General features: G+C 69.7%; 55 protein-coding genes and 1 riboswitch (1 of these 56 only partly in view). Of the genes, 31 read left to right on the forward strand and 24 right to left on the reverse strand.

All coding sequences use genetic code 11. The features are described 5' to 3' along the window. From ACW9TB_RS09600 to mgrA, 3 genes are all read left to right on the forward strand, one after another. Window positions 1-187, forward strand: a 187-nt coding sequence (locus ACW9TB_RS09600) for a hypothetical protein (protein ID WP_472747599.1), incomplete at its 5' end; no start/stop codon positions are given. Window positions 188-601: 414 nt separating this feature from the next. Then, window positions 602-2,662 carry a S9 family peptidase gene (locus ACW9TB_RS09605; RefSeq protein WP_472747600.1) on the forward strand — a complete coding sequence of 687 codons (2,061 nt, stop codon included), beginning with the start codon at window positions 602-604 and terminating at the stop codon, window positions 2,660-2,662. Further along, window positions 2,659-3,687, forward strand: coding sequence for an L-glyceraldehyde 3-phosphate reductase (gene mgrA, locus ACW9TB_RS09610; RefSeq protein WP_472747601.1), 1,029 nt, complete (start codon window positions 2,659-2,661; stop codon window positions 3,685-3,687). The genes ACW9TB_RS09605 and mgrA overlap by 4 nt, the downstream gene beginning before the upstream one ends. Window positions 3,688-3,788: 101 nt before the next feature. Here the strand turns inward: mgrA and ACW9TB_RS09615 are convergent, their stop codons facing one another. Next, the gene (locus ACW9TB_RS09615) at window positions 3,789-6,215 is read right to left on the reverse strand and encodes a lysylphosphatidylglycerol synthase transmembrane domain-containing protein (RefSeq protein WP_472747602.1); all 2,427 of its coding nucleotides are present in this window, start codon (window positions 6,213-6,215) and stop codon (window positions 3,789-3,791) included. A 70-nt stretch (window positions 6,216-6,285) separates the two neighbouring features. Between ACW9TB_RS09615 and ACW9TB_RS09620 the strand changes: the two genes are divergently transcribed. From ACW9TB_RS09620 to ACW9TB_RS09630, 3 genes are all read left to right on the forward strand, one after another. After that, window positions 6,286-6,723, forward strand: a complete 438-nt coding sequence (locus tag ACW9TB_RS09620; protein ID WP_472747603.1) for an RpiB/LacA/LacB family sugar-phosphate isomerase — start codon at window positions 6,286-6,288, stop codon at window positions 6,721-6,723. Window positions 6,724-6,859: 136 nt separating this feature from the next. Then, window positions 6,860-8,506, forward strand: a complete 1,647-nt coding sequence (locus ACW9TB_RS09625; protein ID WP_472747604.1) for a M28 family metallopeptidase — start codon at window positions 6,860-6,862, stop codon at window positions 8,504-8,506. 214 nt (window positions 8,507-8,720) lie between these two features. Continuing rightward, on the forward strand, window positions 8,721-10,736 hold the full coding sequence (locus ACW9TB_RS09630; RefSeq protein WP_472747605.1) for a molybdopterin-containing oxidoreductase family protein: 2,016 nt from the start codon (window positions 8,721-8,723) through the stop codon (window positions 10,734-10,736). A 28-nt stretch (window positions 10,737-10,764) separates the two neighbouring features. Here the strand turns inward: ACW9TB_RS09630 and ACW9TB_RS09635 are convergent, their stop codons facing one another. Next, window positions 10,765-11,772 (reverse strand): helix-turn-helix transcriptional regulator, encoded by a 1,008-nt coding sequence (locus ACW9TB_RS09635; protein WP_472747606.1) that lies wholly within the window; start codon window positions 11,770-11,772, stop codon window positions 10,765-10,767. Window positions 11,773-11,923: 151 nt separating this feature from the next. On the opposite strand from ACW9TB_RS09635, the gene ACW9TB_RS09640 reads away from it, so the two are divergent. Beyond that, window positions 11,924-12,385, forward strand: coding sequence for a VOC family protein (locus ACW9TB_RS09640; RefSeq protein WP_472747607.1), 462 nt, complete (start codon window positions 11,924-11,926; stop codon window positions 12,383-12,385). Window positions 12,386-12,607: 222 nt separating this feature from the next. Here the strand turns inward: ACW9TB_RS09640 and ACW9TB_RS09645 are convergent, their stop codons facing one another. Genes ACW9TB_RS09645 through ACW9TB_RS09655 form a run of 3 tightly spaced genes read right to left on the reverse strand, consistent with a single transcriptional unit; the run spans window position 12,608 to window position 14,080 of the window. Beyond that, the gene (locus tag ACW9TB_RS09645; protein ID WP_472747608.1) at window positions 12,608-13,429 is read right to left on the reverse strand and encodes a helix-turn-helix domain-containing protein; all 822 of its coding nucleotides are present in this window, start codon (window positions 13,427-13,429) and stop codon (window positions 12,608-12,610) included. Further along, window positions 13,422-13,919, reverse strand: coding sequence for a DUF6879 family protein (locus ACW9TB_RS09650; RefSeq protein ID WP_472747609.1), 498 nt, complete (start codon window positions 13,917-13,919; stop codon window positions 13,422-13,424). The genes ACW9TB_RS09645 and ACW9TB_RS09650 overlap by 8 nt, the downstream gene beginning before the upstream one ends. Continuing rightward, on the reverse strand, window positions 13,916-14,080 hold the full coding sequence (locus ACW9TB_RS09655) for a hypothetical protein (RefSeq protein WP_472747610.1): 165 nt from the start codon (window positions 14,078-14,080) through the stop codon (window positions 13,916-13,918). The genes ACW9TB_RS09650 and ACW9TB_RS09655 overlap by 4 nt, the downstream gene beginning before the upstream one ends. Window positions 14,081-14,264: 184 nt before the next feature. Here ACW9TB_RS09655 and ACW9TB_RS09660 point away from each other — a divergent pair, with 184 nt between their 5' ends. Next, window positions 14,265-14,492, forward strand: a complete 228-nt coding sequence (locus tag ACW9TB_RS09660; RefSeq protein ID WP_472747611.1) for a hypothetical protein — start codon at window positions 14,265-14,267, stop codon at window positions 14,490-14,492. Between the two features lie 426 nt (window positions 14,493-14,918). Continuing rightward, on the forward strand, window positions 14,919-15,383 hold the full coding sequence (locus ACW9TB_RS09665) for a hypothetical protein (protein ID WP_472747612.1): 465 nt from the start codon (window positions 14,919-14,921) through the stop codon (window positions 15,381-15,383). A gap of 111 nt (window positions 15,384-15,494) precedes the next feature. On the opposite strand, the gene ACW9TB_RS09670 is transcribed toward ACW9TB_RS09665, so the two are convergent. Both ACW9TB_RS09670 and ACW9TB_RS09675 read right to left on the reverse strand, forming a co-directional pair. Beyond that, window positions 15,495-15,866, reverse strand: coding sequence for a VOC family protein (locus ACW9TB_RS09670; RefSeq protein ID WP_472747613.1), 372 nt, complete (start codon window positions 15,864-15,866; stop codon window positions 15,495-15,497). Window positions 15,867-15,966: 100 nt separating this feature from the next. Then, the gene (locus ACW9TB_RS09675) at window positions 15,967-16,290 is read right to left on the reverse strand and encodes a DMT family transporter (protein WP_472747614.1); all 324 of its coding nucleotides are present in this window, start codon (window positions 16,288-16,290) and stop codon (window positions 15,967-15,969) included. 19 nt (window positions 16,291-16,309) lie between these two features. Next, a riboswitch (guanidine-III (ykkC-III) riboswitch) is annotated at window positions 16,310-16,375 on the reverse strand. A gap of 290 nt (window positions 16,376-16,665) precedes the next feature. On the opposite strand from ACW9TB_RS09675, the gene ACW9TB_RS09680 reads away from it, so the two are divergent. From ACW9TB_RS09680 to ACW9TB_RS09705, 6 genes are all read left to right on the forward strand, one after another. Beyond that, window positions 16,666-18,495, forward strand: coding sequence for an acyl-CoA dehydrogenase (locus tag ACW9TB_RS09680; protein ID WP_472747615.1), 1,830 nt, complete (start codon window positions 16,666-16,668; stop codon window positions 18,493-18,495). Window positions 18,496-18,799: 304 nt separating this feature from the next. Then, a complete protein-coding gene (locus ACW9TB_RS09685) occupies window positions 18,800-19,543 on the forward strand; it encodes an NUDIX hydrolase (RefSeq protein WP_472747616.1) in 744 nt (247 codons plus the stop codon). After that, entirely contained in the window at window positions 19,540-20,520 is a 981-nt protein-coding gene (locus ACW9TB_RS09690) for a lipopolysaccharide kinase InaA family protein (RefSeq protein WP_472747617.1), read from the forward strand. The genes ACW9TB_RS09685 and ACW9TB_RS09690 overlap by 4 nt, the downstream gene beginning before the upstream one ends. A 52-nt stretch (window positions 20,521-20,572) precedes the next feature. Next, entirely contained in the window at window positions 20,573-21,529 is a 957-nt protein-coding gene (locus ACW9TB_RS09695) for a hypothetical protein (RefSeq protein ID WP_472747618.1), read from the forward strand. Window positions 21,530-21,802: 273 nt separating this feature from the next. Further along, window positions 21,803-23,017: an adenylosuccinate synthetase gene (locus tag ACW9TB_RS09700; protein ID WP_472747619.1), complete on the forward strand. Its 1,215-nt coding sequence runs from the start codon at window positions 21,803-21,805 to the stop codon at window positions 23,015-23,017. Between the two features lie 52 nt (window positions 23,018-23,069). Next, entirely contained in the window at window positions 23,070-23,294 is a 225-nt protein-coding gene (locus ACW9TB_RS09705) for a DUF6458 family protein (protein ID WP_472747620.1), read from the forward strand. 223 nt (window positions 23,295-23,517) lie between these two features. On the opposite strand, the gene ACW9TB_RS09710 is transcribed toward ACW9TB_RS09705, so the two are convergent. The 5 genes from ACW9TB_RS09710 to pdhA form a co-directional block, all read right to left on the reverse strand. Then, entirely contained in the window at window positions 23,518-23,811 is a 294-nt protein-coding gene (locus ACW9TB_RS09710; protein WP_472747621.1) for a Dabb family protein, read from the reverse strand. A gap of 113 nt (window positions 23,812-23,924) precedes the next feature. Next, window positions 23,925-25,652 carry an ABC transporter ATP-binding protein gene (locus ACW9TB_RS09715; protein WP_472747622.1) on the reverse strand — a complete coding sequence of 576 codons (1,728 nt, stop codon included), beginning with the start codon at window positions 25,650-25,652 and terminating at the stop codon, window positions 23,925-23,927. Window positions 25,653-26,683: 1,031 nt separating this feature from the next. Then, window positions 26,684-28,123 carry a dihydrolipoamide acetyltransferase family protein gene (locus ACW9TB_RS09720; protein WP_472747623.1) on the reverse strand — a complete coding sequence of 480 codons (1,440 nt, stop codon included), beginning with the start codon at window positions 28,121-28,123 and terminating at the stop codon, window positions 26,684-26,686. A gap of 13 nt (window positions 28,124-28,136) precedes the next feature. Beyond that, a complete protein-coding gene (locus ACW9TB_RS09725; protein WP_472747624.1) occupies window positions 28,137-29,114 on the reverse strand; it encodes an alpha-ketoacid dehydrogenase subunit beta in 978 nt (325 codons plus the stop codon). Continuing rightward, a complete protein-coding gene (gene pdhA / locus ACW9TB_RS09730; protein WP_472747625.1) occupies window positions 29,111-30,202 on the reverse strand; it encodes a pyruvate dehydrogenase (acetyl-transferring) E1 component subunit alpha in 1,092 nt (363 codons plus the stop codon). Before pdhA ends, ACW9TB_RS09725 begins: the two co-directional genes overlap by 4 nt. A 332-nt stretch (window positions 30,203-30,534) precedes the next feature. Here pdhA and purS point away from each other — a divergent pair, with 332 nt between their 5' ends. The 4 genes from purS to purL all read left to right on the forward strand — a co-directional run bounded on the left by purS (window position 30,535) and on the right by purL (window position 34,519). After that, window positions 30,535-30,780 (forward strand): phosphoribosylformylglycinamidine synthase subunit PurS, encoded by a 246-nt coding sequence (gene purS / locus ACW9TB_RS09735; protein WP_472747626.1) that lies wholly within the window; start codon window positions 30,535-30,537, stop codon window positions 30,778-30,780. 175 nt (window positions 30,781-30,955) lie between these two features. After that, window positions 30,956-31,390 carry an ATP-binding protein gene (locus tag ACW9TB_RS09740; protein WP_472747627.1) on the forward strand — a complete coding sequence of 145 codons (435 nt, stop codon included), beginning with the start codon at window positions 30,956-30,958 and terminating at the stop codon, window positions 31,388-31,390. 193 nt (window positions 31,391-31,583) lie between these two features. Beyond that, the gene (purQ, locus tag ACW9TB_RS09745; RefSeq protein ID WP_472747628.1) at window positions 31,584-32,267 is read left to right on the forward strand and encodes a phosphoribosylformylglycinamidine synthase subunit PurQ; all 684 of its coding nucleotides are present in this window, start codon (window positions 31,584-31,586) and stop codon (window positions 32,265-32,267) included. Continuing rightward, window positions 32,264-34,519 (forward strand): phosphoribosylformylglycinamidine synthase subunit PurL, encoded by a 2,256-nt coding sequence (gene purL / locus ACW9TB_RS09750; protein WP_472747629.1) that lies wholly within the window; start codon window positions 32,264-32,266, stop codon window positions 34,517-34,519. Before purQ ends, purL begins: the two co-directional genes overlap by 4 nt. Window positions 34,520-34,774: 255 nt before the next feature. Here the strand turns inward: purL and ACW9TB_RS09755 are convergent, their stop codons facing one another. Beyond that, window positions 34,775-35,746: a hypothetical protein gene (locus tag ACW9TB_RS09755; protein WP_472747630.1), complete on the reverse strand. Its 972-nt coding sequence runs from the start codon at window positions 35,744-35,746 to the stop codon at window positions 34,775-34,777. Between the two features lie 241 nt (window positions 35,747-35,987). Between ACW9TB_RS09755 and ACW9TB_RS09760 the strand changes: the two genes are divergently transcribed. The 3 genes from ACW9TB_RS09760 (at window position 35,988) to ACW9TB_RS09770 (ending at window position 40,459) form a co-directional block, all read left to right on the forward strand. Beyond that, window positions 35,988-38,036, forward strand: a complete 2,049-nt coding sequence (locus ACW9TB_RS09760; RefSeq protein ID WP_472747631.1) for an adenylate/guanylate cyclase domain-containing protein — start codon at window positions 35,988-35,990, stop codon at window positions 38,034-38,036. 57 nt (window positions 38,037-38,093) lie between these two features. After that, the gene (locus tag ACW9TB_RS09765; RefSeq protein WP_472747632.1) at window positions 38,094-38,762 is read left to right on the forward strand and encodes a Crp/Fnr family transcriptional regulator; all 669 of its coding nucleotides are present in this window, start codon (window positions 38,094-38,096) and stop codon (window positions 38,760-38,762) included. A 221-nt stretch (window positions 38,763-38,983) separates the two neighbouring features. Continuing rightward, complete coding sequence (locus tag ACW9TB_RS09770; protein WP_472747633.1) at window positions 38,984-40,459, forward strand: MFS transporter; 1,476 nt, start codon at window positions 38,984-38,986, stop codon at window positions 40,457-40,459. On the opposite strand, the gene ACW9TB_RS09775 is transcribed toward ACW9TB_RS09770, so the two are convergent. The 3 genes from ACW9TB_RS09775 to ACW9TB_RS09785 form a co-directional block, all read right to left on the reverse strand. Beyond that, on the reverse strand, window positions 40,445-41,107 hold the full coding sequence (locus ACW9TB_RS09775) for a TetR family transcriptional regulator (protein WP_472747968.1): 663 nt from the start codon (window positions 41,105-41,107) through the stop codon (window positions 40,445-40,447). The genes ACW9TB_RS09770 and ACW9TB_RS09775 overlap by 15 nt on opposite strands. A gap of 497 nt (window positions 41,108-41,604) precedes the next feature. Continuing rightward, on the reverse strand, window positions 41,605-42,048 hold the full coding sequence (locus tag ACW9TB_RS09780) for a GntR family transcriptional regulator (RefSeq protein ID WP_472747634.1): 444 nt from the start codon (window positions 42,046-42,048) through the stop codon (window positions 41,605-41,607). Window positions 42,049-42,164: 116 nt separating this feature from the next. Next, window positions 42,165-42,947 (reverse strand): GntR family transcriptional regulator, encoded by a 783-nt coding sequence (locus tag ACW9TB_RS09785; protein ID WP_472747635.1) that lies wholly within the window; start codon window positions 42,945-42,947, stop codon window positions 42,165-42,167. Between the two features lie 83 nt (window positions 42,948-43,030). On the opposite strand from ACW9TB_RS09785, the gene ACW9TB_RS09790 reads away from it, so the two are divergent. The 9 genes from ACW9TB_RS09790 (at window position 43,031) to ACW9TB_RS09830 (ending at window position 49,950) form a co-directional block, all read left to right on the forward strand. After that, complete coding sequence (locus ACW9TB_RS09790) at window positions 43,031-43,396, forward strand: hypothetical protein (protein ID WP_472747636.1); 366 nt, start codon at window positions 43,031-43,033, stop codon at window positions 43,394-43,396. Further along, the gene (locus ACW9TB_RS09795; protein ID WP_472747637.1) at window positions 43,393-43,596 is read left to right on the forward strand and encodes a hypothetical protein; all 204 of its coding nucleotides are present in this window, start codon (window positions 43,393-43,395) and stop codon (window positions 43,594-43,596) included. The genes ACW9TB_RS09790 and ACW9TB_RS09795 overlap by 4 nt, the downstream gene beginning before the upstream one ends. 442 nt (window positions 43,597-44,038) lie before the next feature. Further along, entirely contained in the window at window positions 44,039-44,419 is a 381-nt protein-coding gene (locus ACW9TB_RS09800; RefSeq protein WP_472747638.1) for a hypothetical protein, read from the forward strand. 83 nt (window positions 44,420-44,502) lie between these two features. Then, complete coding sequence (locus ACW9TB_RS09805) at window positions 44,503-45,954, forward strand: hypothetical protein (protein ID WP_472747639.1); 1,452 nt, start codon at window positions 44,503-44,505, stop codon at window positions 45,952-45,954. Next, window positions 45,951-48,035: a P-loop NTPase family protein gene (locus tag ACW9TB_RS09810; RefSeq protein ID WP_472747640.1), complete on the forward strand. Its 2,085-nt coding sequence runs from the start codon at window positions 45,951-45,953 to the stop codon at window positions 48,033-48,035. The genes ACW9TB_RS09805 and ACW9TB_RS09810 overlap by 4 nt, the downstream gene beginning before the upstream one ends. A 206-nt stretch (window positions 48,036-48,241) precedes the next feature. After that, window positions 48,242-48,442 (forward strand): hypothetical protein, encoded by a 201-nt coding sequence (locus ACW9TB_RS09815; protein WP_472747641.1) that lies wholly within the window; start codon window positions 48,242-48,244, stop codon window positions 48,440-48,442. 74 nt (window positions 48,443-48,516) lie between these two features. Next, entirely contained in the window at window positions 48,517-48,681 is a 165-nt protein-coding gene (locus ACW9TB_RS09820) for a hypothetical protein (RefSeq protein WP_472747642.1), read from the forward strand. Between the two features lie 2 nt (window positions 48,682-48,683). After that, complete coding sequence (locus ACW9TB_RS09825) at window positions 48,684-49,421, forward strand: SpoIIE family protein phosphatase (RefSeq protein ID WP_472747643.1); 738 nt, start codon at window positions 48,684-48,686, stop codon at window positions 49,419-49,421. Continuing rightward, a complete protein-coding gene (locus ACW9TB_RS09830) occupies window positions 49,414-49,950 on the forward strand; it encodes a hypothetical protein (protein WP_472747644.1) in 537 nt (178 codons plus the stop codon). Before ACW9TB_RS09825 ends, ACW9TB_RS09830 begins: the two co-directional genes overlap by 8 nt. Window positions 49,951-50,345: 395 nt before the next feature. Here ACW9TB_RS09830 and ACW9TB_RS09835 read toward each other — a convergent pair whose 3' ends face one another. From ACW9TB_RS09835 to ACW9TB_RS09870, 8 genes are all read right to left on the reverse strand, one after another. Next, window positions 50,346-50,609 (reverse strand): hypothetical protein, encoded by a 264-nt coding sequence (locus ACW9TB_RS09835; RefSeq protein ID WP_472747645.1) that lies wholly within the window; start codon window positions 50,607-50,609, stop codon window positions 50,346-50,348. A gap of 131 nt (window positions 50,610-50,740) precedes the next feature. After that, the gene (locus tag ACW9TB_RS09840) at window positions 50,741-51,556 is read right to left on the reverse strand and encodes a peptidoglycan recognition protein family protein (RefSeq protein WP_472747646.1); all 816 of its coding nucleotides are present in this window, start codon (window positions 51,554-51,556) and stop codon (window positions 50,741-50,743) included. Then, a complete protein-coding gene (locus ACW9TB_RS09845) occupies window positions 51,553-51,918 on the reverse strand; it encodes a hypothetical protein (protein ID WP_472747647.1) in 366 nt (121 codons plus the stop codon). The genes ACW9TB_RS09840 and ACW9TB_RS09845 overlap by 4 nt, the downstream gene beginning before the upstream one ends. Then, window positions 51,915-52,139, reverse strand: a complete 225-nt coding sequence (locus tag ACW9TB_RS09850) for a DUF7620 family protein (RefSeq protein WP_472747648.1) — start codon at window positions 52,137-52,139, stop codon at window positions 51,915-51,917. Before ACW9TB_RS09850 ends, ACW9TB_RS09845 begins: the two co-directional genes overlap by 4 nt. Beyond that, window positions 52,136-52,438: a hypothetical protein gene (locus ACW9TB_RS09855; protein ID WP_472747649.1), complete on the reverse strand. Its 303-nt coding sequence runs from the start codon at window positions 52,436-52,438 to the stop codon at window positions 52,136-52,138. The genes ACW9TB_RS09850 and ACW9TB_RS09855 overlap by 4 nt, the downstream gene beginning before the upstream one ends. A gap of 89 nt (window positions 52,439-52,527) precedes the next feature. Continuing rightward, on the reverse strand, window positions 52,528-52,938 hold the full coding sequence (locus ACW9TB_RS09860) for a hypothetical protein (protein ID WP_472747650.1): 411 nt from the start codon (window positions 52,936-52,938) through the stop codon (window positions 52,528-52,530). Between the two features lie 3 nt (window positions 52,939-52,941). Continuing rightward, a complete protein-coding gene (locus ACW9TB_RS09865) occupies window positions 52,942-54,789 on the reverse strand; it encodes a hypothetical protein (RefSeq protein ID WP_472747651.1) in 1,848 nt (615 codons plus the stop codon). A gap of 10 nt (window positions 54,790-54,799) precedes the next feature. After that, on the reverse strand, window positions 54,800-56,202 hold the 3' portion of the coding sequence (locus ACW9TB_RS09870) for a hypothetical protein (RefSeq protein WP_472747652.1). It continues 439 nt past the right edge of the window; the window shows 1,403 of its 1,842 coding nt (coding positions 440-1,842); the start codon falls outside the window, past its right edge; the stop codon is at window positions 54,800-54,802.

A 56,202-nucleotide genomic window follows, 5' to 3' on the forward strand; every position in this document is an offset into this window, starting at 1 on the left:
GGCTTTTAACACACTGTTGAGTTCTCAAGAAACGGACGCGTACACCATCACCCTGACCAACCAGCTAACCGGTCAGAACTCCGGGGCGTTCGTTTTGTTTTATTCTGTTCTTTCGTTGTGCCTTTATTCTTTCAGGCTTGCTTTTTCGTGTCAAACCGGCTTGTGTGATCCGGTTGATTCGATCTAGCTGGCCCTGCTGGAATTTCGGCGGCTCCGTTTCCAGAGCAACCCCTCAAACTTACCAGCCTCTGAGCGGCTCTGCGAACCGATCTTCGAGACCGTTGGTTTCAAAGGGATTGCCGACAAACACGACACAAGCCATACGGAAGTCACCGGAGTGATTGGAGTGGTTTGCGCCGGACCTTGCCGACATCAAAAGATTAGCAGCCCTCTCGGACCGCTCGGGACACAACGACGAACCCCGCGGCCGTATTCCCCAGGCGAAGGAACCAGCGGAGGAGCCAAGCGAAGGACCCGAAGACCGGCAACCTCACCCCTCACAACGCCCCCGCCCCCGAAGAGGGACCGGCGGGCCGAGCGGGAAGGGCCGACTCGACGGGTGGCCCCGAACAGACACCGGCGGAAACATAGACTCGGCTGAGTGAGCAGCCAGACGCCGCCGACGGCGAAGAAGGTTCCCAGCGAGCGCGTGCACCACGGGGACACCGTGGTCGATGACTACGCGTGGCTGACGGTCAAGGACGACCCGGAAGTGGTCACCTACCTGGAGGCGGAGAACGCCTACACGCAGGAGGCGACCGCCCACCTCAAGCCCCTGCAGGAGACGCTCTTCCAGGAGATCAAGGGACGCACCCTGGAGACCGACCTCTCGGTCCCCGCCCGCAAGGGCGGCTGGTGGTACTACTCGCGAACGGAGGAGGGCAAGCAGTACGGCATCCAGTGCCGGGTGGCCGCGGACGGCGAGACGCCGCCCGAGCTGAAGGCCGGGGAGTCACTTCCCGGTGAAGAGGTCATGCTCGACGGCAACGAGCTCGCCGGAGACTCCGACTTCTTCTCGATCGGCACCAGCTCGGTCAGCCCCGACGGCACCCTGCTGGCCTATTCCACCAACTTCACCGGCGACGAGCGCTTCACCCTGAAGGTGAAGAACCTCACCACCGGCGAGACCCTCCCCGACGAGATTCCCGGCATTTTCTACGGCGGCGCCTGGTCCGCCGACGGCACGACGTTCTTCTACACGACGGTCGACGACGCCTGGCGCCCCAACCAGGTCCACCGGCACACGATCGGAAGCCCGGCGGAGGACGACGCTCTCGTCCACGAGGAGTCCGACGAACGGTTCTGGGTCGGCATCGCGCTCAGCCGCAGCGAGCGCTACCTGATCCTCTCCTCCGGAAGCAAGATCACCAGCGAGGTGCGCCTCCTGGAGGCCGACAACCCCTCCGGTGAGTTCCGCGTCGTCAGGCCCCGGGAGACCGGCGTCGAGTACGGCGTCGACCACGCGGGTGACCGGTTCCTGGTCCTGCACAACCGGAACGCGGAGAACTTCGAGCTGGCCACCGCGCCCCTCGACGACCCCGGCAGCTGGACGCCGCTCATCGAGCACCGCGCCGACACCCGGCTGCTCGACGTCGACGCCTTCGAGGGCCACACCGTCGTGCACTTCCGCAGGGAGGGCCTCACCGGCATCCGCATCCTGCCCCGCGACGGGGAGGCGTACGAGATCTCCTTCCCCGAGCCGATCTACGACGTGGCCCCGTCGAGCAACCCGGAGTTCGTCACGGGACGGCTGCGGCTCGGCTACACCAGCATGATCACCCCGCCGTCGGTCTACGACTACGACCTGGGCGCGGGCGAGCTGGTCCTGCTGAAGCGGAAGGTCGTGCTGGGCGGCTACGACCCGGCCGACTACGAGCAGTTCCGCGAGTGGGCGACCGCCTCTGACGGCACCCGCGTCCCGATCTCGATCGTGGTCAGGAAGGGCACGGAGCGGCCCGCCCCCACCCTGCTGTACGGCTACGGGAGCTACGAGATCTCGATCGACCCGTCGTTCTCGATCGCGAGGCTCAGCCTGCTCGACCGGGGCTTCGTCTTCGCCGTCGCGCACGTCAGGGGCGGCGGCGAGATGGGCCGCCGCTGGTACGAGAACGGCAAGTTCCAGCAGAAGAAGAACACGTTCACCGACTTCGTCGCCGCCGCCGAGCATCTCTCCGCCACGAACTGGTCGAGCGCGATCGTCGCCAGGGGCGGTTCCGCGGGCGGGCTGCTGATGGGCGCGGTCGCCAACCTCGCGCCGGAGACCTTCGCGGGCGTGGTGGCGGAGGTGCCGTTCGTGGACGCGCTGAACACGATCCTCGACCCGTCGCTGCCGCTGACCGTGATCGAGTGGGACGAGTGGGGCGACCCGCTGCACGATCCCGAGGTGTACGCGTACATGAAGTCGTACACGCCCTACGAGAACGTGGACGGCCGGGTCTATCCGCCGATCCTGGCGATCACCAGCCTCAACGACACCAGGGTTTTCTACCACGAGCCCGCCAAGTGGGTCGCGAAGCTCCGCGACGTCGCGAGCGGCGGGCCGTTCCTGCTCAAGACGGAGATGGGCGCCGGACACGGCGGCCGCAGCGGCAGGTATGACTCCTGGCGCGAAGAGGCCTTCACCCTCTCCTGGATTCTCGACACGACGAAGGTGGCTCAATGACGTATATCGCGGCGAACGACAGGTACGACGACCGTCAGCCGTACAACAGGGTCGGCAAGAGCGGGCTCAAGCTGCCCGCCGTCTCGCTGGGGCTCTGGCACAACTTCGGCGACGACAAGCCCTTCGAGGTCCAGCGGGACATCCTGCGGAGGGCCTTCGACCTGGGGGTGACCCACTTCGACCTGGCCAACAACTACGGCCCGCCTCCCGGGACCGCGGAGACCAACTTCGGGCGGCACTTCCGCCAGGACTTCGCCCCGTACCGGGACGAGCTGGTCATCTCCACCAAGGCGGGCTACGACATGTGGCCGGGCCCGTACGGCGAGTGGGGGTCGCGTAAGTACCTGTTGTCCAGCCTGGACCGGTCGCTGGAGCGGATGGGGATCGACTACGTCGACATCTTCTACAGCCACCGGTTCGACCCGGACACCCCGCTTGAGGAGACGATGGGCGCGCTGGACCACGCGGTCCGGTCGGGCAAGGCGCTGTACGCGGGCATCTCGTCCTACTCGCCCGAGCACACCAAGGAGGCCGCGCGGATCCTGCGGGAGATGGGCACGCCGCTGCTGATCCACCAGCCCTCGTACTCGATGCTGAACCGGTGGATCGAGGGCGGGCTGCTCGACGTGCTGGAGGAGGAGGGCGTGGGCTGCATCGCGTTCTCGCCGCTGGCGCAGGGCATGCTGACCGACCGCTACCTGAACGGGATCCCCGAGGGGTCGCGGGCCTCACAGGGGCGCTTCCTCACCCCGGACATGCTCACCGGCGAGACGATGCGGCACATCCGCACCCTGAACGAGATCGCGGGCCGGCGCGGGCAGTCGCTGGCGCAGATGGCGCTGGCGTGGGCGCTGCGCGACAGGCGCGTCACCTCGGTGCTGATCGGCGCGAGCAGCGTCGAGCAGCTGGAGAACAGCCTCGCGGCGGTGGAGAACCCGTCGTTCGACGGCGGTGAGCTGGAGGCGATCGACAAGGACGCGGTCGACGCGGGCATCAACATCTGGGCCAGGTCCAGCGAGGCCTGACCCCACCCGCCCGTCCGCTCGCTCGGCCGTACGGAGGCCGCCGGTCCAGGTGACCGGCGGCCTCCGTACGCGAGAAGGCCCCGAGAAGTCCGTGAGAGGACCTAGAGCGCCTCGTGTCTCTGCAGGTACGTGAACGAGGCCCAGCCCGGCAGGACCGGGAGCCAGAAGGTCAGCAGCCGGAAGAGCAGCACGGCCGGGGCCGCCACCTCGCGCGGCACGCCCGCCAGGGTCAGACCGGCCGTGAGGGAGAACTCGACGGCGCCGAGCCCGCCGGGGGTCGGGGCGGCCGAGCCGATGGCGTTGCCCGCGAGGAAGACGATGGCGACGGCGGCGAAGTTGATGGACCCGCCGAAGGCGCGGACGCAGGCGTCCAGGCAGATCACGAAGAACAGGGTGAGCATCAGGGTGCCGCCGAAGCCCTCGATGATCTTCCGGGGTGACTGGAGGATGTCGAGCAGACGCGGGATGACGCCGGAGAACAGCGAGCGGAGCCGCGCGGTGATCATGCGGCGCAGGCGCGGCACGCTCACGATGACCAGGATCAGCACGGCCACGGCGAGCAGCGCGATCACGAGGGTGCGCGACGGGGTGAACGACGAGGCGGTGTTGGAACCGGTGATGTAGGCGAACAGCAGCAGCAGGGCGACGTGGAAGGCCAGCCCGATGAGCTGCGAGGCGCCCACGCTGGCCACCGCCTGCCCCGGAGGGATGCCGCGTTTCTGCAGGTAGCGGGTGTTGACCGCGACCCCGCTCACCGCGGCGGGCGCGACGAGCTTGACGAACGACCCGGCGAACTGGGCGAGCACCGTACGGCCGAGGGGCAGCTTCTCCGGCACGAACCCCATCAGCATGAGGGCGGCGGCGACGTAGCTCAGCATCGCGGCGACCAGCGCCACCCCGGTCCAGCCCCACTTGGCCGACGTGATCATGTTGAGGTTGATCTGGGTCAGGTAGTAGACCAGGAAGTACGCGGCGAACGCGGTGCCGATGATGGTGATCAGGGTCCGGGGGCGGAAGCGCTCCAGGCGCACCTCCTCGGCCTCGGTCCTCGGCTTGAGCTCGACGATCCGGTCGCGGATCTCGGTGAGCAGCTCCTTGTTCTTGGTGAGCGCGGCCCTGGTCTCGCGGGTCAGCGCGATCCGCTGGAGCAGGGGGAGCGCGTCGGCGAGCACCCCGGACCCGGCCACGGCCGCCGCGGCGGCGACCGCCCGCTCGGCGCCGACGCGCAGGCTGAGGTAGGTGAGCAGCTGGGCGATGTCGAGGCGGAGCAGCAGGTCACCGGCGGCGATCTCACCGCTGCGGGCGTCCGTCAGGATGACCCGGCCCTCGCCGTCGACGTGGATGCTGTCGCCGGTCAGCCGCCGGTGGGCGAGCCGCTGGACCTGCAGCAGCAGGACCTGCTCCCAGATCTGGGCGAGCAGGTTGTCGTCGATCTCGTTGTCGGGGATGTTGTCGAGCGCGCGGGTGGGGGTGTGCTCGTAGGCGAGCAGCGCGGCCTCGGTGCCGATCTCGCTGGTGCCGACGAGCCTGGGGGTGCTCGCTCCGGCGGCCTGCGCGGCGTACGCCATGAGGGCCTCGCGCTCCAGCTCGGCGCGGAGGGAGCGGATGGCCTTGCGGCGGGTCTCGGAGTTGAGGCGGATGCGCCGCCAGAGGCGGTAGAGCACTCCGGCTACCTGGCGGTCACGGTCGAGGACGGTGACGTCGAGGCGGCTGCCGTCCTTGAGGTCGACGGCGTAGCGGCGGCTGCTCTGGTGGTCGTCGTCGAGCCTGCGGGCCTTGACGGGGACGAAACCCAGCTTGCGGAGCGCCGCGACGACCGCGCTGCCCGGGGGGCGGGTGTTGGGACTGCCCACGCCGTACAGGGTGGCGTAGCCGACGGCCAGCCCGACCAGGACGGAGACGACGATGCCGAGGATGGTGGCGGCGAGCCCGGCGAACAGGGCGACGGCGTTGAGCGCGACCGCGCTCCACAGGGCCGCCCGCCAGGTGGGGCGACGGGATATCCGCACCGCGGTGACGTAGGCGATGATCGGGGTGAGCAGGGTGTTGATCGGCTCGACCCCGGCCCGGTTGCCGGTGAGCAGGACCCGCAGGTCCTCGGGGCCGACGTAGAGGATCCACTCGCCGATCACGAAGGAGAACACCATCGCGGCGATGGCCGCGAAGAGCCCTTCGGCCACCCGGAGGCCGTCGCGGTGGAGCACCCGCTCGATGGCGAAGGCGACGGGCACGCCGAGCATGGCCGACGCGCTCAGCACCCCGGCCAGGCCGCTGAGCAGGAACGGCGCCCGGCTGGTGCCGTCGGCGACGTCGCCCTCCAAGCCGTTCAGGGTCTTCTTCGCGACGAGCGCGAGCAGGACCACGGCGACGAGCACGAGCAGGGTCGCCAGGAACCTCAGCAGGTCGGAGGGACGGCGGATCCGCTGCGGGAGCAGCGGCTCGACGACGTGCACGACGAGATCGTCGTCCGTCGCCGGCCTCGTGCCGCCGACGGACGCTGTTTCGTCCAGTTCCCCGATTTTCGTCACCGCCTGCGATTCTGCACGTTCTGCATTACAGGTGCGTCACCGATCTTCTTCAGTGTCCACAATCAGAGTCATGCGTATCTCTGTAGCCTCCGACAGTCTTGACGGTGTGGCTTCCATCCTGGTCGCTGAAATCGAAAAAAGAGGTCACACGGTGATACCTCATGGTGCCGTGGCCGACGAGCGGGCCGACTGGGCGTGGTGCTGCGCGCGTGCCGCCGGGGATGTGGCCTCGGGATCGGCCGACCAGGCGGTCGTGTGCTGCTGGACCGGGACGGGCGCGTCGATCGCGGCGAACAAGGTGCCCGGCGTGCGGGCGGCGCTGTGCGCGGACGCGGCCACGGCGGACGGGGCACGTCGCTGGAACGACGCCAACGTACTGGCGATCAGCCTCCGGTTGACCTCCGCTCCCCTGCTCGGGGAGATCCTGGATGCCTGGTTCGCGGGAAGCCCCAGCCTCGACGAGGGGGACCAGGCGAACGTAGCGTACCTGTCGCAGATGGAGAATTGACCGTTCTACCTGCGGGAACAATCAATTCAATGGGTGAAGGCCTGAAAGGCTGAACGTCATGTTCCGTCACCCGCCCGCGTGCCGCCGAGCCGCGCCCGAGGGGCGGGAAGCCCCTTCCGCCGCCCCGAGGACGTTGATGACCACGATCATCGTGGTCTCGGTCATGTCCCTGGCCGCCGTGGCCGCCGCCTCCCCCGTCCCGTCCGTTCCCGGGGGTGGCGGCTCCGAACCGTCGGCCGAGGTCCCTCTGCCGCCGGACGCGAAGGCGTTCGGGGCGTCGATCAAGCTCGCGGCCCTCAGGCAGCACCTGAAGGAGCTCCAGAGCATCGCCGACGCCCACGGCGGCACCCGGGCGGCGGCGACACCGGGTTACGACGCGTCGCTGGCCTACGTCGCGGACAAGCTCCGCGCCGCCGGGTACGACGTCACCTCGCAGGAGTTCAAGATCTCCTTCTTCCGCGAGATCACGGCCCCCGAGCTCAAGCGGACGCTGCCCTCGGCCAAGGCGTACGTGGCCGGCACCGACTTCAGGACCATGACGTACTCCGGCTCGGGGAAGGTGACGGCCCCGGTGCAGGGGGTCGACCTGACCCTGCCGCCGGACAAGGCGCTGGAGTCCGACTCGGGGTGTGAGGCGAGTGACTTCTCCACCTTCGTCCGGGGCAACATCGCACTGATCCAGCGCGGCACCTGCAGTTTCCAGGTCAAGGCGGAGCAGGCCGAGGCCGCGGGCGCGTCCGCTGTGATCATCTTCAACGACGGCCGGACGGGCCCGAGAACCGGCGACCGCGGGGCCATGCTCGTCGGCTCGATCAACACCTCCACCGTGAGCATCCCCGTTGTCGGCACCGGCTTCGCGATCGGCGAGGAGCTGGCGGCGCCGGGGACGAAGGCGTCACTCGTCGTGGACGCCGAGAGCGCCCCCGACCGCAGGACGCGCAACCTCATCGCCGAGAGCCGCTGGGGCGACCCGGACAGGGTCGTCATGCTCGGCGCCCATCTGGACAGCGTCATGATGGGTCCCGGCGTCAACGACAACGGCTCGGGCACCGCGGGCATCCTGGAGACGGCACTGGCGGCGAAGTCGCTGCGGACGAAGAACAGGTTGCGCTTCGCCTTCTGGGGCGCCGAGGAGCTGGGCCTGCTCGGTTCGAAGCACTACGTGTCGGCCCTGCCCCCGGCGGCGCGGACGAAGGTCAAGCTCTACCTGAACTTCGACATGATCGCCTCACCGAACTACGTTTTCGGGATCTACGACGGCGACTCGTCCGGAAAGGTGGCCGGTGCGACGCCGCCTCCCGGATCGGGGCAGATCGAGAAGCTCTTCCAGTCGTACTTCACGGCGGTGGGCGAGCCGTACCAGGACGCCGAGTTCAGCGGGCGCTCCGACTACGGCCCCTTCATCGCGATCGGCGTCCCCTCGGGCGGGCTGTTCACCGGCGCGGAGCGCCTCAAGAGCCCCGAGGAGGCCGCGAAGTTCGGCGGCACGGCCGGGGTCGCGTACGACAAGTGCTACCACCAGGCGTGCGACACCCTCGCCAACGTCAACGACAGGGCGCTCGCGGTGAACGGCGGCGCGATCGCGGCGGCGGCCTTCGTCTACGCGTACGCCCGCGACTTCCCCGACGCTCCCAATGTCCCCGGGGGTTCCAGCGGCTCCGAGGGTCCTGGCGAGCCCGGCAAGGGGGGCGTCATCCCCGGCACGCCGGGGATCGGCGCGGGCGGCCTGGAACCCGGCCACGGTCACGAGCACGAGCACGAGCACGGCGGTCTTCTCAAGTGACATGAGAATCGTGTGACATACGGCGACGGGAGAGCCGGGTGCGCGGGGTCAGGTGATCCGGGGGCCGTGTGGCGCAGGACCACGGGAGAGCAGGGTGCGCGGGCTCGGGTGACGCGGGGGCCGTGTGACGTACGGCGGCGGAGGGCCGGGTGCGCGGGGCCGGAAAGGGGAGAGCGCGTGCGTCCCGGCCGGGGGGCGCGGCTACAGTCGGGGCATGTCGTCAGGCGAACTGCGAGTGCTGGGGGCGTGCCCCCTGGACTGCCCCGACACCTGCTCCTGGGTGGTGACCGTCCAGGACGGCAGTGCCGTCAAGATGCGCGGCAACCCGGATCATCCGTACACCCGGGGCGCGCTCTGCGTGAAGGTCAACCGCTACCTGGAGCACACCCGGGCGGCCGACCGCATCCTGCACCCGATGCGGCGGACCGGCCCGAAGGGGTCGGGCCGGTTCGAGCGGATCAGCTGGGACGAGGCCCTGGAGGAGATCTCCGTACGGCTGCGAGGCATCGTCGACGAGCACGGCGGCGAGGCGATCTGGCCCTATCTGGGCACCGGCACGCTGGGATACGTCCAGGGGTCCGAGGGGATCGCCGGGAGGCGGTTCTGGAACGTCCTCGGGGCGTCGAGGCACTTCCTGAACATCTGCTCCTCGGCCGGGAACTCCGGGCTGCGGGAGGTCTACGGCACGCCCGGCGGCATGGATCCCGAGACGTTCGCCCTGTCCAGGCTCATCCTGCTGTGGGGGACGAACACGCTGACGACCGGGCACCACCTGTGGAAGTTCGTTCAGGACGCCCGCGCGGCCGGGGCGCACGTGGTGGCGATCGACCCGATCCGCACCCGTACCGCGGAGCAGGCCGACGAGCACCTGCCGATCCGGCCCGGCACCGACGCGGCCCTCGCCCTGGGGCTGATGAACGTCGTCCTCGCTGAGGGCGCCGAGGACCGCGACTACCTGGAGAACCACACGAGCGGCTGGGAGAACCTCCGCGAGGAGATCCTGCGCCATCCCCCGGCGCGCGTGGCGGAGATCACCGGGCTTCCCGAGGCCGACATCCGGGCCCTGGGCACGCGTCTGGCGCGTACGCGGCCCACCGGTATCCGGGCCACCATGGGCGTGCAGCGGCACGCGGGCGGCGGCACCGCGATGCGGACGATCGCCTCCATCCCCGGCGTGACCGGCGACTGGCGCCACCCGGGCGGCGGGATCGCGTACTCCACCAGCGGGCACGTCCACCTGAACATCGACACCCGCGACGACCTGCTCCCCGGGCCGGTCCGGACGCTCACCATGACCCGGCTCGCCGACGAGCTGGACGAGTCGGTCAGGTGCCTGTGGGTGTACGCGGCCAACCCGATGGGCTCCACCTCCGGCCAGAGCCGGATCCGCGAGAGGCTGCTGCGCGAGGACCTGTTCACCGTCGTGATGGAGCAGTTCCCGACCGACACCGTCGACTACGCCGACATCGTCCTCCCCGCCACCATGCAGATCGAGCACGCCGACCTGCACGCGGGGTACGGGCACATGTACCTGCTGTGGAACGAGCCCGCCGTCGAGCCGCCGGGCGAGTGCCTGTCCACCACCGAGACGTTCCGCCGCCTGGCGCGGCACATGGGGCTCACCGAGCCGTCCCTGTACGACTCCGACCTGGAGCTGGCCGAGCAGCTGCTCACCTCGGGGCATCCCTCCCTGGAGGGGATCACGCTCGACCGGCTGCGCAAGGAGGGCTGGGTCCGCCTCAGCGTCCCCCAGCCGTTCGTGCCGTTCACCGACGGCTTCCCGACGCCCTCGGGCCGGATGGAGTTCGGCTCGGGACCGGCCTACGTCCCGTCGCACACGGCCTCGGCCGCACCGGGGCCGTACCCGCTGGCGTTGATCACGCCCGCCTCCCACACCTTCCTCAACACCACCTTCGGCAACAATCCCGAGCTGCTGAAGCGCTCGAAGGGCCCGCGGATCCTGGTCAACCCCGAGGACGCCGCGCGGAGGGGGCTGAGCGAGGGACAGCGGGCCCGGGTGTTCAACGACGAGGGCGAGTTCGAGGCCGTGGTCGAGATCAGCGAGAAGGTACGGCCCGGCGTGGTCGCGTCCACCAAGGGACACTGGCGCAAGCTCAGCCCGGGAGGCGCGACGGCGAACGCCGTGGTGGCCGCCCGCGACGCCGACATGGGCCGGGGCGCCGTCTACCACGACAACCTGGTCGAACTCGCTCCGTGCGCCCCCGGATGACCGGCGCTCGCGTTTGGTGCCGACGAGTTCACCGGTCCGCTCGACACGCCGGTGAGGTGATGCCGTGGCCGGCCGTGGTCCTGGCGAATCGGCGGGCGAGGTGTTCGAAGGCGTCGGTGAGCTCGCCGGGGCCGATGACGTCGATGTCGGCGTCGTAGCGGGCGATGGCGGCGGCGAGGGCGGGCCAGGACCAGGATCCGAGGGTGAGCCGGCAGCGGTGGGGGCCGATCTCCTCGACGAGCCCGTCGCGGGTGTAGAGGGCCACGGTGGCGGCGGGCAGGTCGAGGATCACCGTGCCCCGGCAGGGCCAGTCGCCCAGGGCGTCGCCGGAGCCTCGGAACGTGCCGGTGACGAAGGTGGCGACGTCCCCTCCGGGCAGGGCGCGGGGGGTGAACCGGGGCCCGCCGGGGGTGCGCGGGGTGATCCGGTCGGCGCGGAAGGTGCGCCAGTCGTCGCGGTCGAGGTCCCAGGCGATGAGGTACCAGCGTCCGTCCCAGGTGACGACGTGGTGGGGCTCGACGCGGCGCGGGGGTCTGTCCGTGGCCTCGCCGCCGTAGTCGAAGCGCAGGATCTCGCGGGCGTGGACGGCGGCGCTGACGGTCAGGAGCACGTCGCCGTCGACCGGGGTGGCCGCCCGGGTGCGGGGTCGTTCGACGGCGGTGACGCGCAGCGCGTCGACGCGATGCCGGAGCCGGGAGGGCATGACCTGCCGGATGGTGTTCAGTGCCCGTTCGGCGGCTTCCGCGAGGCCGTTGCCGGGGGTGGTGGCGGCGATCCGCAGGGCGACGGTGAGGGCGACGGCCTGTTCGTCGTCGAACAGCAGCGGCGGTAGTTCGGTGCCCGCGCCGAGCCGGTAGCCGCCGTCAGGACCTTTGACGGCGGCGATGGGGTAGCCGAGCTCGCGGAGGCGGTCGACGTCGCGGCGCACGGTACGCAGGCTGATGCCCAGGCGGTCGGCCAGCACCGTGCCGGACCAGTCCCGGCGGGTCTGCAGCAGCGACAGCAGGGCCAGCAGCCGGGCGGAGGTTTTCGGCATGAACCTGATTCTGCCTGCAGTAGGTGCCACATCCTGTCACCTACCCCTGCGAATCTCCGTATCGAGGCGGCCCGTCCTCAGTTCTCAAAAACGGACTTAACGCCATACATCAGGCGTACCGCGCCTGGAAAATCACCAAGGAGTCACCAGCATGGCCATCTCCACCACCACCCACCTGAACTTCCGCGGCGACGCCCGCGCGGCGCTGGAGTTCTACCGGACCGTGTTCGGCGGCCACCTCACCACCATCGCCTACGGCGACTTCGGCATGCCGAAGGACCTGCCCGACGCCGACAAGATCGTCTTCGGCCAGGTCACGGCCGACAACGGTTTCAGCATCATGGCCTACGACGTACCCGGCCAGGCACCGGCCGCCGCCGCGCCCGCCGCCACCACCCGCGAGCACGGCATGACGCTGACCGGCGAGCGGTTCTTCGTCTCCGTCCGCGGCGAAACCACCGAGGAGGTCGGCGCGCTGTGGGACAGGCTCGCCGACGGCGCCGACCTCATCGAGAAGTACGGCCCCTCGCCGTGGGCCCCGGGCTTCGGGATGCTGACCGACCGCTTCGGCGTCACCTGGATCCTCGACGTCGCCGCCCCGTACACCGGCTGACCACCGCACTCATCCGGTCCGAGACGGCCTTCCCCGGCCGTCCCGGACCACCCGGCCCTCCGCCTTCCGAACTTCCGAAGGAACAGATTCGGAGAGGGGAAGCCCGATCTTCTCGTGAAACTCACGAACCAGGCGCGCCGGTGATCCATCCATGCGCGCCAGCCTAGGCCGTACCCTCGAAGACAGCACGACTGACCAGCACCGAAGCCCCTCCGGCCCACATCACTCCACGAACCGCCCGAGAGCCGTCCGGGCGGCGTCGTCGAACAGGGCGACCGTGGACAGGTCCTCGAACAGCCGGACGTACGTCTCCACGTCGCGGGAGTCGGTCAGGGTCAGCTCGGACGTGTAGGTCTCCACCGCCACCCGCTGCTCGTCGAAGATCGCGAAGCCGTGCAGGGCGACCCGAGGCAGCTCCGCCGACCAGGGCACGACGCCGAGCCGGACATTGGTCAGCGTGGAAAGGTTCGCCAGCCGGTCGAGCTGTGCGCGCATCACCGCCGAGGGACCGAGTCGCACCCTCAGGGCGGCCTCGGTGACGAGGAACTCGAACCGGTGGTCGGAGGAGTAGAGCAGGGTCTGGCGCTCCATCCGAGCCACCACCGCCCGCGACATCTCCTCCTCGCTGAGGAACATGCTCCTGACGAAGATCTGCCGTGCGTACTCGGCGGTCTGGAGCAGGCCGGGAACCACGGCCGGATGGAACGACCGGCGTAGCGCCGTGGCTCGCTCCCGCTCAGCCAACATCGTCTGCTTGGCCTCTCCCCGGCCGCCGGACCTTCTCCATGTCGCGATGTCGGTGCTGATCCGCGTCAGCTCTTCGAGCAGATCTTCCCGCGTCTCGGAGCCCAGCCCGATGGCCTCGGCCAACCGGGTGACCATCTCGACCGAGGGCAGCATCTTCCCAGTCTCGATCTTGGAGATGGTCGGCTGCGTGACCCCGGCCGTCACCGCGAGACGCTTGCCGCTTATGCCTGCGGCCTCGCGAAGCTCGCGCATACGCCCACCGAACTGGCGGAGCTGGCGTGACCGGTAATCATCCATCCCGCCATGATGCCAGCGGTCGGGCCGCCTGCCAGGCAAGGTCACGAGCGAGGACATATGCCCACGCATCGCCCTGGTGCAGCTCCCGCCCGCTCAACTCACCCTCGTCGTCGTAGTGCATGAGCACGACCGCGCTCTCGTCGAACAGCCAGAAATCCGTGGCCGGGACACCTTGGGGCACCCACTCGCGTTCGACGAGCCGGATCTCCTCGCCGAACGCCGAGTTTCTGGCGTAGCTTTCCATCTCCCACCGGACGTACTCGCTCAAGGGCAGCTCCACCACGTGGACGCGCCGCATCCGGACACCTCTGGGGATCAGCAGTTTGAGCCGTTCCTGCCAGGGCGTGACCGCGCCGGGCCAGGGAGCTCCCGATCTCCACGCGGCGAGCCGCGCCTCCTCGCCAGCGACCTTGTACGCCTGCCGGACTTCCAGCCGGAACACGTCGCGGGTCGAGGAGGCGAACAGCTCGCCCAGATTGGCAGTGGTCACAGGCCGCGCAGCATCTCGGCGGGGACCTCGACCGCCATCTCACCGTCCGGCGTGGTGATCGCGTTGAACACGTCGCCCTGCACGACGTACGTCCCCCGATCGGTCTTGAACACCTTGGGGCAGTCGTCGCCCTCACATCCGCGCAGCTGGACCAGTTGCATGCCTGTCCTCCAGTGGTGTTGCCGATGTATGCCTCTTCAAGTTAGCCAGTAAGGCATAGTCACGCAAGCGATGACTCCAACTTTCCCGCCACCTTGGCATCCTCATGCAAGGAATAGCTTCCATATGAGGCATAGACAGGCATAGCTTAGGCATATCAACAACCTGCTCCACGAGAGAGACCCCATGAAAACGCCTGACTACAAGCGTGAAGAGATCGAGTGGACCCAGGCCACCGCCAGACAGCTCGGCGACGTCTGGCGGGGAATCGTCTCCAGGCACCGACCGAGCTGGGTTCCCGAGCTCATCCTTCCCAGGCTTCACCCCAAGGCCGACGACCACATCGTCTGGATGCTCACCAGCGACCAGGCGACCCTCCTCCTTCAGGTCCTCCGCACGCCCGCCTCCGAATAGGCCATCAGGCCATGACGAGGCCCACATGCACCGGCCTCCACCTCGGCCGCCCATTCGCCGGATACCGGCAGATCGACTGGTGGCCTCCAACGCACTGGGCAACCGTCGATCTGCGCGTCCGGTCCTTCACGTGCTCGTGCCGGAACGTCTACTACGAGTTCGGTCAGGCCGGTGGCAGCTTCGCCATCCAACGCACGATCAAGGCAACCGACGGGTTGATCGTTGAACGGACGAGACCGATGCGCTTCCAGCAGGCAGAGGACCTGTGGCTTTCCATCTTTCAAGGACTCGCCTGATAGATGCCGTTTACCTCTATCGCGAGTCCCTGCTGCACATGCCAACGACGTCCCCGAGGGGGCGGACTCCGGGGATAGTCAGGGTTGCTCCCCGATGTGGGCAGGGGAGGGGGAAAGGCACGCTGGTGGCATGAAAGATGAACTGACTCGAAGTGATGAGATGTCCGTCGCCGGGGCGGCGTTGCGCGGGGCGCCCTGGAAGACCGCGGCGGTGGCCGGTGGCGCGGTGGCGATCACCGGTTTCGTGCTGAGCGTGTTCGCCGACGGCGGGGACCTGCCGTGGGCGGTGGCGATGGGTATCGGCCTGTTCTCGCTCATCGCGGCCATCGGCTCGATCAGCAGGCCCACCGTCGGGGACCGGGTGACCAGGGAGGCGCGGCTCTGGGCGCTGCGTCACCCGTGGAGGTTCTCCCTCTATCCGGCCCTCGGCTCCGCGATCCTCCTGTATCCGGTTCAGCTCGTCCTCGACCGCGAAGGCGTCTTCGGGGCGGCGCTGGAGGCGCTGCAGGGAGGTCTCGCGATCTATCTGATCACCGCGTTCGTCGCCATGACCCTCAAGGGACGCGGCCAGACCTCGCTGCCCGGTGGCCGCTGAACCTCACGGTCCGGCCGTCCGGCCCCCGGTGGCCGGGCCGTCTCGCGCTCGTCCGGGCTCCCGGCCCGGCCGAGCCTTTCGGCGTGACCGGGCCGAGGCCGTCCGGAGACGCTAGACCCTCTCGTACTCGGCGCGGCAGACGCAGAACTCGTTGCCCTCGGGGTCGAGCATCGTGACCCAGCCGCTGCCGTCGGGGTTGCGGTGGTCCTCGGTGATCGTGGCCCCGAGCCCGGCCAGGCGCTCGACCTCCTCCTCGCGGGTGGTGCCCGCCGAGCCGGTGAGGTCGAGGTGGACGCGGTTCTTGGCCGCCTTGCCCTCGGGGACCTTGATGAACAGCAGGTCGACCCGGCCGCCCTGGAGAAGGATCTCGTCGTCGTTCTTCTCCGTATCCGGGTGAAGCTCCCCGCCGGTGGCGTCGCGCCAGAAGGTCGCCAGCTCGTACGGCTGGGCGCAGTCGAAGGTCACGCTGTGAACGTCAATCATGAGCCCACCCAACCCGACACCACCAAAGCCGTCAAGCTGGTTTCGGGCGGGCCACATCGGTGGACGTACCCGGGTGGCCCGCCGAAATGCCCGGGCGCGGTCAGTGGCCGCCTCCGGCGAGGTTGAGCCCGATGACGCCCGCGATGATGAGCAGGATCGAGGCGATCTTGAGGGCCGACGTGTTCTCGCCGAGGGCGACGATGCCCAGCACGGCGGTGCCGACGGCTCCGATGCCCGTCCAGACGGCGTAGGCCGTACCGACCTCCAGGGTCTTCAGGCCCATGGCGAGCAGACCGAAACTGAGCACGCCGAAGACCACGAAGCCGACGATCGGCAGCGGTACGGAGAATCCGTCGCTCAGCTTGAGTGAGTACGCCATCGCGACTTCGAACAGACCGGCGACCACGATGAAGATCCAGGCCATGACAACTCTCCCTTGATCAGGAGCGTCGTCTTTGCCTACCGGGTACGGCGCGTCTCGTCCGGGAACGCCCTTTTGAGCGTTCTATCGGAGGAACGAGCCGGATATCACTTTGATTCCCATCGGAGCATGAACCACCGGTCGCGGCGGCCCCAGGGAGCGATGGCCTCAGGGGACGACGGCCCCAGGCGTCCTGGCCGCTCTCGGGGATGTCCCAGTGTCCAGGACCCCTCTATCGGGCTCTGGAGCGTCTCCAGGCGGCGTGACGAACGTCCTAGTAGGGGTTGTTTTCTAGGGGTTACTCACGGGTAGCATTACAGGTAACGTTACTGGCGAGTATGGACAGTTCCGGACCCCCGGTTTCAAGGAGCAAACCCCATGGGCCACTACAAGAGCAATGTCCGTGACCTGGAGTTCAACCTCTTCGAGGTCTTCGGGCGACGGGACATCCTGGGCACCGGCCCCTACGCCGATCTGGACGAGGACGTCGTGCGGAGTGTCCTGGAAGAGGTCAACCGTCTCGCCACGGGCGTGCTCGCCGACTCCTTCGAGGAGGGCGACCGGACGCCGCCGGTGTTCGACCCCGCCACCTCGACGGTGACGATGCCGGAGGGCTTCAAGAAGTCCTTCGCCGCCTACCGCGACGCGGGCTGGACCAACCTCGGCCTTCCCATCGAGATGGGCGGTCCCGGCCTGCCGAGCAGTGTGAGCTGGGCCCTGGCCGAGCTGGTGCTCGGTTCCAACCCCGCCATCTGGATGTACTCCAGCGGCCCTGCCTTCGCCCACATCCTGCACACGATCGGCACCGAGGACCAGCGGCGCTACGCCGAGCTGGCCATCGAGAACCAGTGGGGCGCCACCATGGTGCTCACCGAGCCGGACGCGGGCTCCGACGTGGGCGCGGGCCGCGCGAAGGCCGTACGGCAGGACGACGGCACCTGGCACATCGAGGGCGTGAAGCGCTTCATCACCAGCGCCGAGCACGACCTGTCCGACAACATCTTCCACCTGGTGCTGGCCCGCCCCGAGGGGCACGGCGTCGGCACCAAGGGCCTGTCGATGTTCCTGGTCTCGAAGTACCACGTGGACCTGGAGACCGGCGAGCTCGGTGAGCGCAACGGCGTCCACGTCACCAACGTCGAGAAGAAGATGGGGCTCAAGGTCTCCACGACCTGCGAGGTCACCTTCGGCGGCGAGCGCCCGGCCGTGGGCACGCTGATCGGCGAGGTGCACGAGGGCATCAAGCAGATGTTCATGATCATCGAGCACGCCCGGATGATGGTCGGCTCGAAGGCGATCGCCACGCTCTCCACCGGTTACCTCAACGCCCTCGCCTACGCCAAACAGCGGGTGCAGGGCGCCGACCTCACCCAGATGGCCGACAAGTCGGCCCCGCGCGTGACGATCACCCACCACCCGGACGTACGCCGGGAGCTGATGCTCCAGAAGTCGTACGCCGAGGGCATGCGGGCCCTGGTCATGCTCACCGCCACCTACCAGGACGACGTGCTGATCGCCGAGCACGAGGGCCGCAGGAACGAGCACGCCGAGGCGATGAACGACCTGCTGCTCCCGCTGGTCAAGGGTGTCGGCTCCGAGCGCTCGTACGAGCTGCTGGCCCGCTCGCTGCAGACCCTGGGCGGGTCCGGCTACCTGCAGGACTACCCGATCGAGCAGTACATCAGGGACGCGAAGATCGACTCCCTCTACGAGGGCACCACCGCGATCCAGGGCCTGGACCTGTTCTTCCGCAAGGTCCTGCGCAACCAGGGGGCCGCCCTCGGCTCGCTGTACGGCGACGTGAAGGCCTTCGCCGCCTCCGAGGCGGGCAACGGGCGGCTGAAGGAGGGGCGCAAGCTCCTGGGCGAGGCCGCGGACGAGGTCAAGGCCATGGCCGACACCATGGCGGGCTGGGCGATCGGCTCGCTGGAGACCCCGCAGGAGGTCTACAAGGTCGGCCTCAACACCACCCGGTTCCTGCTCGCCCTGGGCGACGTGGTGATCGGCTGGCTGCTGCTGCGCCAGGCGGAGGTGGCCCTGACCGCGCTGGGCTCGGCCACCGAGGGAAGCGACCACGCCTTCTACACCGGCAAGGTCTCCGCGGCGGCGTTCTTCGCCCAGACCGTCCTGCCCCGGATCGCCGCCGAGCGCCGTACGCTCGACGCCACCGACCAGGACCTGATGGAACTCCCCGAAGAGGCCTTCTGACCCGGCCGAAGGCGACCTGACCCGGCCTGAGCCCCGCTGCCTCAGGCCCGACGATCACCTGCTCCCGCGGCAGGCACGACGAGGGACCGGCCCCGTTCTCACGGAGCCGGTCCCTCGTCCGTTTTCCGGCTCCCCGCTTCGTGACGCGACCGTACGGGCGTCCCGGGACGGCGGGTTCACCGCTGGTCCGTGCCGTTCGGCAGGAAGCCGGGGAGGACGAAAAGGATGGATCACGGCAAAGTCATTGACAACGACCCTCTGTTATTCTCATACTGAGATTGTCTCAAGTTGAGAAGGACATGTGATGGATGAATCCGAATTCCTGGCCGGTTACGACCCTCGGGCATACCCGGCGGTCGCGGTGACGGTCGACGTGGTGGCGCTGACGATTCGCGGGGGCGGGTTGCGCGTTCTGCTGATCAGGCGGGCCGAGCAACCCCATGCGGGGCTGTGGGCGCTACCCGGCGGGTTCATCCGGCCGGGAGAGGATCTGCCGCAGGCCGCGGCGCGGGAGCTGGCCGAGGAGACGGGGCTGTCCGGGCCGTCGGGTCGAACGCACATCGAGCAGCTCGCCAGCTACGGGGCGCCCGAGCGTGATCCGCGGATGCGGGTCGTGTCGGTCTCCTACCTGGCGTTCGCCCCGGACCTGCCCGATCCCCGGGCGGGCTCGGACGCGGCCGACGCCTCCTGGCACCCGGTCGACAAGCTGCCCGAGCTCGCGTTCGACCACGACCGCATCCTGGCGCACGGGCTGGAGCGGGCGCGCGGCAAGCTGGAGTACACCCCGCTGGCCACCGCGTTCGCCGGTGAGAGGTTCACGATCTCCGAGCTGCGCGGTGTCTACGAGACGGTCTGGGGAGTGCCGCTGCACGCGGGCAACTTCCACCGCAAGATCCTGTCGGTGCCCGGCTTCGTGGAGAGCACCGGCGAGACCACCGAGAGCGGCGGGGCCAGGGGCGGCCCGCGCGCCAAGCTCTACCGGGCCGGGGACGCCCGGCTCCTGCACCCCGCCCTGTTGCGGCCCGCCAGGGAGGAACAGATCAGATGACCACCACGGCCGAGGCGATCGCGCTGGTGACCGCCGCCCACACGCCCGACGACCTGTTCGGCGGGGACTCCCCCCACCGGGCGTACCGGAGGCTGGCGAGGCTGCTGCACCCCGACCTCGCGCCGGGGGCGGAGGCGGCCGAGGCGTTCACCCGGCTGGCGAGACTGTGGGCGGCCCGTGACGGGGGCTCGAAGGGAACCCCGGAGCGGGCCAAGGAGACGGTGATCACCACCAGGCGGGGCACCTACCGGATCGGGGGCGTCTTCCGGCGGGGCGCGTCTGCCGTGCTCTACGAGAGCGGCCCCGACACGCTGCTCAAGCTCCCGCGCAGCCACGCGGACAACGACCTCATGCGCCGCGAGGCGGAGTCCCTGGAGACGATCGCACGCGACGGCGACCCGCTGCTCCTGCCGTACGTCCCCCGCCTGGTGGAGTCGTTCCGGCACCGGTCGGAGGGGGTCGAGCGGCAGGCCAACGTGATCAGCCGGGTGCCGGACGGGTTCCTGAGCCTGGACGAGGTCCGGCGGCGGCGGCCGGTGCTGGACGTACGGGACGCGGCGTGGATCTGGCGGCGGCTGCTGGTGGTCGTCGGCGCGGCCCACCGCGCGGGGGTCGTGCACGGCGCGGTGTTCGGGCACCACGTCCTCGTCCACCCGCTCGACCACGGGCTGGTGCTCGTCGACTGGAGCCAGTCGGTCCCGGTCGGCACCCCGATCACCGCCCTCGTGGCCAGGCACCGCGACGACTACCCGCCCGGGGTCCTGGCCAGGAAGCCCGCGACCCCGGCCACCGACATCAACCTCGCGACCCGCTGCGTGGCCGCCCTCATGGGCGACCGCGTCCCCACCTCGGTCAGGAACTTCGTCAGGGGCAGCCTGCTCAGCCCGCCGAACGACGCGTGGCGGCTGCTGGGAGAGCTCGACGACCTGCTCGACGACCTGTACGGGCCGAGGAAGTACCGGCCGCTCCATCTCTGACCTTCGTAACGACTCCATAGAACGTTCCACCTCTGATCCGAGGAGATCACCCGTGGGAAGCGGAATCTGGTCCACCGACGTCTACTCCGCCGCCGCGAGCTACCGCGCGGCCAAGGGTTCGAGCGCCTTCGCCTACAGCGACAGCGGCGCCCGCTCCGCTCACCCCGACCTCGACCCGCACGGGGTGGCGCTCCGCGAGAGCCGCGACTCCGCCGAGCACCCCAACTCCCTGGCCGTGGCCGTCCTGTTCGACGTGACCGGCTCGATGGGCGGGGTGCCCCGCACCCTCCAGACCAAGCTGCCCGACCTGCTCGGGCTGCTGCTCCGCAAGGGGTACGCCACCGACCCGCAGATCCTCTTCGGCGCGATCGGCGACGCCACCTGTGACCGGGCCCCGCTGCAGGTCGGCCAGTTCGAGTCCGACAACCGGATGGACGAGCACCTGGGCAAGATCCTGCTTGAGGGCGGGGGCGGCGGCCAGATGACCGAGTCGTACGAGCTGGCGATGTACTTCATGGCCAGGCACACCTCGATCGACTGTTTCGAGAAGCGGGGCCGCCGGGGCTACCTGTTCATCATCGGCGACGAGCTGCCCTACCCGCAGGTCAGGCGGCGGGAGGTCGAGAAGGTGATCGGTGAGCGGCTCCGGCGCGACATCCCGACCAAGGACATGGTCGCCGAGCTGACCAGGATCTACGACGTCTACTACATCCTCCCGGCCGGAGCGAGTTACGCCGGGGACGGCCGGGTGCTGGCCGCCTGGCGCGAGCTGCTCGGCCAGAACGTGCTGGAGCTGGACGACCTGGACGCGGTCTGCGAGACCATCGCGCTCACCGTCGGCCTCGGCGAGGACGCCATCGACCTGCGAGAAGGGCTGGACGACCTCGACGAGCTCGGCTCGAACGCCGGAACCGCCGTGGGCAAGGCCCTCGCCGAACTCGACCGGGGCACCCTCGTGGTGGCCGACGGGCTCGACCTGGGTGGCGACAGCGGCGTGATGCGGCTCTGAAGACCTCCCCGCCGTGCGGCGGCCACCGCGAAAGCGGCGGGGAGTGCCACCACGAGGGGAGAAGGTTCCTCCCCGGCGGGGACGACGCCTCGCCGGGGAGGAACCTGCGGTGCGCGGGAACGGCGAAGGGGGTTCCGGCGGAGGGCTTTCGACAGGGGTTTCGGCGGAGGGCCCTCCGGGGGCTCCCGGTGAAGGACGCGGCGGGGGTTCCGGGGGAAAGAGTCGCCGGGGAGAACGAGGAAGAGGAGGAGACGAGGGTGAACGGGTGGCCGTATGCGTGAGCACGTGATCGTGACCGACCTCGGGTACGGCGACGCGGGGAAGGGCACCGTCGTCGACTGGCTCTGTGCCCGTGAGCCCGTCCAGGCGGTCGTCAGGTTCAACGGGGGCGGGCAGGCGGGCCACAACGTCGTCCTGCCCGACGGGAGGCACCACACGTTCGCGCAGTTCGGGGCGGGCACGTTCAGGGGGGTGCCGACCCACCTGTCCAGGTTCATGGTCGTGGATCCGCTGTCGCTGGCCGGGGAGGCGGCCCACCTGGAGAAACTGGGGGTCCCCGACCCGTTCTGCCTGCTCACCGTGGACCGGGAGGCCCTGCTCGCCACGCCGTACCACGTGGCGGCGGGGCGGGCCAGGGAGCTGGCGCGCGGTGCGGACCGGCACGGGTCGTGCGGGATGGGCGTCGGCGAGACCATGGCCTACGCCCTGGAGCACCCCGATCTCGCGCCGGTCGCGGGCGACTGCGAGGAGCCGGTCCGGCTCGCCCGCAAGCTGCGCGCGCTCCGCGAGGCCCTGGGGGTGACCGGGCCGCCCGTGGAGGACTGCGTCGACGCCTACCGGGCGTTCGCCGAGCGGGTGATCCTGGTCGGCTCCTCGTTCATGACCGCGCTGCTGCGCAGGCGGCCCGTGGTCTTCGAGGGCGCGCAGGGCGTGCTGCTCGACGAGTGGCACGGCTTCCACCCGTACACCACCTGGAGCACGACGACCTTCGCCAACGCGCTGGAGCTGCTCGACGGGACGCCCGCCATGCGGCTGGGCGTGCTGCGGACGTACACCCCCCGGCACGGCCCGGGGCCGCTGGTCACCGAGGACGCGGGGCTCGCGCCGCCCGAGGCCCACAACGGGACCGGCCCCTGGCAGGGGCCCTTCCGTACCGGCCACTTCGACGCGGTGGCCCACCGCTACGCGCTCGCGGTCTCCGGCGGGGCCGACGCCCTCGCGCTCACCCACCTGGACGCGCCGGTGTCGCGGATGTGCGTCTCGTACGACATCGGCGAGCTTCCGGTGGGCGCGGCGGGTGACCTCGACGGGCAGGCCGGGCTGACGGAACGGCTGCGAGGGGCCGGGCCGCGCTACGCCGACGGGATCGACGACTGGCCCTCGGCGGTGGCGGAGGCCCTCAAGGTGCCGGTGTGGCTGGGCTCGTCGGGGCCCACGGCCGCAGACAAGACCCTCCTCGGTGGTGTGATCACGCCTGAGAGGGTATGACCAACCCCGGACTCTCTCTTTACCTGGCGTACGGCCTTACGCGGAGGAACCCATGGGTGTCGGGGTCAGCATCTTCTTTCTCACGCTCGGCGCCATCCTCCGCTTCGCCATCGATCCCGACGTCCTCGGTGAGGCCGTGCACATCGACGTGATCGGCCTGATCTTCATGATCGTCGGTGCCGTCGGGATCGTGCTGAGCATCGTGATGGCCCCCAAGCGCGGGCACACGTCCGAGGACCGCCTGATGCACCGCGAGAACAACCCGCCGGAGATCTAGCGCGGTGGTCGCGTACGTCCACCGGGTCGCGGCGGGGCGTACGGCCTGCGCCGCTCGACGACCCGCTCCGCCGCCGGTATCAGCCCGATTGTGGCCGGGCTGGCCGTCCTGTCCCGGACGCGCACACGCCCGCGCCACGCCGACGCGAATCTCCCCTCCCGCCTGTGACGGCCGCTCGGTGCCCCGGTCCTCCCGCTTCGCTCGCGTTCCCGGGGGTGCCGTTCTAGACCTCGAACTGCGCCGCCGAGCGCGAGGCCACGATCGGCTTGATGTGCTCGGCGATCACGGCCTGGTGCAGCGGGTGGTCGCGGTAGACGACGAAGTCGTCGGCGCTGTCGAAGTCCGCGACCAGGGCGAACTGCTGGTTGGCCGGGTTCAGGCCCGCGTCGGGGCCGAGGGTGTAGGCACGGATCTCCGTGATGGCCCCGGGCAGTTTGCCGAGCTCCGTGGCGACCCTGGCCCTCTGCTCCTCGGTGGCCTCTTCCGTCCAGGTGAACAGCACGACATGCCGGAACATGATCTTCCCTTTCCTCGGGTGCCCCAGGTGCCCTGAGCGCCCGGCCAGCGTACGGCCAGGCGTGCCGGGACCCGGCGGCGCCCCCGGCGACACCGGGGGCGCCGAATCCGCGCTCAGGCCGGGCGCGGTGCGGATCCCCGGCGCCTGGCGGACTTGATCCTTATCTGGCTGGAGCGTCTCGGCACGGCTTCGAGCACGATCTTGTGGGCCGCCTCGGGGATGAACCTGAGGTCATGGGTGATCAGGATGGTCGTGCGCCCGGCCATGAGCCTCTTGAGCGGTTCCATGATCCGTGCCGCGGTGGGCGCGTCGAGGCCCGTCATCGGCTCGTCGAGGACGAGCACGGGCGCGTCGCGCAGGATGGCCCTGGCGATGGCGATCCGCTGACGCTGCCCGCCCGACATCAACCGGCCGCGCTGCCCGATCGGCGTGTCGTACCCCAGGGGAAGCGTGGTGACGAAGTCGTGGACGTCCGCCATCACGGCGGCCCTGACGACGGCGTCCGGGTCCGCGCCGGGGCTCCCGTAGGCGATGTTCTCGCGTACGGTCCCGGAGAAGAGCAGGCTCTCCTGCTGCAGGATGGTGATGTTGTCACGCAGCGACTCGCGCGACAGGTCCCGGATGTCCATCCCGTCGAGAAGGACGCGTCCCCCGCTGGGGTCGTGGAAGCGCAGCAGGAGCTTCGCGAGCGTGGACTTGCCCACCCCGCTGGGCCCGGTGCACACGACCAGCTCCCCCGGCTCGATGGCGAAGGACAGGTCCCGCAGCGTGGGCCTTCTCCTGTTCGGGTAGGTGAAACCGACCCCCTGGAACTCGATGTGGCCTCGCCCGCGCCCCATGTGAACGGCGTCGGCGCGGTCGGTGACGGTCGGCCGGGTCGTCAGGATCTCGATGACGCGGTCGGAGCCCGCCGCCGCCTCGGAGACGGTGAGGGCGATCTGTCCCAGGCTCTGCACCGCCGGATAGAGGTAGGCGAGATAGGCGGCGAAGGCGAGGAGGCCGCCGATGGTGAGGCGTCCCGAGGAGATCTCCCACGCGCCGAACCCGAGAATGGCGATCAGGCAGACGGTCTCGATGACCTGCACGACGGGCCCGTACAGGGAGGAGAGCCACGCCTGCGCCACGTTGGCCCGCATCCAGGTGTTTCCCTCGGAGTGCAGCCGCTCGGCCTCGGCGCCCTGGCGGTTGTAGGACTGGACGAGCGACTGGTTGGACAGGCCCTCCTCGATGACGCTGTTCATGATCCCGTTGCTGAGCCGCTCGCGCGCCGACACGGTCCTGAACCTGCTCGCGAAGGCCTTGGAGACCAGCAGGAAGGCCGGGATCAGCAGGAACGTCAGCAGCGCCAGGTCCCACCTGATGTAGAAGGCGGCACCGGCGAAGAAGACGACGCTGACGAGCGTGGTGAAGAGCTTGACGAGGCCGGAGCCGATGAGCTCCTCGATGGCCTCGATGTCGTCGGTGAGCCTGGCCATCAGGTCACCCAGGCGGCGGTTGTCGAAGAAGTCGGGCGTGAGCGTCTGGATGTGCTCGAACACCCTGTCGCGCAACCGCAGCAGGAAGCGCTCACCGCCCAGGGCCGTGAGATAGGAGCCCACGAAGGAGACCAGTCCCGCGAGGGCCGCGAGGCCCAGCCAGGCGGCGGCGGGGAACCAGAAGGCCCCCAGGTTCTGCTTGCTGAGAACCTCGTCCGTGATGTGCCCGAACAGGCCGATCGCGGCGACCTCGCAGACGGCCGCGACGATGGCGAGCACGCCACCGGCCACGAGCAGGTGGCGGATGCCCCGGGTGTACGGCCAGAACTCCCGGAAGGTCCTGCGGATGGTGACCGTCGGCGCCACCGGAGGACGGCGTACGGCGGCTCTCGCCCCGTGGGGCGAGAGCGATTCTGAGAATGAGAGCCGACGGTTGACCCGCCGGCTCTCATTTGTTTCCGCTAGCACCGGATCCGGCCTACCACCACCACCCGTCGCCACCGCCACCGCCGCACCCACAACCGCACCCACAGCGGCGACGGCGACGACAGCAGCCCCAGCCGCCTCCCCACTCCAAGAACCGGCCAGTCGGGAAGAGCTGCCTGAAAGTCATGGCTTCCCCCTTCGTACTGAGCTTGTCGCGCTTACCAATCACGACAGTAGCACTCATACCCAGACAAATCGCCAAATTCAGCGCGCATTAAAGATGTTTTAACAAGCCATTCGTAAAAGCCATAAAACGTATTGGAGGTAAAGCCTGAACCAACTTCGAAGGGTCGCCCCACAGCCCCGCCTGAGCTGGGGATACGCATCCTAAAGCTTGATCCACAGGAGACAAAAAGAGGTTTCCCATTACCGCCCGGGTGACGGCCCACGCGGCGCCCCGGCGGGCGGGCGGGCCCTCGCCCGTTTCCAAACGAGATAATTGGCCTGCGAAACCAGGAAATGTCGGGCAAGTGCTCCGGGATATATCGGAAGACTCCTCCGACCCCACCTTCCCGACGGGTACGAAGGGGAAAGCCGTCCGCGCGGGCACGGGAAAGGACGCCCACGGGGTTCTTTTCCGGAGAGCTTCCGGCCGCGCCTCCCGGGAAAACCGGCCGTGTCCCCGGGAAAACCGGCCGCGTCTCCTGGGAGAACACACGGGAGGGACCGCCCCTCGCCGGGCCCCGGGGTTCGCACGCGCCCGCTCCCCCGGGACGGGAAAACCCTCCGCGGGCCCATCCGGCTCCGAACCGTCCGCGCGTCGAGTCCACGGATCCGTCCCGCTCCGGCTCTCTCCACGAGTCCGTCCCGCTCAAAACCCTCCACGGGCCCGCACCGCTCAAAACCCCCACGAGCCCGCCACGGGTCCGCCCCCTATCGTTCGGGAGGGCGGACCCGTGGACGGCGCGGGGTCAGCCCCAGGCGAGCATGCGGAGCGGGTCCTCCAGCATGGCGCCGATGTCGCGAAGGAACAGCGAGCCGAGCTGCCCGTCCACCACCCGGTGGTCGAACGAGAGGGCGAGCGTGCAGACCCTGCGCGGTACGACCTGCCCGTCCACCACCCACGGCATGTCCCTGACCTGCCCGAAGGCCAGGATCGCCGACTCGCCCGGGTTGAGGATCGGGGTGCCCGCGTCCACCCCGAAGACGCCCACGTTGGTGATCGTGATCGTGCCCCCCGCCATGTCGGCGGGCTGGGTACGGCCCGCCCTCGCGGTCTCGGCGAGGGCTCCGAGGGCACCGGCCAGATCGGGCAGCGACAGGCGGTGGGCGTCCTTGACGTTGGGGACGAGCAGGCCGCGCGGGGTGGCCGCGGCGATGCCCAGGTTGACGCGATGCTTGATCACGATCTCCTGGCGGGCCTCGTCCCAGGCAGAGTTGATCATCGGATAGCGGCGGGCGGCGACGAGCACGGCCTTGGCGACCATGAGCAGCGGGGAGACCTTGACCTCGGCGAAGTCGGGCAGCCCGCGAAGACGCTGGACCGCGTCCATGGTCGCCGTCACGTCGACCTGGAGGAACTCCGTCACGTGCGGCGCGGTGAACGCGGAGGCCACCATGGCCTGCGCGGTCGCCTTCCGCACCCCCTTGACCGGGATCCGCTCCTCGTCCTCGCCCTCCCAGGTCGCGGCCGGTACCCGCGGCCGTACGGGCGCCGCCTGGACGCCACGTTCGGAGCCCTCCAGGTTCTCCGAGAGCGCGGCCTGGACGTCGTCCCTGGTGATCGAGCCGTGCGGGCCGGTTCCCACCAGGGAGGCCAGGTCGACCCCCAGGTCCCTGGCGAGCTTGCGCACCGGGGGCTTCGCCAGGACCGCGCCCGCACCGGACCCGCTCGGACCGGGTCCGTTCACAGGCCCGTTCGCGCCGGACGGCACCGCCTCAACGGGCCGCGTCGCCCCGGAAGACGTACCAGAAGACGCACCGGACTCACCGGACGTACCGCCGGGGGTGGACGGTTTGCGGGGACGGCGCTTGGCCGTGCCCGGCTTGACGCCGTAGCCCACCAGCACCGGCTGCCGGACCTCGGCCGGTGGGGTCGGCACCATGTCGTCGGCCAGGGCCTCCGTCCGATCCGCCGCCGGATCCGGGGCGGGGGCGGGGGCCGGAGGAGTGCCCGTGCCATCGTCCACCGAGATGATCGGCCTGCCGACGTCCACGACCTCGCCCTCGTCCGCCATCAGCGCGGCCACCACGCCCTCGAACGGGCAGGGAAGCTCGACGACGGCCTTGGCGGTCTCGATCTCCACGATGATCTGGTTGATCTTGACCGGATCCCCGGTCTTCACGTGCCAGCGGACGATCTCCGCCTCGGTCAGGCCCTCTCCCACGTCGGGGAGCTTGAACTCCTTCATCTCCGGCCCCTCCTCAGAACGCGAACGCGCGGTCGACGGCGTGCAGGACCCGGTCCAGGTCGGGCAGGTAGTGGTCTTCAAGCCGCGAGGGCGGATAAGGGGTGGAGGGTCCTCCGACCCTCAGGACCGGGGCCTCCAGGTGGTAGAAGCACTCCTCGGTGACGCGGGCGGCGACCTCGGCGCCGAAGCCGTTGAAGACGGGCGCCTCGTGCACCACGACGCAACGCCCGGTCCGGCGTACCGACTCCGTGACCCTCCCGATGTCGAGCGGGTTGAGCGAGCGCAGGTCCACGACCTCCAGGGAACGGCCGTCCTCCTCGGCCGCCTTGGCGGCCTCCAGGCAGGTCTTCACCATCGGCCCGTACGCGAGCAGGGTGACGTCCGTCCCGGGCCGTACCACCTTGGCCTCGTCGAAGGGGGTCCAGGTGGAGGAGTCGACGTCCACCTCGGCCTTCTCCCAGTAGCGCCGCTTGGGCTCGAAGAAGACCACCGGGTCCTCGCAGCGGATCGCCTGCTGGATCATGGTGTAGGCGTCGGCCGGGTTGGAGCAGGCCACGACGCGCAGGCCCGCGGTATGGGTGAAGTACGCCTCGGGCGACTCACTGTGGTGCTCCACCGCGCCGATGCCCCCGCCACACGGGATCCGTACGACGACCGGCAGCTTCAGCTTGCCCAGCGAGCGCAGCGGCATCTTGGCGAGCTGCGTGATGATCTGGTCGGCGGCGGGGAAGACGAACCCGTCGAACTGGATCTCGCAGACCGGGCGGTAGCCGCGCAGCGCGAGGCCGATGGCCGTCCCGACGATGCCCGACTCGGCCAGGGGGGTGTCGATGACCCGCTGCTCGCCGAAGTCCTTCTGCAGGCCGTCCGTCACCCGGAACACCCCGCCGAGCTTGCCCACGTCCTCGCCCATGACGAGGACCTTGGGGTCGTCCTCCATGGCCTTGCGCATTCCCTCGTTGAGCGCCTTCGCCATCGTGAGAATGCTCATGCCTCGAACCCCTCCAGGTAGGTGGCGAACTCGGCACGCTCGGCGTCCATCAGGGGGTGCCGCTCGGCGTAGACGTTGTCGAAGATGGCGAGCGGCTCGGGGTCGGGCAGTTCGAGGCAGCGCTTGCGGACGTCCCGTCCCAGCTCGTCGGCCTCGGCCTCGACCGCGTCGAAGAAGTCCTGGTCGGCGATCTGGTTCTTGAACATGTAGGCCCTGACCCGCTCGATCGGGTCCTTGAGCTTCCACGCCTCCAGTTCGGCGGCCACCCGGTAGCGGGTCGGGTCGTCGGAGGTGGTGTGGGCACCCATCCGGTAGGTGAAGGCCTCGATCAGCATGGGCCCCTGCCCGGACCTGGCGTCGGCCAGCGCCTTGCGGGTGACGGCCAGGCAGGCGAAGACGTCGTTGCCGTCGACCCGGACACCGGGGAACCCGAACCCGCTGGCCCTGCGGTACAGGGGGATGCGCGTCTGCTTCTCCAGCGGCTCGGAGATGGCCCACTGGTTGTTCTGGCAGAAGAACACCACCGGCGCGTTGAACACCGACGCCCAGATGAACGACTCGTTCACGTCCCCCTGGGAGGTGGCACCGTCGCCGAAGTAGACGATGGTGGCGGCCTCGGCGCTGTCGCGCTGGACGCCCATGGCGTAGCCCACCGCGTGCAGGGTCTGGCTGCCGATCACGATGGTGTAGAGGTGGAAGTTGTGCTCGGCGGGGTCCCAGCCTCCGTGGTTGACGCCTCGGAACAGGCCGAGCAGGTTGACCGGGTCGACGCCCCGGCACCAGGCCACCCCGTGCTCGCGGTAGGTCGGGAACGCCATGTCGGCCTCGGTCAGCGCCCGGCCGGAACCGATCTGCGCGGCCTCCTGGCCGAGCAGCGAGGCCCAGAGACCCAGCTCGCCCTGGCGTTGCAGGGCCACGGCCTCCAGGTCGACGCGACGGACCATGATCAGGTCCCGGTAGAGCCCGCAGATCTCCTCGGGTGTCAGGTCTATGTCGTAGTCGGGGTGCTCGACCCGTTCTCCCTCGGGGGTCAGCAGCTGTATGAGCTCCGGAGGTGCTTCCGCACCACGAGAGGCGTCGGCTGTCACGTGCCGCTCCTGTGTGCTCGGGGCCGTCTGGATGGGTTCTCCACCGCCGTCCGGCCGATTCGCGACGCGTTCGACCCGTCTGGTGGTGGTTCGTCCGCGCTTGTGGCCATCGTGGCAGAGGTCACATACATGTGCGCAAGACCTGCCTCGGCGTCCATATGCTCCCCGTTCCCCGCGCGTTCGCTTTCACCCGCCCGTTTCGTCCGCGTGGCGCGGAGCGGCCCCCGGCCTTTCCCGCGTACGGGAAGGGTTCGGCCCCCGCGCCGGAGTGCGGCCGGAGGCCGTTACTCTTGAGGCGCCGGACCGTCCCCGTCTCAACCAGGAGGAACACCGTGGCGCGCGTCATCGTCGACGTCATGCTGAAGCCCGAGATTCTCGACGCGCAGGGGCAGGCGATCGCCCGCGCACTGCCGCGCCTCGGCTTCTCCGGTGTCTCAGCGGTACGGCAGGGCAAGCGGTTCGAGGTGGAGCTCGAAGGGCCCGCCGACGAGGCGGCACTTGCGGACGTCCGAAAAATGGCCGAGACCCTGCTCGCCAACACGGTGATCGAGGACTACACCGTCACCGTCGAGCCCTAGGCCGTCACTCCACGCCGATCAACCGCCCAGATCCGGCTATATCCACCTTTGTGGATGGAGCAATCCCACGGCTTGACCACCAGTCAATAACATTACGGTTATTTTGCGGTTAGCCCGGATTCTGCAGGGAAGCCTTCACGAGGTGACGTCTGACCCCGGGAGGAAACCGGTGGACATGGAGTTCTCGCTGGCTCTGCCACGACAGGCCGTCGGCATTCCGATGGTCCGCAGGGCGCTCGGTGACTCCCTGCGCTCGCTCGGTGTCACGGAAGACTGCGTCGCCGACATCCTGCTGGCGGTGACCGAGGCGTGCGCCAACGCCGTACGGCACGGGGGTCCGGCCAACCGCTACGAGGTCGAGACCGCCATCGGGCACGACCGCTGCGACGTCCGCATCATCGACCGGGGCCAGGGCCTCGTCCGGGTGCCGGAGCACTACCCGCCGACCGACGTCGAGAACGGCAGGGGCCTGCTGATCATGCAGGCCGTGGTGGACGAGATCTCCTTCGACATCACGCCCGGCCGGGGCACCGTCGTGCACCTGCGCAAGCATCTCGCCTGGGACGCCGACGCCGTCTACTCCCGCGACCGGGTGCTCGCCGCCGTATAAAGCCCTCCGAGCACAGCCGTACGCCTCACAGAGGCCGTACCCGGACCCCGCCCGTCACCCGCTGAGCTGTGCGATCGGACACTCGGCGCCTGACCGCTCGCCGGGAGCGGATAGCCTGGGAGCACCGCCGCAGACCGACGTCCGAGTGTGTGAGACGTCGGCGCGGCGCTCGTGTGTGGAGGGGAACGCTGTCATGAGTGCTGCCCGCGTGGGCGTGGTCACTTTTCCCGGAACTCTTGACGATCAGGACGCGGCCCGCGCCGTGCGCCACGCGGGTGGCGAAGCCGTCCCGCTGTGGCACGCGGACCCCGATCTCAAGGGGGTGGACGCGGTCTTCCTGCCGGGCGGGTTCTCCTACGGAGACTACCTGCGCTGCGGGGCCATCTCCAGGTTCGCGCCGCTGATGGAGGAGCTGATCCCCGCCGCCAGGGCCGGACTGCCGGTGCTCGGCACCTGCAACGGCTTCCAGATCCTCTGCGAGGCCCACCTGCTGCCCGGGGCGCTGATGCGCAACGCCGGGCTGCACTACATCTGCCGCGACCAGGGCATCCGGGTCGAGAACACCGCCACCCCCTGGACCTCCGACTTCACCGAGGGCCAGGAGATCGTGCTGCCGATCAAGCACGGCGAGGGCCGCTACGTCGCCGACGAGGCGACCCTGGGCGCGCTGGAGGCGGGCGGCCAGGTCGTCTTCCGGTACGCGGGCGGCAACCCCAACGGCTCCCTGAACGACATCGCGGGCATCCGCAACGAGGCCGGAAACATCGTCGGCCTCATGCCGCACCCCGAGCACGCCGTCGAGGACCTCACCGGCGCCCCGAGCACGGACGGGCGCGCGTTCTTCTCCTCGATCCTGAAGAAGCTGGTGAACGCATGAGTCTCGACACCGTCAAGCGGGCCGAGGACACCCCCGACGAGCGCCAGCCGTACGCCGAGCTGGGCATGAAGATCGACGAGTACGAGCGGGTCCGCGAGATCCTCGGCCGTCGGCCCACCGGCTCCGAGCTGGCCATCTACAGCGTCATGTGGAGCGAGCACTGCTCCTACAAGTCGTCCAAGGTGCACCTGCGGCAGTTCGGCACCAAGGCCCCCGAGTCGGCGGCGCTGCTCGTCGGCATGGGGGAGAACGCCGGGGTCGTGGACATCGGCGACGGCTGGGCCGCCACCTTCAAGATCGAGTCGCACAACCACCCGTCCTACGTCGAGCCCCACCAGGGCGCGGCGACCGGCGTCGGCGGCATCGTCCGCGACATCATGTCGATGGGCGCCCGGCCGATCGCGGTGATGGACGCGCTCCGCTTCGGCGCGGCCGACGCCCACGACACCCGGCGGGTGCTGCCCGGCGTGGTCGAGGGCATCAGCCACTACGGCAACTGCCTGGGCCTGCCCAACATCGGCGGCGAGGTCGTCTTCGACCCCTGCTACATCGGCAACCCGCTCGTCAACGCCCTGTGCGTGGGCCTGCTGCGCAAGGACCAGATCAAGCTCGCGGTGGCTCCCGGACCGGGCAACAAGGTCGTCCTGTTCGGCGCGCTGACCGGCCCCGACGGCATCGGCGGCGCGTCCGTGCTGGCCTCGGCCACCTTCGAGGACGAGTCGCAGGCCAAGCGCCCCAGCGTCCAGGTCGGCGACCCCTTCATGGAGAAGCTGCTGATCGAGTGCTGCCTGGAGCTGTACCAGGCGGACGTGGTCGTCGGCATCCAGGACCTCGGCGCCGCCGGGGTCTCCTGCGCGACCACCGAGCTGGCGGCCAAGGGCACCGGCGGCATGGACGTCAGGCTCGACCTCGTCCCGCTGCGCGATCCGTCGCTGCGGCCCGAGGAGATCCTGATGAGCGAGTCGCAGGAGCGCATGATGGCGGTCGTCACCCCCGACGACATCGACGCCTTCATGGCGATCTGCGCGAAGTGGGACATCCCCGCGACCGTGATCGGCGAGGTCACCGACGGAGGCCGCCTCGTGATGACCTGGCACGGCGAGACCATCGTCGACATCCCGCCGGGCACCGCGGCCGACGAGGGTCCGGTCTACGAGCGGCCGTTCCACGAGCCCGCGGGCCAGGTCGCGCTGAACGCCGACGACCCCGGCCGCCTCGACCGCCCCGCCGACCTGCGCGCGGCCCTGCTGGAGCTCCTCGGCTCGCCGAACCTCGCTTCCAAGGAGTGGGTCACCTCCCAGTACGACCGGTACGTCCGGGGCAACACCGTGCTGGCCCAGCCCGCCGACGCGGGCGTGCTGCGTATCAGCGAGGCCATGCCCGGTGCCGAGGAGACGACCAGGGGCATCGCGCTGGCCACCGACGGCAACGGCCGCTACGCCCGCCTCGACCCGTACGCGGGGGCCCAGCTCGCCCTCGCCGAGGCGTACCGGAACGTGGCCGTGACCGGCGCGACGCCGCTGGCGGTGACCAACTGCCTCAACTTCGGCTCCCCCGAGGACCCCGAGGTCATGTGGCAGTTCGCCGAGGCCGTGCGCGGTCTCGCCGACGCCTGCAAGATCCTCGGTGTGCCGGTGACCGGCGGCAACGTCTCGTTCTACAACCAGACGGGGTCCGTCCCGATCCACCCGACGCCGGTCGTCGGCGTGCTGGGCGTCATCGACGACGTGGCCACGCGCGTACGGACCGGTTTCACCGGCGACGGCGACAGGATCGTCCTGCTCGGCGACACCGAGGAGGAGTTCGGCGGCTCGGAGTGGGCGCACGTGGCCCACGGCCACCTCGGCGGCCTGCCGCCCGTGGCGCGGCTGGAGTCGGAGCGCGACCTCGCCCTCGTCCTGGCCGAGGCCGCCTCGCGGGGACTGCTGACCGGTTCCCACGACCTGTCGGACGGCGGGCTGGCCATCGCCCTCGCCGAGGCCTGCATCGCCCAGGGCGTCGGCTGCGAGGTCTCCCTCACGGGTGACGACGCGTTCGTCGGCCTGTTCAGCGAGTCGTCGGCCCGCGCGCTGGTGACCGTCGCGCCGGAGTCGTTCGACGCCTTCGCGGAGCTGTGCGTGGCCCGCGAGGTGCCCTGCTACGGCCTGGGCACCACCGGCGGCGACTCCCTGAGGGTGGCGGGCGTCCTGGACATCCCGATCACCCAGCTCAGGGAGACCCACACGTCCACCCTGCCGGGCATCTTCGGCTGACCGTCCTCCGTACGAGGCGCTCAGCACGTCCTCCGTACGGAGGTACGGGGCACTCATGGGCCGGGCCCCTCGCCGTCACGTGACGGTGAGGGGCCCGGCCGATCTATGTGGATCACACGGTTGGCGCCGGAGGGCGGCGCGGTGAGGACCGTGGGTCCCCGCCGCGCCGCCCGTCCGTCGCGTTCCCGCGAACGGGTCGGAGGGGTCTCCGCGGACGGGCCCGGCGGATCGGACGACCGGGCCCGCGCCGGAGGGTTACTTCTTCACGCAGACCACGTAGACGTTGCCCCTGGCGGAGGCGCCGCCGGACTGCTGCTGGGCGCCCTGGCCGTTGCTCTCGGAGCTCCTGGCGCCGTCCAGGTTCGCGTATTCCCTGTCCAGGCTCACCGTCCAGCTGGATGCCGAGGACGGGTAGGTCCCGGTGACCACGAAGGACTTGACGGAGCTGAGGGCGTAGCCGCCGCCGGTCGCGACGTCGCCGCTGTTGCAGCTGACCGAGGCGCTGCCGTCGTTGCTGAGGTTGAAGCCCTGGTTCTTGATGTAGGTGCTCAGCGCGCCACCGGGGGCGCCGTCCTTACCGTCCTTGCCATCCTTGCCGTCGCGGCCGTTCCTGCCGTCGTCGCCGTCGCGGCCGTTCCTGCCGTCCTTGCCGTCGTCGCCCTTCGGGCCCGCGGGACCCTGGGCGCCCGGCTTGCCGTCGTCGCCCTTGGGACCGGCGGGACCCTGGACACCGGGCTTGCCGTCGTCACCCTTGGGACCCGTGGCACCCTGGGCGCCCGGCTTGCCGTCCTCGCCCTGCTGCCCCTGCGGGCCGGTGGCGCCCTTCTCCCCGTCGGCGCCCTTGACACCCTGCGGGCCGACGTCGCCCTTGACGCCCTGCGGTCCGGTGGCACCCCTGAGACCGCGCGGGCCCTGCGGGCCCTGAGGCCCCTGCGGCCCGGCGTCGCCCTTCAGGCCCTGCGCGCCTCGCGGGCCCTCGGGACCGGCGCTGGCGATGCCCTGCTGGCCCTGGGTCGTCTGGCCCCACCTGATCCGGACCTCGGTCGGCTTGCACTTGGCCGTCGCGTTGACGATCCGGGTGTAGCGCGTCTGCTTGTGGACGCACGCGTGGATCTCCGCCCCCGCCGACGAGGCGACGGCGCTGCCGCCCGCGGTGAACAGCGTTCCGACGAGCACGCCAACGGTCACGGCGGCGAGCGCGCGTCCGCCCGGCAACTTGGTAGCCACTGGGCTTCCTTTCTGCGACACCAGAGCCTGGTGTGGTGGGAGGGATACACGTAGTACACGTTTCAAACGTTCCAGCGGTTGGCATTTCGAACATCACGCTTCGGCGTCGGAACCCGGCGATTAACTCGCCCGCCGACACCGGTCGCGTACGGGATAATCGGACCGTTCGGGGGAACCCGCCCGCTGGGCGTGGACGAACAAGACAGGGAACCAACAGGGTTCTCCAGACGCGGAGGCCACCGTGCCGACCATCAACCCGACAGACACGGTCACGGAAGACCGTGCCCGGCGGGAACCGTACCTGCCACCGGCGACCCAGCCGATCCGCACCGTGGTGTGGGTGTTACATCTGGCGCTGCCGATGCTCGGGCTCTGGCTGTTGCTGGCCGAACCCGATCTGAACATCGTCTTACAAGACAATCCCAGCCATTTCTGGTTGATCATCACCATCGCCGGGATCAACCTGGTCCTCGGCCTCATGGTCGGCGAGGCGTCGGCCCGGCGGGCGGACGCCCGGCTGCTGCTGGTCTCGCTGGTCTTCCTGAGCGGCGCGGGATCGTTCCTGGTGCACGGGCTGACCACGCCAACGATCATCCTGGACAAAACGAGTTACGGCTTCGATCTCTCCCACCCGGTCGGTCTCCTCGTGGCCTCGGTGTTCGCGTTCACATCGGCACTGCCCCTGGGCGAGCGGGCGGCCGAGACCGTACTGAGGAACCAGCTGTGGCTGCGCGGCGGTCTCGCCGCCCTGATCACCCTGTGGGGGGTGGCCTGCCTGGTGCCGGGCCTCACCCCGCTCAGCGGCTCACCCCCCGAGGGGATCGGCCTGGGCGGCGTGGAGTGGATCGGGGTGGCCCTGTTCGCGGCGGCGTCGGCGATGATCTTCCAGTTGCACCGCAGGCGTCCGGCGGTCGTGCTGATCAGCCTGGTCACCGCGTACGCGCTGCTCGCCGAGGCGCTGGTCGCGGGGCTGTCCCACCGCAACTGGCACCTGTCGTGGTGGATGTGGCACGCGCTGCTGACCACCGCGTTCGTCTTCGTCGCCTACAGCGCCTACCTGCAGTTCCGGCGGGAGGGCACCAGCTCGGGGCTGTTCGACTCGGTGGCGCTGTCGGCGACGGTCCGCAGGATCAGGGCCGACTACGAGGCCGCCCTGGAGGAGCTCGTCGGCCACCTTCGCAACAGGGAGGAGAGCAAGGTCCCGATCGCGAACAGGCTGGCGGGCAAGTTCGGGCTCACCGAGTCGCAGGTGGCGGTGCTCGACCGGGCGGGCGAGGCGCTGGCCAACGAGCGGGAGCTGAGCGACCGGCTCGCGGCGCTGGTCGACATCGGCAGGCAGGCCCGCGTGGGCCTGCCGGAGAAGGAGATGCTGGCCCAGGGCCTCGACCGCGTGCGGCAGGCGTACGGGGACGTACGGATCAAGCTGGTCGACAACGGCCGGGTCACCGTGAGCTCCAAGGAGTACGGCCAGCGGGACTTCCCCGAGGACCGGCCGATCCGGCTGGAGGGGAAGGTCCTCCACCCGCTGACGGTGAAGGGCAGGCTCGCCGGGGCGCTGGAGGTGCCGATCGGCAGGACCCCGCAGGACGAGGCGCTCGCCGCCACGCTGGCCGGTCAGCTGTCCATCTCCCTGGAGAACGCCCGGCTCTACAGCGAGCTGGAGACCCTCTTCCGGCAGTACATGTCGCCGGACGTCGCCCAGTCGCTGCTCGCCGACCCGCAGACCGCCGCGCTCGGCGGCGAGCTGGTGGAGCTGACCGCGCTCTTCGCCGACCTGAAGGGCTTCACGAGCTTCTCCGAGCGGGTGGCGCCCGGCGAGATCGTCGAGATGCTGAACCGCTACCACACCGCGGCCGTGCCCATCGTGCTCGGCAACGGCGGCACGATCGTGCAGTTCGTGGGCGACGCGCTGCTCGCGCTGTTCAACGCCCCCGCCCGGCAGGAGGACCACGCCCTCGCCGCGGTGCGGGCGGGCCTGGCGATGCAGGAGGCGGCCGAGGAGATCGCGGCGGGAATGCCCGGATATCCTCGCTTCAGAATTGGCGTCAACACCGGTGAGGCGCTCGTCGGAAACATCGGCAGCCCCGAGTTGCGCGGGTTCAACGCGATGGGCGACTGCGTCAACGTGGCCGCCCGCCTCGAGGGGATCGCCGAGCCCGGCAGCGTCGTGATCGGCCAGAGCACCCTCGACCTCATCGGCCCCCAGGCCAAGACCCGGTCCCTGGGCCCGCTCAACCTCAAGGGTAGGGAACAACCCGTCCATGCCTACGTACTGTCTGGACTCTCGTAAAAGTACCTTTCGCCGCGAGTGCCGTACGAACACAATCGAGATCGCCAGGAGGTGGCCATGACTTCTTCCCCCGAACCGGGCGAATTCATCACATTGCTCACAGAGGACGAGGTAAAGGCCCTGTACGCCATCGGGCGACCCCGGCGCTGGGACAGGGGCGCCACGATGTTCACCGAAGGCGACGTGAGCGACTGGGTGCTCATCCTGACCTCCGGCCGCGTCAAGGTGTCCTCGCACACCGCGGTCGGCAGTGAGGTGGTCCTCGCGGTGCGAGGGCCGGGGGCGCTGCTCGGCGAGTTCGCGGCGATCGACGGGCTGCCCAGGTCCGCCACGGTCACCGCCCTCGAACCCGTGGAAGGGATCACGGTCCGCGACTTCTCCTCGTATCTACAAGCCAATGGGAGAGTCGCCGTACTGCTGATGCAGATGGTGACCGGCAAGATGCGCGACTCCGACCGCAAGCGCATCGAGTACGGCGCGTTCGACACCACGGGCCGCGTGGCCACCCGGCTGGTCGAGCTGGCCGAACGGTACGGCGAGCCGGACAACGGCGGGGTGCGGGTGGCGCTGCCCCTCTCCCAGGACGAGCTGGCCGGATGGACCGGGGCCTCCCGCGAGGCGGTGAGCAAGGCGCTGCGCTCCCTGCGCGATCGCGGGCTGATCGAGACGGGACGGCGCCGCGTGATCATCCACGACATGGAGGGCCTGCGCAAACGGGCCCGCTGAGAGATGCGCCGCGCGACCGGCGCCGTACGACCAGCGCGCACGACCGGCGGAGGGGCGTGCCTGCCCATGACAGGGGAGGCACACCCTCGGCACGCGTGAGGCACGCGGAAGCGGGACGCGGAACCGGATACCGGACGAACCCGTACGTGAAACGTGTAAGTGACGCGCTTGGGGTGGAATCGGATCACGGCCGACGTACGACGCACGTCAGACTGGGAGTCATGGTCGCAATCCCCCAAGACCTGCCCGGATCCCCCGAATACCTATCCAAACTTCGCTACGCGTGGCGGGTCTGCTCGGTCACCAGCCTCGGCCTGGTCCTGATCGGCATCTCCGGCAGCACCCTGAACGTGGCGCTCCCCACCGTGGTCAGGCACTTCCACGCCGACGCGTTCTCGGCGGGCTGGGTCCTGCTCGCCTTCCTGCTCGTCAACACCGCGACGCTGGTGTTCTTCGGCCGGGTGGCCGACCTGCTCGGGCGCCGGGAGATCTATCTCGCGGGGTTCGTCCTGTTCACCACGGGATCGCTGCTCGCCGGGCTCTCGCCGGGAATCTGGTTCCTGATCGCGATGCGCGCGGTGCAGGCGGTCGGTGCCGCGATGATCCTCGCCAACGGCACCGTGATCATCACCGACGCCTTCCCTCCCGACCGGCTCAGCCAGGGCATGGGCGTCTACATCGGCACCCTCTCGGTCGCCCAGCTCGCCGGTCCCACCCTGGGCGGCCTCATCGCCGAGACCGCAGGCTGGCAGTGGGTCTTCTGGATGAACGTGCCCGCGGGGGTGATCGCCCTCGTCTGGGGCGCGTTCACGCTGCGCCGCGTCTCACGGGGGGCGCGCCAGCCGGTGGACGCGCTCGGCAACCTGATCGTGTTCGCCGCCCTCTCCGCGGCCCTGATCGCGCTGTCCGAGGCCGGATCGCGCGGCCTGTCGAGCCCGGTGGTGCTCGTCGGCGCGGCGATCGCGGCGGTACTGGTGCCGGTGCTGGTCGTGGTGGAGCGCCGGGCGTCGCATCCCGTACTCGACGTGCGGCTGTTCGGCGAGCGCGTGCTGGCCTTCGCCAACCTCGCCTCCTTCTGCAACGCGCTGGCGCGCTCCGCGCTGATCCTGCTGGTCGCCCTCTACTTCCAGGCCGCCAGGGGCGTCGACGCCGTCACCGCGGCCCTGGGCGTGCTCCCCGTCCCGATCGGCATGGCCCTCGCCTCCCCGATCACCGGCGCCCTCGGCCGCCGCATCAGGCCGTACGCGCTGTCGGTGGGCGGCGCCCTGATGAGCGCGACCGGGCTGGGCGTCCTGCTCCTGCACACCGCCCCCGCCACGCCGTACTGGGTCATCGGGGCGGGCCTGTTCCTGTGCGGCTGCGGCAGCGGCACCTTCCTGACCGGCAACACGACCCAGGTCATGTCCACCCTGCCCCCCGGGAGCCTGGGCGTGGTGAACGGCTTCCGGCTCATGATCATGAACGTCGGGATCGTGCTGAGCGTCGCCCTCACGCTCAGCGTCCTGACCGGCTCGGTCAGCGCCGAGCTGCGCGGGCAGGTGTACGCGGGCACGCTGTCGCGCGTCTCCCCCGTCGCCGTCGAGCATCTGATGACCGGCTTCCAGCGGACCTACGCCGTCCTGTTCGCCGTCGCGCTCACGGGCGCCCTGACGGCCGCCCTCGCCCGCCCCGGCCGCGCGGGGTCAGTGGTTCCCTGAGCGGGCGGAGAGCGTCTCGATGCCGGAGATGAGGACGTCGACGCCGAAGGTGTCGTAGAGATCGGGAGCGCCGCCCTCGGAGAGGGGGACGGCCATCTCCACGATGTGCGGGTAGACGTCCGGCGGGAACGACTGGAGCCTGAGCCGCTTGAGGCGCGTCCGCTCGGTCGCGTCCTGCTCGGAGAGCCCGGGGTATCGCCTCCCTGGGCCCGCCGCCAGCGCGATCGCGCCGCTGAGGAGGTACTGGGAGATCATGCAGCTCTCCTCGGGAGAGAACCCGCCGCGCTTGGCGAGGCCGAGGGCCGTGTCCCAGACCTGGAGGAAGGCCGGGACCTCCAGGTGGTCCACCGCGTCCAGCACGTCCGCCGCGCACGGGTGGCGCCGGAGCACCCTGACCAGGCCCGCGACGAGTTCGCGGAGCCCCTCCTGCCACGGGCCCGTGTAGCCCTTCTCGATCACGAAGCCCTCGACCAGGTGGCCCGCCATGCCGCCGGTCAGCTGCTCCTTGTTCTTGAAGTGCCAGTAGAGCGCCATCGGGGTGACGCCCAGCTCCTGGGCGAGCCTCCGGATGGTCACCGCCTGCAGCCCCTCGGCGTCACCGATCTCCAGCGCCTGCTCGACGACCGCCTCGCGGGTCAGTTTCCCCATCACGCTTGACAACTATACGCCGTACGGGTTCCACTGTGCACCGTACATGTACGACGTATAAGTACAACGTAGAGGACAGGGAATGACGGACACCCGCAGATGGTGGGCACTGGGAGCGATCTCGCTGGCCACCTTCATGACTTACCTTGACAGATAAGTATCCAAACCACATGTAACGCATTGGATTGCCAGGTAATCGTTATGTCGCCGCCAAACGTCATACAAAGAAGAAGCCGCCCCGCTCTCGCAGGGAGCCAGCGGGGCGGCTTTTATACGTTAGAGATAGAAAAAATCCCCTTTGGGGGAGAAATAAACTCATTTCTCCTTGTCAGGAGCGAGTCGGCCTCGCATTATCTTCAGATGTGGGTGACCGCATCTGGCCTCTCCATGCGGGGGAAGGATCCCAGGCGCACCCGCCAGGGGCGGGTCCACAGCAGGGATGTGGGACCGAACCGGGGCGGCCCTCCCGGCGCTCGACTCGCCGGGAGGGCCTGTCTTCAGCCCTGCCCGGGAAACTTCAAAAAGACCCGGTCAGCGGGCACGATCTCCACAGTGGGGCCCTCGGGCCCCTTCCGCTCGATCACAAGCACTGGCACCCCTTCCGGGATCTCCAGCTCGGCCCGCTCCTCAGGCGTCGGCATGCGCGCGCTTACATCGGCTGGCCCTGTGATGTCCATGGGCACCCGCTCCTCGTCGCGGACGTAGGACCCTCGGCGGCGCGTGGTGGAGATCAGGCCTTCGGCCCGAAGCTCCCGCATCGCCGCGCGGACCGTGATTCGGGCAAGGTCGAACTCCTGCATGAGGTCCGTCTCGGACGGAAGTTTCGCCCCCGGCCCGAGCTCCTTGATCCGTTCACGCAGGATGTCCGCCAGCTGGCGGAAAGCTGGCGTGTAGGAGCCATGATCAATCACGCTCTTGAGGGTATAGGCGCAGGTCAGCACCTACGTACGTAACAATAAGCGCTCGTACGCTTGTCAGTACAAGAGTCACGGAGGGCACGAACACGAGGCGGCCCCGCACTAGGAATGCGCGGGACCGCCTCTGCCTTACGTACCGCTCACTCCCCTACGCGGTCACCCACCGGGCCGGAGTAGACGAGCTGGAACAGGTCCGCTGGCAGCACGATGTCTGCGACCTCGACTACCCGGTCACCTGCCGGGTACCGACGGTCGATTGTGATCATCACGCAGCCGGGCGGCTGCTCCAGCCGAGCGCACTCCTCTGTCGTCCCCAGCCGGGCCCCGACGGTCTCGATGAAGCCGTCGACGGCCACCCCGATCGCGAGCATCCGCTCGACGACGCCTCTCCCGCCGTGCGGACCCTCCTCAGGGACGACGACCGCCGTGCCGCGGGTCACCGCGAGTGGCTCCCAGCTGGTGCTCAGCATCGCGGGCGCCCCGTCGGCCTTGAAAAGGTAGTCCGTCCGCATCACGTCGGGCGCGTCGCCCTCGGCCTCGGCCAGGCCCAGGCGCTCGCGTACACCAGCCGGGGCGACGACGGTCTGGGAGTCGTAGTCCCAGCTGCCGCTGCGTCCCTGCCGTTCCATGTCGGCGGCGAACGGGCTACCTGCCTTGAGGTTGCGGTACCAGGCGCGCACCAGGCGCTGGAGTTGAGGGCGGGCGCGGACATAGGTGCCCGACCCGTCCCGCGCGACGGCCAGCCCCTCGGCGATCAGGGTGCGAGCGACACGCAGTGCCGTGCCGTCGGAGATCCCGAACTGGCGCATCAGCTCGGGGCGCGACGGGAGGCGACTGTCGGGTGGGAGTTCTCCGCTGGCGATCTTCGCCCGGAGTTGGTCCACGATCTGCATATACAGCGGGCGGTCCGAATTCACTCCCACAGGTTGACATCCTGTGTCCCCAGCTTGCAAGCTGTGGATTCAGGCATTGAACCTGAGTCCACAGGCTACGAGGTGGTCCCCCGATGCACGAGAAGTATGAGCAGTCCCTGCCCGGTACGCCCGCATCCGCCGACGGCGCTCGCGGCTGGATCCGCACCATCGCGCTCAAGCACCACCCGCAGCTGGCGGAGCGCGCCGAGCGCGCCGTCGCCGAACAGGTCGCGATAGCGATCCGCCGGACGCCGGACACCGACGCCATCCATCTCGCCGCGCTTGTGACCAACGCGGGGCTGACCGTTCAGGTCCGCGACCCCGGACACCCCCTTACCACCCAGGACGGCGCCGAGTGGTCCGAACTGTCGTCGCTCGCCTACTCCTTCCGGGCTACCCGAACCAACACCGGACACATGACTGAGGTCGAACTGCGCGCTCAGGCGGTAGTTGCATGAGCGTGTCCGGCCCCTACCGCCCCATCGGTGATACCGAGTGGCTCGAAATCCTGATCAGCACCTACCCGGCATGGGCCATCGCGTTGATCGGCGGCCGGTGGGTGGCCATCGACCGAGAGCACACGGTGATGATGGTCAACCCGAGGCTCCTGGCGACCAAGCTGGCCACGCTGGAGCAGCTCCGCGCGATGAGGGCCTGAGCGTGGCTCTCGGCGCCCCGGACGCGATCTGCCGATACTGCGGCGCCGGACTCCGGATCCTTCGCCGGATCGAGGGGCTCCGCTACCAGCGGTGGCAGCCGGAGGAAGGCGAGGACCCGGACACCTGTCCGGACGCGCCTGCCAGCCCTCGGCGGCACGCCCCTCCGCTCCGCCCATGATCCCCCGGCTGCCGGTGCCCGCCGGGGGCGGCGGCAGCCGGGCCAGACCCCTCGCAGGAGAACACGAGGTGCTCCCCCGCGAGGCCCGTGGTCCCGCCCCCGGTCGGAGGGCTGAGTCACCCCGCAGGGAGGGGTGGCGACGGGGCGGGACCACACACACCTCCGGTAGCGGCGAGCCCCCCTCTGCTGCCGGATCCGGCCCCGGCGGCCACATCCCCTGACCGCCGGGGCCGCCACCACACCACTGGAGATCTGGAGATCACGTGACTGAGCACGGTGCCGACCTCAGCGGCGTCCAGCACACCGCCAGCCTGATCCAGGAGGCCCTCGCAGGCCTCGCCGCACTCCCCGACAGCGATGCTCTGGAGCCCCCGGACGCCGCCAGCTCGCGGCCCGAGGCCGCCATCATGTTCGGCGTCTGGTGGACCACCTACCGCGGCCCGGCGGGACTGGTGGCCATCCCGACCGACGAGGCTGGCGCCGAGCAGATGGCCCGGATTCTCCGCACCTCCCAGCTCGTGATCGGGGCCGCCCCCGACGCCACCGTGGTGTACCGGGTGCCCGGCAGGGAGTGGACGACCACCCCGCCCGGGGCGGCCACCGACAGTCTCGTCGACACCCTCATCAAAGATCTCGACCTCTGACGCAGCAGAGCCCCCGCCCGGCGGCCAGGCCAGACGGGGGCTCCCTACCTTTGCTCGCACCTGCTCTGAACAGGACACGAACGATGCAGAACATATTCGATCTCATCATCAGCGGTCCGCTGATCGTGCAGATCGGCACCAGCCTCCTCCTGCTTGTCGTCATCGCGGCCGTCTGGGCAGGCACCCGTTACATCCGCCGCCGCCCCCTGGAGGACAACCTCACCATCGTCGCCGCCAGCATCGCGACGGGTGTCTCCGCCCAGGGCATGTGGCGTTTCTCCGGTGACGTGCTCGGCTTCGACGGCCCGCTGCGACTGTTGCTGTTCGCTTTCATCGAGGTCGCCGTCATCACCAGCGCCGTACGGGCCCGCCGTAACATCCGGGAGCAGCGGCCAGCCGGGGTCGACGGCGCCGCGGTGTGGGTCCTCACGAGCCTGACGGCCGTGCTCTCCAGCATGGACGCCCACAGCGTCGCCGAGGCCATCTTCCGGCTTGCCGCCCCTCTGGTGGCGGCGTGGCTGTGGGAGCGCGGGATGGCGGTCGAGCGCCACCGCCTCACCGGTCTGTCCGGGATCCACTGGCGCCTCACGCCTGAGCGCGTGCTGGTGCGGCTCGGTCTCGCGGAAGGGCGCGACCGTACAGCGAGCGACGTCGACGCCCACCGCCGCCTGACCCGGGTGGCCCGAGCGGCCAAGAAGCTGCACGTCCTGGAGGCAGTCGGCGCCAAGCCTCGCAAGGTGGCGGCCGCGTCCGCCAAGCTGGACAAGCGGGTCGACCAGGCGGTCGAACACGCCGAGCTCGCCGATGACCCGCGCCGCCAGGAGCAGATGCTGGACCGGATCACCGCCTTGTTCGGAGCGGCCGGGCTGGCGCGCGTGTCAACGACGATGGCGCCGTGGCAGCACATCGACCACCCTGCGGTGACTGGTGCCGCTCGCCTCAGCGAGGCCGCGATCCTGGCCGAGGAGACCCGCCAGTGGACCGAGGCGATCCGCGCCAAGCTGGACCACGACCCGGAGCTGTCCGCGGCGTTCACCTCCATGGCTGCGTTCGCCACTGGCCGCCACCTGGCGCCGGACGCGACCGCCACCGGGCCCAGGGTGGCGCCCGAGGTGGCGCAGCAGGTAGCGGCCCCGGTGGCGCCCGCGATCACGCTCGTCCCGCCGCTCCCACCTCGGCGGGCCGCCGGGAACCACTCGGCCGCCACCAACGACGACACCGAGACCGCCACCGACGAGCAGGTGGCGCCCGAGGTGGCGGAGGAGGTAGCGGACAACGAGCCCGCCCAGCTCGACGGCGAGCCGTCCGGCGACGACAGCGCCACCGACGACGACACCGAGACCGCCACCGCTGGCGCCACCCAGGCGATGTGGCGCCACTGGGAGCAGGCGATCAGCGAGGACCGGCTGCCGACCGGCGCCGAGCTCGCCCGCGCGGGCGGGTGCGTTGAGTCCTACGGCCGCCGCATGCGCGGCCTCTGGGAAGAGCAGTTGGACGGCCGGACCCGGCGGCGCCTGAAGAGGGCGTCGGCGTGACCGCTGGTCTGGATGAGGTCGCCGTCCGGGAAGAGGTCGAAGCATCGGCCGTTCCCGCGGCGGCGGCCGCACGCCCGGAAGAACCGCGCGAGATCGAGCTCGACGGGCACGGTGTGCCCGACTACGAGCGGGAGCTGGGCCCAATCTTCCCTGAGTGGGCCACCACCCCGCAGGGCTGGCAGGACAAGGTGCGCCTACACACCCGCAAGATGGCCTACATCGGCGCCTGGCACGCGGTGCGCTCCCCGAAGTACGCCGGGCGCCTGGCCGTGCAGTCCGCGGTCGGGACCGCGGTCGGTGCCCGCGCTGGTTTCCGGTTCTTGACGGCGGCCGAGCACAAGGAGGTCGTCGACCAGGCCCGCGCCGAGGGCCGTCGAAAGGACGCCGCCGCCGAGCGGGCCACCCGCCGCGCCGAGATCTGGACCCGCACGAAGTGGACCGCAGGCCTCGCCCTACCCGGCCTGGGCATCCTGAACGCGCTGGTCACCTCCTACCCGCTGCTGCCGTACGGGCTCGGCGTGCTGGCCGCCGCGGCGGCCGCGGTGGCCGGGCGCACGGTGCGCGAGGTCGCCGTCATCGACTCCCCCGAACTGCCGGTGCGCCTGGACCTGGCGCCCGAGCACCTGAACGAGGCGTTCCGCGCGGCCGGGCTCATCAAGGCTGGCCAGTCGCTGACCCTGACCCAGCAGCCGATCCGGGACGGCAAGGGGTGGGCGAGCGTCGTCGACCTGCCCCGCGGGTGCGGCAAGACCGCCAACGACGTCCTGTCGCGGCGCGAGGTCCTGGCCGCCGAGCTCGGCGTGGATGAGATCCAGCTCATCATGTCCCGGGTGCGCGCGCACGCCGGTGGACACGGCGGCCGGATCGCGCTGTGGGTCGCTGATGATGACCCGTACATGGGCAAGGTCACCGACTCGCCCATGGTCAAGGCGGATGCCTGGTCGGTGTGGGACCCGATCCCGTTCGGGGCGGATGCCCGGGGCAATCGCGTCGTGCTGTCGATCATGTGGCAGTCGATGTTCTTCGGTGGCCTGCCCCGGCGCGGCAAGACGTTCTCCCAGCGGCTCCTGACCGCAGCCGGGGTGCTGGATCCGTGGGTGCGGCACTACGTGGCCGACGGCAAGGGCGGCGCCGACTGGATGCCGATGCGCGGCGTCGCGCACCGCCTGGTGCTCGGCGCCGAGGACGACGCGATCGCCGCCCTCGTCGCGATGCTCAACGAGCTGATCGTCGAGATGGAGCGCCGCTTCAAGATCTTCCGGGACCTGCCCGCGTCGGTGTGTCCGGAGTCGAAGCTCACCCCGCACATCATGCACAAGTACGCCATGCCCGTGATCTTCGTGACCATCGACGAGCTGCAGGAGTACTTCACCGCGATGGACAAGGACCTCAAGGACGAGGTCATCAACAAGTTGTGCCGCATCGCGAGAAGAGGGCCCGCCGCCGGGTTCATCTGCAACTTCGCCAGCCAGCGCCCGGACGCCGACTCGGTGCCGACGAAGCTGCGCGAGATCATCACCATCCGCTACTCCACGCAGGTCGTCGACAAGACGTCCTCGGACATGGTGCTCGGCAAGGGCAAGGCCGCCCAGGGAGCGGACGCCAGCATTCTGCAGGAGGAACACAAGGGCGTCGGCGTGCTCATCACCGGCCCCGGCTCCTACGTCATCCCCAAGTGCGACTACCTCGACAACGGCGCGTTCGCCGAGGTGTGCGCCCGGGGCCGGGTACTGCGCGAGCAGGCTGGCACCCTGTCCGGCGACGCTGCTGGCAGCGTCGTCGCGGCCGCTGAGCACGCTGGCCAGGCGATCCCGGCGATCGTGTCCGACGTGTTGTACGTCATGCACAACTCGCCGCGCATGTTCACCTCCGACCTGCTGGCCGGACTCGTCAACGTCGACGAGGACTACGGCGACTGGGACGCCACCCGCCTGGCCGAGGAGCTGGAGCGCGCCGGGGTCCGGCGAACCACGAAGCAGGTGAAGATCGACGGCACGAACCTCGCGGGCTACAACCGGCGCGACGTCGAGGACGCCGTGCCCGTCGAGCTGTTCGCCTCCCCCGTCGGAGCCCGCTCGTGAGCCGCCTGAACGGGCCGACAGCAGATCTGGCCTTACCCCACTACTTCGCAGGTCAGCCCCATGACCGGCACCCTCTACCGGGCCATGACCGAGGTAGAGGGCCCCCTCTACATGCGGCCCCCGCGGTAGTGCCCTCACCCCATACGACGATCCGCCCCCGGTAGAGGGGATCCCCTCTACCTCACCCCTCAGGAAGGAACTCCCCAATGGACGACGTCACCTCCGGCGGCCTGATCTTCGCCGCGATCGTGGCAGCCCTGTATCTGCTGACCGTGCTGGACCGTCGCCGCTACCCCAAGAGCCGATGCGTCACGTGCTCCGGCTCCGGGCGCAGGGGCAGCTCGTTGTCGGCGCGGTGGCGGGACTGCTCGCACTGCGTGGGCGGTGTCCGCAACCGCCGCGCGTGACCCTCGGGCGCCCGCCGCGCTCTCTCACTTTCTGGACCGCTTCCATAAGAGCAAGATCAGCAGAGGACGGACGAATGAAGATCATCCGCAAGCAGGCCGGAAAGATCACCATCATCACTGGGCCAGTGACGATCCGCGGCATCGAGGCGACCGTGGACGGCCACCCGACCATCCAGATCGGCGTAACGCGGGGCAGCAAGCCGAAGAAGTCCAAGAAGACGAAGATGACGGAGAGCTGATCATGACCTCCCCCCAGATCGCCCAGCCGGACACGATGCCCCGCCCCGTCAGGGCCGCGACCGCATCGAGGCGCGGCACCCGCGATTACAACTGTGACGCCGCCCGGATCTGGGCCGTCGCCGACCGGACCGTCGCCGTGGTGGTGGACGGGATCGGCAACTCCCCCACCATCGCCGAGAACTCACAATTGCTGGCCGACGTCGCCGCCCGAGTCGCCGCACACCGGGGAGGGATGGCCGGATTGTTGGCCGCGAGCGACCTGCTCGTCGCCCCAGCGGTCGGGGGCGGGCGTCCCGACGCGGTCGCGGTTGTCGCAGTCGTCCTCGCGGACGTGACGATGGTCCACTGGATCGGCGACGCGCGAGCCTACGGCTACGGGACCGAACTCACGCAGTACACGAATGACCACACCGTAGGTGCGCAGCTCCGCTTCAACGGTGTTCCCGTCGAGGTGGCCGAAGACCACGACAACTGGGTCAGGACCACGGTGCGTCGCGCGGTGATGGCGGCGATTTACCAGGTGGAGATCCCGCCGGACCAGCTGGTCCTGTTGGTGTCCGACGGCGTCCCGGACGGTCTCCCGGACGGGAAGCTGGAGGCCCTGGTGCGCGAGCACGCCGACTCCCCGCAGGAACTGGCCGACGCGATCGTTGCCGCGGCCCAGGCCACCGAGGGCGGGTATCGAGACGACGCCACCGTCATCGTGATGAGCAGAGAGAACGGAAAGGATCATGTCTGACGGAACGACCGAGGCCCGACTGGCCGCCCAGTGGTGGGCGGATCTCCTCAGCAGATGCCACACCCAAGATCAAGATAGCGGGAGTGAGCTCCTCGACAAGATCGCCAAGTGGGGGCGCCCGCCGGCGCCAGCCCCGGAGAGAATCACCGCGTTCCGCGAGATGCTGGAGGCCGAGATCCTGGAGCGGGTGGTTGGTCACGACTCATGGCAGGAAGCCGTCCGAGAAGGCGACCCGCTGTGGCGGTGGTGGGATCGCGTGATCTCCGTCGACTACGAGCCCGACTGGGCGTTGCGCTTTGCCCTGGCTGCGGCAGGCTGGGAACCGGAAGACAACTTCGGCCTCCTGCCGTTCAAGACCAAGATGCGAATTGGTCCCGACTACGTCGCTGTGGTGCGGGGCGATTCCGGTGAGATTGAGGTTCTCCTGGGAGAGGCCCAGGATGCGGAGCGCCTGATCTGCGGCCATCTGGAGCGGTCGCGCTGCATCACCTGCGGATGCAAGGTCTGTGTCGACTGCCACTGCAAGTGACATGCGAAGGAATCCCGCCGCCCTTCACGGACGGCGGGGCTTCCTGGATTCCCGCAGACTTCTGCGGACGATCAGGGGCCGGGGCCAGCATGGCGTCATGGACACCGACCATGACCCCGTACCCGACCAGGTCGTGCAGCGCGCCCTGGAGCTCTTGACACCGCACCGCGCACGCTTGGAGCCACTGCTTCAGGCTGCAGAGGCTACGCCGGACCCCGACCAGTAGCCACACGAGAAGAGGCCCCCACCCGGTCCGAAGACCAGGCGGGGGCTCTCATGTCCGGGGGCGGCCGTTACCGGCCCGGCCGCCTGGAGCAGCGCCTGCAGGACGCTGCGGCCTCGCGGGTCACCTGACCGACCGTTGTTCGACGGACGGCCGCGAGACGATCACCAGGCTACAGAGCGCGCGGCGACCCCGCGTGCACCAGGCGGCGCCCGTGGTCGTCCTTCGGGTCAGCGACCGGAGTCACCTTCCGCTGCGACGAGACCCACGCCCACGCGAAGATCGCAGCGTCGATGACCTTCTCCACGGTCACCTCGTCCAGGTTCCACTCCGCGGGGAGCCAACCCAGCGCGATACCGAGACGAACGGCGCCCATCAGCAGCAGGGCGATCGCCCCGCGCACCAGCAGCGGGAAGCGGATGGTGAACTTGCTCATATGCCCCTCCTCAGGGACAGGCCCGCCGACGGCGGGACGAATGGGGGAGCGAACTACTTCCACATCGGAAAGGGTTCGCCGAGGGTCGCCGCGTCTCATCAGCATCAGCAGCTGCAGGAGCGCAGCCTCGATCACGGCTTGGCGGGCTTCGTGGGTGGCCGCCAGGACCACGTCATCGCCCAGGTGTCGCGGTCGACGGTGTCGCCAGCGGGCAGGCCGGTCGCGCGCCGGTAGCCGCGGGCCACCCCGGCCGACTGCGGGCCGTACGTGCTGTCGACGTCGACGGTCCAGCCGCGGCGGGCCATCTTGGTCTGCCACACCTTCACGTCCTCGCCGTGCATCATCTGCGCGCCCTCGGTGTACTTCAGGATCCGGCCGGGGAAGCGCGGCACGTCGCCGTCCCAGACGACGGTGATCGGCTTGGCCGGTGCGGGCGCGGGCGCCCCGGGCCGGGGTGCGCCTCGCTTGATCCACGCGTACAGCGGCCCGCCCGGGCAGCTGGTCGAGTAGCCGTCGCGGTGGCCCTTGATCTCGGTGCCCGCGCCGTGCTTGCGCAGCAGCTCGATGCCGTCGCGTATGCCGTGCAGCAGCTCGTCGGTGGGCTCGACGAACCCCGAGCTGCCGACGAGGGCGAGCAGCGCGTAGTGATCGCTGTTCTGCCCCTCGCCGTTCGCCGCACTCATGACGCGCAGGCCGCGCCCCTCCAGCAGGCGGCGGTGCGGGCACGCGGCGAGATTGTAGGCGAAGTCGGACCAGCCGTTGACCTGCTGGTGCTGATGCTGGAAGTTGCGCATCAGCTGCAGGCAGATCGCGTGATCGGTCACGATCTTCGGACTGACCTGCCCGCCGGTGTAGTGGACCTTCACCCCGAGGGCACTGGCCAGCGGCGTGTAAGCCTTGGTGGGTCGCCGGGCGCCCCATCCGGCTCGGGTGACCATCGTCGTCATGGCATCGGCTCCTTGTCCTCAGGGGTCTGTCGGTACGCCATCCACCGGGCCCGGTATCGGCGGGCGAGCAGCAGCAGAAGGATCAGCCAGGCGTCGACCACGAACAGCGGCAGGATGCTCGCGGTCGCATCCACCCAGCCGTGCGCCTGGGACACGCCGCCGCTGCGTAGCGCGAGCACCATGGCGATTCGCAGATAACTGAGCAGCACCGACGACGCCAGCCCCCAGATCGCCCAGGCCGCCCAGCGCTCCTCAGGGATCGGCCAGCTCGGCCAGCTCGGCCGGAACTGCAGCACGATCCACACCGTGGGGACGATGCCGCCGATCAGCCCGATCCACAGCAGTACGGTGGCGACGATCACCGTTCCTCCTCTCGTCGAGCAGCTGCGACTCTCCTGATCACCCAGTCGCCGAACCCGTTGGCGGCGGTCAACCGGTCGAGCCTGGAGGCGACGGCGAAAGCATGCGCCGCGATTGTGCGCGCGTCGGCCAGGTCCTGGTCGGCCTGCTCGTCGGAGCGCTGTACCTGCGCGGCGAGCTCATCGAGCTCAGGCTGGGTGGTCTTGCGGCGCCACCACGTCATGTCGGTTCCTCCGGATCGCCATGGAGATCCCGCAGGTCGATGAGCAGCATCTCGTTGGCCTTCGCGGTGGCCAGCGCGGCGGCGTTGGCGCCGGCCGCCTCCAGGCGGCGGGCCTCCCTGGTCTTCTCATGCGCGGCCTCGCTCTTGTCGAGCAGTTTGCGCAGGTAGGCGACCTCGCTCTTGAGCTGATCGATCGTCGGCTTGGGTGCCAGCCACCCCCGGATGATCAAGAACAGGATGAGGCCGACGAGTCCGTAGTCGAGCAGCGGCCCGGGGTCGGGAATCGCGAGGTCTGGCACCTACACCTCCATACGAGGAAGGGGGTGCCGTCCGCGCGCCTCCCTTGGAGCGCATCAGCCCGCACGCGCGGACGGCACGATCGAGGGGGTCAGGACCGGATGGTGCCCGCGTCGCGGAGCGACTCCAGAATCGCCAGAATCGCGGTGTGATGGTTGTCGACGGTGTCGACAATCGTCTGGATCTGGGCCTGCACGTAGGTACTCGTGGCGTTGGTCAGAGGGAACGCCGGATCGTCCACAGCCTCGCCCTGGACGAACTCCACCAGAGGGACATCGTCGGTCGTTGACTTCGCCCATAGCTGACCGTCACGAGCGTGGATCCACACGTCGTCGGGGCCAAGGTCGTCGGTGGGCGGGCTGGCCATGGCGCGCAGGACCCAGCCGCGCGAGGCCTCCGTCAGGCGCCCGCCGGTGGCGGCGGTGCGCTGCGCCTGGTCGAGGCCGCGCTGTAGATCGCGGGTGTCGCGGGCCTGGTCGCTGGGGAACCCATCGGTCGCCACGTCTCACTCCACCTCCTGGTCGTCGATGAAAATCTCGGCTTCGTCCCTGCCCTGCTCCCGCCCGACGGGAGTGACTTTCATGCCGAGCACCCGGCGCCGCTCGTCCAGCCCGGCGCCGCCGTTGGCCCTTTTGAACCACTCGTCGGTGATGACGATCCGGGCGCTGTCACCGACCAGGCTGGGGCGGATCGTCGGCTTCTCCCCGAGCAGCACGGTGATGGACATGACGTGCGGGGCGCCTCCGGCCTTCTCCGCGAGTTCCTCCGCCACCCGGTTCAGCTGCGCCACGTCAGTCACCCCGGGCCGGTCCACGGTTCGGTCCATACGCGGCCACACCCCCGTTGCGAGGTGCGGTGACTCGTAGGCGTCCGACAGGAGTGGGGTTGAGGTGGTGGAGGCGTCGGTGTCGATGGTGTCGCCCCGGGCTCGCCACCGGGTGCCCCGGGTCAGCGGGGTCATGTCGATGCTGTAGTCGAGGATCTCGCCGCCGCCCGGCGAGTCGTTCCAGACGTGCTTGCCGGGGCCGTCGGCGTCACCGAGCGGCTTGCCGTGCACCCAGTGCAGCTCCACGCCGCTCGCGCCGAGGACGGTGTTGACCATGCATTCGTAGCCGTCGACCCCGGCAGTGGTGTCGGCCACGTGCTGCCCGTACATGCCCTGGTGCGGCTCGTAGGTGCGGGTCAGGGTGGAGCCCGCCGATCCGGCGGCGAGGATGAGGCCGATGTCAGCATCAGGTTGGCCCTGCATGTGCGCGATGAGCTGGCGGGCGATCTCCACCCGGTCCTCGCCGACGAACGCGAGTTGCTCCTCCAACGTCACGTACTGGAGGTAGGCGTCCATGGTGACCCCAGACAACGTCAGGACCGGGCGGGACCTCCGCTGTTTTGTGGTCTTCGCGCCGACGATCCAGTACCGGTCCCCCCACAGCTCACCTCCGCGGTAGATGTCCACCACGGTGACCCCGGGCCCGCGCAGCAAATCTGAGGGGCGCCGGGGCACGATCTTCGCGACCAGGTCGCCCTGGGCCTCGTTCGCGATCGGGTAGGTCGCGGAGAAGTTGCCGACGTTGAGCTGCCCCCGCCGCGACAGGCGTTTTTCGAAGCTGACGCCGTGCAAGTCAAGATCACCGAGTCGGCCGCCGAACAGGCGGGAGAACCGATAGGAGTAGAGCGCGTCCCCGGCGCCGGGGCTGTCGATGGGGATCGGCGGGACGTCGGGTATCACCACCCCGGTGGGGATGCTGATGGTGATGCCGAACCCGCCGTACTGGGCGGGCGGATCCGTGACGAAGACCTTCGCGCCAGACGGCGATGAGGAGCTGATCTCCCGGGAGGCGACCGCGGCGACCATGAGCCGGTCGGCCGACTGCACCTGACGACGCAGCGGGTACCCCAACGGTGCGATCATCGTGATCGTTTCGAATGTCGCCGCGATACCGAAGCGCAGCTCCAGGTGGCTGCTCGCGGCGGGCGTGACCGACGGGGTGGGCGTCTCGCCCAGGACTCCGGTGCCGCCGAGGACCGCGACCCGGCTCGCCAGGGTCGTGCTGGCGCCGGTCGCCGCGGCGATGAGTACCAAGCCCGGGATTCCTGCTGGGTTCGGGAAGGCGTAGGAGCCGTCGGACTCGGCCACGGTGCGCTTGTAGATGCGGGCGTACAGCCCGATCTCGATGTCAACGAGTTCCTCGCCGACGGGCGTCCACCCCGCCGGGTCCGGCAGGGGGCCGTAGGACGCGAACGCGGCCTGCACCGCCCACAGCACGTCGCGGGACTCTGCCCCGGCTGGGCGGCCAACAGGGATCGTCGGGCCGGATCCGGTGCCGATGGAGGAAGAGCGGTAGGACGCGGTCATGGTCCCCCTCTCAGTCCCAGGCGTCGCGGTAGAGGACCTCGGCCTGCGATCCGCCGCTCGCGGCGGTGTACTCGACGTCTTGGAGACCGCGGTCGAGCACCCAGTCCCAGATCGAGACCGAGCCGAACGACATGTCGTTGCCGACGTCGGCTTTCTCTGCGTCGGTCACGGCGTCGAGGATCTTCGCGGTCCCCAGGTCGGTGTCGATGACCAGCTTTTCGTCCGCGTCGACGGTGACGTTCCACTCCGTCACCCGGTCGAGGCTGACGTTGTGCAGGCGTGGCGTGGTGACCGGCCCGGGGACGACGAGGATCGGATTCGTCTCCGCGTTGCCCGCGTTCCCGATCGACACGATCGTGTCGATCGGCACGGTGATCCCGGTGGCGTTGACGTTGTAGCGGCGCGGCTCGGCGAGGATCCACTGCAGGACGATCTCGGCGTGGCCCAGGCGCAGCAGCCGATCCACCGGGATGTACACCTGGTCGATGCGCCCCCAGGCGATGTAGGGCGTTCCGAGGTCGTTGATCACGATGGGCCACTGAGTGGCGTCCCGCAGATGAGGGGTGGCGTTCTCCAGGTCGAGCACGGCGGCCTCGACCTCATCACGGCGCACCCGCAGGAGACCGGTCATCCTCAAGGTGCGCTCACGGCTGAGAGGCCTGCCGGGCGCGGAGCCGCGCCGGTTGGCCCTGGGCGCGTTGCCCGAGTCGGGGCTGTCTTTGCCTCGCCACCCGGCCAGGGCCCGCATCCGGTACGGGGTGCCGCGGCCGAGGATGAAGCCGTTCCACTCGATTTGTCCGGGCAGCCCGTCGAGCTGGTCGCCGGGCAGGACGGGTACAACCGCGACCGCCCCGTCCACGCTCACCGCGACCGTCACCGTGGCCAGGTCCACGTCAGCGTTGATCTCGGCGTCGACGTCGGGGGCGTAGACCGCGGTGGTGACCGAGACGGCGCCAGCCGGTTGGAGAGCCGATCCAGCGGACACCTGCGGGGTCGGCACCGTCACGGGCACGTCGACCGTGGTGGGGGTGACCACCTCGGTGTCGTCCACGGTGACCGCTGGGGTCGACACCGTGACGGGCACGGCGACCGTCGCCGGGGTGGCGCTCGCCCCCGCAGACACCGCCGGGGTCGGGGTGGTCACCGCCACCGCGACGGTTGCCGGGGCGGCCGATGATCCGGCCGATACCGCCGGGGTCGACACCACCAGCGGCACGTCGATCACGGACAGGTCGGCCTCGGCGTCCACAGCGCCGCCGAGGATCTCCAGCGCGACCCACGCCCACTGCGGTGTGCCGGAGCCCGCCGCGTCCAGGTTGAACTGGACGCTCGTACCGGCGGTGGCGGTGTTGGCGGCCTTGACCACGGTCATCCCGGACGCGATGCCGTCATCCCACGCGGCCTCGTCGTCGG

It is taken from the genome of Streptosporangium sp. H13245, assembly GCF_055690525.1.

Bases quoted from the DNA above. Each gene is read 5' to 3' on its own strand.
- mgrA (WP_472747601.1), top strand. From the start codon at position 2,659: ATGACGTATATCGCGGCGAACGACAGGTACGACGACCGTCAGCCGTAC.
- ACW9TB_RS09620 (WP_472747603.1), top strand. From the start codon at position 6,286: ATGCGTATCTCTGTAGCCTCCGACAGTCTTGACGGTGTGGCTTCCATC.
- ACW9TB_RS09625 (WP_472747604.1), top strand. From the start codon at position 6,860: ATGACCACGATCATCGTGGTCTCGGTCATGTCCCTGGCCGCCGTGGCC.
- ACW9TB_RS09630 (WP_472747605.1), top strand. From the start codon at position 8,721: ATGTCGTCAGGCGAACTGCGAGTGCTGGGGGCGTGCCCCCTGGACTGC.
- ACW9TB_RS09635 (WP_472747606.1), bottom strand. From the start codon at position 11,772: ATGCCGAAAACCTCCGCCCGGCTGCTGGCCCTGCTGTCGCTGCTGCAG.
- ACW9TB_RS09640 (WP_472747607.1), top strand. From the start codon at position 11,924: ATGGCCATCTCCACCACCACCCACCTGAACTTCCGCGGCGACGCCCGC.
- ACW9TB_RS09645 (WP_472747608.1), bottom strand. From the start codon at position 13,429: ATGGATGATTACCGGTCACGCCAGCTCCGCCAGTTCGGTGGGCGTATG.
- ACW9TB_RS09655 (WP_472747610.1), bottom strand. From the start codon at position 14,080: ATGCAACTGGTCCAGCTGCGCGGATGTGAGGGCGACGACTGCCCCAAG.
- ACW9TB_RS09660 (WP_472747611.1), top strand. From the start codon at position 14,265: ATGAAAACGCCTGACTACAAGCGTGAAGAGATCGAGTGGACCCAGGCC.
- ACW9TB_RS09665 (WP_472747612.1), top strand. From the start codon at position 14,919: ATGAAAGATGAACTGACTCGAAGTGATGAGATGTCCGTCGCCGGGGCG.
- ACW9TB_RS09670 (WP_472747613.1), bottom strand. From the start codon at position 15,866: ATGATTGACGTTCACAGCGTGACCTTCGACTGCGCCCAGCCGTACGAG.
- ACW9TB_RS09675 (WP_472747614.1), bottom strand. From the start codon at position 16,290: ATGGCCTGGATCTTCATCGTGGTCGCCGGTCTGTTCGAAGTCGCGATG.
- ACW9TB_RS09680 (WP_472747615.1), top strand. From the start codon at position 16,666: ATGGGCCACTACAAGAGCAATGTCCGTGACCTGGAGTTCAACCTCTTC.
- ACW9TB_RS09685 (WP_472747616.1), top strand. From the start codon at position 18,800: ATGGATGAATCCGAATTCCTGGCCGGTTACGACCCTCGGGCATACCCG.
- ACW9TB_RS09690 (WP_472747617.1), top strand. From the start codon at position 19,540: ATGACCACCACGGCCGAGGCGATCGCGCTGGTGACCGCCGCCCACACG.
- ACW9TB_RS09700 (WP_472747619.1), top strand. From the start codon at position 21,803: ATGCGTGAGCACGTGATCGTGACCGACCTCGGGTACGGCGACGCGGGG.
- ACW9TB_RS09705 (WP_472747620.1), top strand. From the start codon at position 23,070: ATGGGTGTCGGGGTCAGCATCTTCTTTCTCACGCTCGGCGCCATCCTC.
- ACW9TB_RS09710 (WP_472747621.1), bottom strand. From the start codon at position 23,811: ATGTTCCGGCATGTCGTGCTGTTCACCTGGACGGAAGAGGCCACCGAG.
- ACW9TB_RS09720 (WP_472747623.1), bottom strand. From the start codon at position 28,123: ATGAAGGAGTTCAAGCTCCCCGACGTGGGAGAGGGCCTGACCGAGGCG.
- ACW9TB_RS09725 (WP_472747624.1), bottom strand. From the start codon at position 29,114: ATGAGCATTCTCACGATGGCGAAGGCGCTCAACGAGGGAATGCGCAAG.
- ACW9TB_RS09740 (WP_472747627.1), top strand. From the start codon at position 30,956: ATGGAGTTCTCGCTGGCTCTGCCACGACAGGCCGTCGGCATTCCGATG.
- purQ (WP_472747628.1), top strand. From the start codon at position 31,584: ATGAGTGCTGCCCGCGTGGGCGTGGTCACTTTTCCCGGAACTCTTGAC.
- purL (WP_472747629.1), top strand. From the start codon at position 32,264: ATGAGTCTCGACACCGTCAAGCGGGCCGAGGACACCCCCGACGAGCGC.
- ACW9TB_RS09765 (WP_472747632.1), top strand. From the start codon at position 38,094: ATGACTTCTTCCCCCGAACCGGGCGAATTCATCACATTGCTCACAGAG.
- ACW9TB_RS09770 (WP_472747633.1), top strand. From the start codon at position 38,984: ATGGTCGCAATCCCCCAAGACCTGCCCGGATCCCCCGAATACCTATCC.
- ACW9TB_RS09775 (WP_472747968.1), bottom strand. From the start codon at position 41,107: ATGGGGAAACTGACCCGCGAGGCGGTCGTCGAGCAGGCGCTGGAGATC.
- ACW9TB_RS09790 (WP_472747636.1), top strand. From the start codon at position 43,031: ATGCACGAGAAGTATGAGCAGTCCCTGCCCGGTACGCCCGCATCCGCC.
- ACW9TB_RS09795 (WP_472747637.1), top strand. From the start codon at position 43,393: ATGAGCGTGTCCGGCCCCTACCGCCCCATCGGTGATACCGAGTGGCTC.
- ACW9TB_RS09805 (WP_472747639.1), top strand. From the start codon at position 44,503: ATGCAGAACATATTCGATCTCATCATCAGCGGTCCGCTGATCGTGCAG.
- ACW9TB_RS09815 (WP_472747641.1), top strand. From the start codon at position 48,242: ATGGACGACGTCACCTCCGGCGGCCTGATCTTCGCCGCGATCGTGGCA.
- ACW9TB_RS09820 (WP_472747642.1), top strand. From the start codon at position 48,517: ATGAAGATCATCCGCAAGCAGGCCGGAAAGATCACCATCATCACTGGG.
- ACW9TB_RS09825 (WP_472747643.1), top strand. From the start codon at position 48,684: ATGACCTCCCCCCAGATCGCCCAGCCGGACACGATGCCCCGCCCCGTC.
- ACW9TB_RS09830 (WP_472747644.1), top strand. From the start codon at position 49,414: ATGTCTGACGGAACGACCGAGGCCCGACTGGCCGCCCAGTGGTGGGCG.
- ACW9TB_RS09835 (WP_472747645.1), bottom strand. From the start codon at position 50,609: ATGAGCAAGTTCACCATCCGCTTCCCGCTGCTGGTGCGCGGGGCGATC.
- ACW9TB_RS09840 (WP_472747646.1), bottom strand. From the start codon at position 51,556: ATGACGACGATGGTCACCCGAGCCGGATGGGGCGCCCGGCGACCCACC.
- ACW9TB_RS09850 (WP_472747648.1), bottom strand. From the start codon at position 52,139: ATGACGTGGTGGCGCCGCAAGACCACCCAGCCTGAGCTCGATGAGCTC.
- ACW9TB_RS09865 (WP_472747651.1), bottom strand. From the start codon at position 54,789: ATGACCGCGTCCTACCGCTCTTCCTCCATCGGCACCGGATCCGGCCCG.